We start from the raw sequence: 55018 nt of genomic DNA on the forward strand, positions 1-55018 counted from the left end.
TGACGACGGTGCACGCGTACACGAACGACCAGCGGATCCTGGACTTCCCGCACAAGGACCTGCGTCGCGCGCGTGCCGCCGCCGAGAACATCATCCCGACCACCACCGGTGCCGCGAAGGCCACCGCCCTGGTCCTGCCGCAGCTCAAGGGCAAGCTGGACGGCATCGCGATGCGCGTCCCGGTCCCGACCGGCTCGGCCACCGACCTGGTCGTGACGCTTCAGCGCGAGGTCACCAAGGACGAGGTCAACGCCGCGTTCAAGAAGGCCTCCGAGGACGGCGATCTGAGCGGCTACCTGGCGTACACCGAGGACGAGATCGTCTCCTCGGACATCGTCGGCGACCCGGCCTCCTGCACCTTCGACTCCTCCCTGACCATGGTCCAGGACGGCAACACGGTGAAGATCCTCGGCTGGTACGACAACGAGTGGGGCTACTCCAACCGCCTCGTCGACCTCACGGTCTTCGTCGGCAACCAGCTCTGATCGGCCAAGCAGGCACCTCGATGCGGTAGCAGGGCTCGGGCAGCGCACGGTCGCGCCGCCCGAGCCCTGACGCACGTAAGGATCGACCCTGCGTCTACGGTTCGATCAGCCCTCGTACGATCAAGAGCCCTCCTGTAGGAGTCCCCAACCATGAAGACGATCGACGAACTCCTCGCCGAAGGGGTCGACGGCAAGCGGGTCTTCGTCCGCGCCGACCTCAACGTGCCGATGTCCGACGGCCTCATCACCGACGACGGCCGCATCCGTGCCGTCCTGCCCACCGTCAAGGCCCTCGCCGACGCGGGCGCCAAGGTGGTCGTCGCCTCCCACCTGGGCCGCCCCAAGGGTGCCCCGGACCCGAAGTTCTCCCTGCTCCAGGCCGCCGAGCGGCTCGCCGAACTCCTCGGCGCCCCGGTCGCCTTCGCCCAGGACACCGTCGGCCCCGCCGCCCACGACGCCGTGAACGGGCTGCAGCCCGGCCAGGTCGCCGTCATCGAGAACCTGCGCTTCAACGCCGGCGAGACCTCGAAGGACGACACCGAGCGCGGCGAGTTCGCCGACCAGCTGGCCGCCCTCGCGGACGTCTACGTCGGCGACGGCTTCGGCGCCGTGCACCGCAAGCACGCCTCCGTCTACGACCTCCCGGCCCGGCTGTCGCACTACGCCGGCTACCTGATCGCCACCGAGGTCGGCGTCCTGAAGAAGCTCACCGAGGACGTCGAGCGCCCCTACGTCGTCGCGCTCGGCGGCTCCAAGGTCTCCGACAAGCTCGCCGTCATCGACCAGCTGCTCGGCAAGGCCGACCGCCTTCTCATCGGCGGCGGCATGGCCTTCACCTTTCTCAAGGCCAAGGGCTACGAGGTCGGGGCCTCCCTGCTCCAGGAGGACCAGATCCCGGCCGTCACCGAGTACATGGAGCGCGCCGAGAAGCAGGGCGTCGAGCTGGTGCTCCCCATCGACATCGTGGTCGCCCCCGGATTCCCGGACCTGAAGGCCAAGACGCCCACCGAGCACACCGTGGTCGACGCGGACCGGATGCCCGAGGGGCAGCTGGGCCTGGACATCGGCCCGAAGACCGGTGCCCTCTACGCGGCCAAGCTCGCCGACGCCGCGACCGTGTTCTGGAACGGCCCGATGGGCGTCTTCGAGCACCCCGACTACGCCGAGGGCACCCGGGCGGTCGCCCAGGCTCTCGTCGAGTCCAAGGGCTTCACCGTCGTCGGCGGCGGAGACTCCGCAGCCGCCGTGCGCATCCTCGGCTTCGACGAGAACGCGTTCGGACACATCTCGACCGGTGGCGGCGCCTCCCTCGAATACCTCGAGGGCAAGACGCTCCCCGGCCTCGCCGCACTGGAGGACTGACCTACATGAGCACGCGCACGCCGATCATGGCGGGCAACTGGAAGATGAACCTCAACCACCTCGAGGCCATCGCGCACGTCCAGAAGCTCGCCTTCGCCCTGGCCGACAAGGACTACGAGGCCGTCGAGGTCGCCGTCCTGCCGCCCTTCACCGACCTGCGTTCCGTGCAGACCCTGGTCGACGGCGACAAGCTCAAGATCAGGTACGGCGCCCAGGACGTATCGGCGCACGACTCCGGCGCCTACACCGGCGAGATCTCCGGTCCGATGCTGGCCAAGCTGAAGTGCACGTACGTGGTCATCGGCCACTCCGAGCGCCGGCAGTACCACCACGAGACGGACGAGCTCGTGAACGCCAAGGTCAAGGCCGCCTACAAGCACGGCCTGACCCCGATCCTGTGCGTCGGTGAGGAACTGCACGTCCGCGAGGCGGGCGACCACGTCTCCCACACCCTCGCCCAGGTCGAGGGCGGCCTCAAGGACGTCCCGGCCGAGCAGGCCGAGTCGATCGTGATCGCCTACGAGCCCGTGTGGGCCATCGGCACCGGCAAGGTCTGCGGCGCCGGGGACGCGCAGGAGGTCTGCGGCGCGATCCGTGCCAAGCTCGCCGAGCTGTACAGCCAGGAGCTGGCCGACCAGGTCCGCATCCAGTACGGCGGCTCCGTCAAGGCCGGCAACGTGGCCGAGATCATGGCGCAGGCCGACATCGACGGCGCGCTGGTCGGCGGCGCCTCGCTGGACGCGGACGAATTCGTCAAGATCGTGCGCTTCCGCGACCAGTGAGCAGACCTGCGAGTAGGCGGTAGCGACGATCCGTCGTACCCTTGCGGGGCCGAAACTGTTATGAGGAGCGTGTTCCGAGCTTCCGTCGTGGTTTCGGCCCCGCATTCCATCCGTATCCGAGGAAGTTGGTCCAGCCGTGGTTTTGGGGTTCTCGATCGCCCTGATCGTCTTCAGCCTGCTGCTGATGCTGCTGGTGCTGATGCACAAGGGCAAGGGCGGCGGCCTCTCCGACATGTTCGGTGGCGGCATGCAGTCCTCCGTCGGCGGCTCCTCGGTCGCCGAGCGGAACCTGGACCGGATCACCCTGGTGATCGGTCTGCTGTGGTTCGCGTGCATCATCGTCCTCGGCATGCTGATGAAGACGAACAGCTGATCCGCGACTCGCACACACGCACAATCGGCACGTAAGGCCCCATGTTCGGTACGCGCACCTGAGCGCGGCCTATCATGGGGCTTGCGTCTAGGTGCGGGGTAACTCCCAACACTGGACGCGCGTTGGGCCTTACGTAGACTGAGGCGCTCGCAACGAAGCGACACGCCGACTCGCTTCGCGGCACCATCACGCAGGGAGTTACGACCGTGGCAAGTGGCAACGCGATCCGAGGTAGCCGGGTCGGGGCGGGGCCGATGGGCGAGGCCGAGCGCGGCGAGTCCGCGCCGCGTCTGCGCATCTCCTTCTGGTGCTCCAACGGGCACGAGACGCAGCCCAGCTTCGCCAGCGACGCGCAGGTGCCCGAGACCTGGGACTGCCCGCGCTGTGGCTTCCCGGCCGGTCAGGACCGGGACAACCCGCCGGACCCGCCGCGCACCGAGCCGTACAAGACGCACCTCGCGTATGTACGGGAGCGGCGCAGCGACGCGGACGGCGAGGCGATCCTCGCCGAGGCGCTCGCCAAACTGCGGGGCGAGATCTAGGAGTTGGGAACCGGCCGGGCGCCTGAGGGCGCCTGGCCGGAGCCGTCTCCGCGGCCGGCCCCGGCCGTTGTCAGTGGTGCCCTCTACGGTTTGTGCATCGGCGAACCGTGAGGGGGCGATGATGACGGTGGAGGAGCGGGCGCCCACGTGGCGCGGGGGATTCGGGCGGCTGTGGACGGCCGCCGTGGTCTCCCGGTTCGGGGACGCGTTACGGACGTCCGCGCTGCCCCTGACGGCCGCGCGACTGACCGACACCCCCCTTGCCATCGCCTCGGTGACCGCCTGCGGCTATGTGCCGTGGCTGCTGTTCGGGCTGCTCGGCGGCGCCGTCGCGGACCGGGTGGACCAGCGGCGCGCGATGTGGGCCGCGGACACGTTACGAGGGCTGCTCGTAGCTGCCTTCGCGCTCGCCGCGGGGCTCGGTCACGCCTCGATCCCGCTGCTGCTTCTGCTCGCCTTCGTGCTGACCACGCCCCGGACGCTCTTCGACGACGCGTCCACGGCCCTGCTGACCTCCCTGGTCGACCGGCAGACGCTGGGCGGGGCCAACGCCCGGCTGATGACCGGACAGCAGATCGCGGGCGGTCTGCTCGGCGCCCCGCTGGTCCCGCTTCTGCTGACGGCCGGCGCGTTCACGCCCTTCGCCGCCGACGCGACCACCTATCTGCAGCCGCCGCCCTGGTCGCCTCCCTGCGGACACGTCCGCCGGAGCGGGCGCCGCGCCCGGCCGGCAGCACCCTGCGCACCGAGATCGGCGAGGGGCTGCGCGCCCTGGGGCAGGACCGCGCCCTGCGGGCGGTCTGCGTGGCCACACTGTTGTGCAACATCGGCATGGGCGCCCTGATCGCCACCCTGGTGCTGCATGTGACGCGCTGGCTGCACGCGGGCAGCGCGGGATACGCGGCGGCCATGACCGCGTACTCGGCCGGCAGCATCACCGGCGGCTTCCTCGCCCAGCGCATAGCCCGCCGCACCGGGCGGGTGCGCGCCCCGCTGGTCGCCGGGACCGTCCAGACGGCGTCCCTGGTCCTCATCGGCTCCGTCCGCCACCTCGGCGTCCTCGTCGCCGGCATGCTGCTGCTCGGCGCGATGAACATGGTGTGGAACGTCAACCAGGTCACGCTGATGCAGCAACGCGCACCCGAGTCGATGACCGGCCGGATCGCCTCCGCCTTCCGTACCTCCTCGGTGTCGGGAGCGCCGCTCGGTGCCCTCCTCGGCGGAGCCGTCGCCGGGGCGTACGGCCTGAACGGCCCCGCGCTGCTCGCCGCCGGCCTGTTCGGTCTGGCCGTCACCTCGTTGATACCGGTGCGCAAGCCGGACGTACCTGTTGTTGCGCCGCGGGACAGCGTGACAGCAGGCCGCGTCCCACGCTGATCAATTAGGTTGGAACGGCAGCGGGGCAGGCACGCAACAGGACAGGTGCAAGGAAGAAGGCTGAAGTCGCACATGAACGCAGACGGCCGTACCAGGCTCAACCAGACGCCCGAGTGGACCGCGCTCGCCAAGCACCGGGAGGAACTCGCCGACACCCATCTGCGGGACCTGTTCGCCGCCGACCCGGCGCGCGGCACGGGCTACACCCTCCAGGTCGGTGACCTCCACGTCGACTACTCGAAGCATCTGGTCAACGACGAGACGCTGCGGCTGCTGCGCGAGCTGGCCGCCGCCACCGACGTCTTCGGCCTGCGGGACGCCATGTTCCGCGGCGAGAAGATCAACGTCACCGAGAACCGCGCGGTGCTGCACACGGCGCTGCGTGCCCCGCGTGACGCGGTGATCGAGGTCGACGGCGAGAACGTCGTACCGCAGGTGCACGCGGTCCTGGACAAGATGGGCGACTTCGCCGACCGCGTCCGTTCCGGCGCCTGGACCGGGCACACCGGCAAGCGCATCAAGAACGTGATCAACATCGGCATCGGTGGCTCGGACCTCGGCCCCGCGATGGCCTACGAGGTGCTGCGCAGTTTCACCGACCGCGACCTCACGGTCCGCTTCGTGTCCAACGTCGACGGCGCCGACCTGCACGAGGCCACCCGCGACCTGGACGCGGCCGAGACCCTGTTCATCGTCGCCTCGAAGACGTTCACCACGATCGAGACGATCACCAACGCCACCTCGGCCCGCAACTGGCTGCTCGGCGAGCTGAAGGCCGGTCAGGAAGCGGTCGCCAAGCACTTCGTGGCCCTGTCGACCAACTCCGAGAAGGTCGCCGACTTCGGTATCGACACGGCCAACATGTTCGAGTTCTGGGACTGGGTCGGCGGCCGCTACTCGTACGACTCGGCGATCGGCCTCTCGCTGATGATCGCCATCGGCCCGGACCGCTTCCGTGAGATGCTCGACGGCTTCCACCTGGTCGACGAGCACTTCCGCACCGCCCCCGCCGAGTCCAACGTCCCGCTCCTGCTGGGCCTGCTGGGCATCTGGTACAACAACTTCCACGACGCCCAGTCGCACGCGGTACTGCCGTACAGCCACTACCTGTCCAGGTTCACGGCGTACCTCCAGCAGCTGGACATGGAGTCCAACGGCAAGTATGTGGCGCGGGACGGCAAGGAGGTCGAGTGGACCACCGGCCCGATCGTCTGGGGCACGCCCGGCACCAACGGGCAGCACGCCTACTACCAGTTGATCCACCAGGGCACCAAGCTGATCCCGGCGGACTTCATCGGCTTCGCCGAGCCGGTCGCCGAGCTGAGCGGTGAACTCAAGGCGCAGCACGACCTGTTGATGGCGAACTTCTTCGCCCAGACCCAGGCGCTGGCCTTCGGCAAGACGGCCGAGGAGGTCCGCGCGGAGGGTGTCGCCGAGGAGCTGGTCCCGCACAAGACCTTCAAGGGCAACCGCCCGACGACCACCATCCTCGCCCGCGAACTGACCCCTTCGGTCCTCGGCCAGCTCGTCGCCCTCTACGAGCACAAGGTGTTCACCCAGGGCGCCGTCTGGAACATTGACTCCTTCGATCAGTGGGGCGTGGAACTCGGCAAGGTCCTCGCCAAGCGCGTGGAGCCGGCGCTGACGGAGGGCGCGGAGGTGCCCGGCCTGGACGCGTCGACGAAGGCCCTGGTGGCCAAGTACCGGGAGCTGCGCGGGCGTTAGGCCCGGACAGTCCCGGTCGGCCCGGCCATGAAAGAACCCGTACGGCCGCCGGGCCGTACGGGTTCCCTTCCGGTCTTCTCAGGGCTTCGTCACGCCGAGGCCGGCGGGTACAGCGAGCGGGGCAGCTGGGCCGCCGCTGCCGCGTCCAGGAGCCACAGGGTGCGCTGGCGGCCCCGGGCACCCGCTGCCGGGGCCTGGATCTCGCCCGCGTCCGAGAGGGCGATGGCGACGGCCTCGGCCTTGTCCTCGCCCGCCGCCAGCAGCCAGACCTCTCGGGCCGAGCGGATGGCGGGGAGGGTGAGGGAGATCCGCGTCGGCGGCGGCTTGGGGGCGCCGTGGACGCCCACCACCGTGCGCTCGGTCTCCCGGACCGCGGGCAGCTCCGGGAAGAGCGAGGCCACGTGCGTGTCCGGGCCGACCCCCAGCATCAGGACGTCGAAGGTCGGCACCGAGCCGTGGTTCTCGGGACCGGCCGCGCGGGCCAGTTCCGCCGCGTAGGACTCGGCCGCCGCGTCCACGTCCGCGCCCCAGGGGCCGTCCGACGCGGGCATGGCGTGCACGCGCTTCGGGTCCACCGGGACGTGGTCGAGCAGGGCCTCCCGGGCCTGGGTGACATTGCGCTCCGGGTCGCCCTCGGGGAGGAACCGTTCGTCGCCCCACCACAGGTCGAGCCGGCCCCAGTCGATGGCGTCCCGGGCCGGTGCGGCCGCGAGTGCCGCGAGCAGGCCGTTGCCGTTGCGGCCGCCGGTGAGGACCACGGACGCCTCGCCCCGGGAGGCCTGGGCGTCCACGATCTTCGTGATCAGGCGGGCCGCGGCGGCCTGTGCCATCAGCTCCTTGTCGCGGTGCACGACCAGCTGGGGAGTGCTCATGACGATGTCGCCCTCTTCTTCAGCGGTGCTTTCGCCGCCGCCTCGGGTGCGGGAGCTTCCGGGGCAGCGGCTTCGACGGCCGGTTCTCCTTTGGGCGACGCCTCCGGAGCCGGAGCGGCCGAAGCCGGAGCGGCCGGAGCCGGAGCCTCCGAAGCCGGAGCGGCCGGAGCCTCCGGTACCGGTTCCGCGGCCGGTGAGGCCGACGCGTTCAGCCGTTCCACACCGAACCGCAGCGCCGAGGCGTAGGTGTCGTCCGGGTCGAGCCGCCGCAGCTCCTCGGCGATCAGCTCGGCCGTCTCCCGGCGCTTGAGTGCCACCGCGCGGTCCGGCTGACCGTCGATGGACAGCGTTGCCAGGGAGCCGTCCGCGCGGTCCAGCGCGATCACTCCCTCGCTGGTCTCCATCCGGACCGCGGTGAGGCCGGGACCCGAGGACAGGGAGCGCTTGACGGGGACGTCCAGCCGGTCTGCGAGCCACATCGCCAGCAGCTCACAGCTCGGGTTGAACTCCTCGCCCTCCACCTCGACGGCCTTGACCTCGCAGACCACCTGGTCCAGGGCCGCCGCCAGCATCGAACGCCAGGGCGTGATCCGGGTCCAGGACAGGTCCGTGTCGCCGGGGGTGTAGGCGTCCGCGCGGGCGGTCAGCTCCCGTACCGGCTGTTCGGAGGAGTAGGTGTCGGTGACCCGGCGCTGGGCGAGGGCGCCCAGCGGGTCCTTCGCCGGGTCGAGCGGGGCGTTCACCGGCCACCAGACGACGACCGGCGCGTCCGGCAGCAGCAGCGGCAGTACGACCGAGTCGGCGTGGTCGGCGACCTCGCCGTACAGCCGCAGCACCACCGTCTCGCCGGAGCCCGCGTCCGCGCCCACCCGGACCTCCGCGTCCAGACGGGACGTCGTACGGTCGCGAGGGGATCGGGAGACGCGCTTGATGACGACCAGGGTGCGCGAGGGGTGCTCGTGCGAGGCGTCGCCGGCGGCCTTCAGGGCGTCGTAGGCGTTCTCCTCGTCGGTGACGATGACGAGGGTGAGCACCATGCCCACGGCGGGCGTGCCGATGGCCCGGCGGCCCTGCACCAGCGCCTTGTTGACCTTGCCGGCCGTGGTGTCCGTGAGGTCTATCTTCATGGCCGGCGCCAGCTCCGTCCGTCTTGTGCGAGCATCTCGTCGGCCTCGACGGGACCCCAGGTGCCCGACGGGTACTGGGCGGGCCTGCCGTGCTGGTCCCAGTAGTCCTCGATCGGGTCGAGGATCTTCCAGGACAGCTCGACCTCCTCCGTGCGCGGGAAGAGGTTGGCGTCACCGAGCAGCACGTCCAGGATCAGCCGCTCGTAGGCCTCCGGTGAGGACTCGGTGAAGGACTCGCCGTAGGCGAAGTCCATCGACACGTCCCGGATCTCCATCGAGGTGCCCGGCACCTTGGAGCCGAAGCGGACCGTGATGCCCTCGTCGGGCTGGACGCGGATGACGACCGCGTTCTGCCCGAGTTCCTCGGTGGCGGTGTGGTCGAAGGGGGAGTGCGGGGCCCGCTGGAAGACCACCGCGATCTCGGTGACCCGACGGCCGAGCCGCTTGCCGGTGCGCAGGTAGAACGGCACCCCGGCCCAGCGGCGGTTGTCGATCTCCAGCTTGACGGCCGCGTACGTGTCGGTCTTCGACTTGCCGTCGATGCCCTCCTCTTCGAGGTAGCCGGTGACCTTCTCGCCGCCCTGCCAGCCGGCCGCGTACTGGCCGCGCACGGTGTGCCTGCCCAGGTCGTCCGGCAGCCGTACGGCGCCGAGCACCTTCTCCTTCTCGGCGGCCAGCGCGTCCGCGTCGAAGGAGGCGGGCTCCTCCATCGCGGTCAGGGCCATCAGCTGGAGCAGGTGGTTCTGGATGACATCACGGGCGGCGCCGATGCCGTCGTAGTAGCCGGCGCGGCCGCCGATGCCGATGTCCTCGGCCATGGTGATCTGGACGTGGTCCACGAAGGACCGGTTCCAGATCGGCTCGAACATGGTGTTGGCGAAGCGCAGCGCCAGTATGTTCTGGACGGTCTCCTTGCCGAGGTAGTGGTCGATCCGGAAGACCTGTTCCGGTTCGAACACCTCGTGCACGACCTTGTTGAGCTCCTCGGCCGACTTCAGGTCGTGGCCGAAGGGCTTCTCGATGACCGCGCGCCGCCAGGAGCCGCCGGTCTGGTCCGCCAGGCCGTGCTTCTTCAGCTGCTGGATGACGACCGGGAAGGAGCGCGGCGGGACGGAGAGGTAGAAGGCGAAGTTGCCACCGGTGCCCTGCGCCTTGTCCAGCTCCTCGATGGTGGAGCGGAGCCGCTCGAACGCGTCGTCGTCGTCGAAGGTGCCCTGGACGAAGCGCATCCCCTGGATGAGCTGCTGCCAGACCTCCTCGCGGAACGGCGTGCGGGCGTGTTCCTTGACGGCGTCGTGGACCTCGGCGGCGAAGTCCTCGTTGGCCCACTCACGGCGGGCGAAGCCGACCAGGGAGAAGCCCGGCGGCAGCAGACCCCGGTTGGCGAGGTCGTAGACCGCGGGCATGAGCTTCTTGCGGGAGAGGTCGCCCGTGACGCCGAAGATGACCAGACCCGACGGCCCCGCGATACGCGGGAGCCGTCGGTCTGCGGGGTCACGCAGCGGGTTGCTGCTCGACAATTTAGCCCTCCGAGGGGGCCAGGCGCTCCAGCTCCGCCTGGGTCGACTTGAGCAGGTCGTTCCAGGACGCCTCGAACTTCTCGACGCCCTCGTCCTCCAGAACCTGGACCACGTCGTCGTACGAGATGCCGAGCCGCTCGATGGCGTCGAGGTCGGCGCGGGCCTGCTCGTAGGTGCCGGCGATGGTGTTGCCGGTGATGTCGCCATGGTCCTCGACCGCGAAGAGGGTGGCCTCCGGCATGGTGTTCACCGTGTTCGGCGCGACCAGGTCGTCGACGTACATGGTGTCCTTGTACGACGGGTCCTTCACACCGGTCGACGCCCACAGCGGACGCTGCTTGTTGGCGCCCGCGCTCTCCAGCGCGGTCCAGCGGGAGGTCGAGAAGACCTCCTCGTACGCCTGGTAGGTGAGGCGGGCGTTGGCGACGGCGGCCTTGCCGCGCAGCGCCTTGGCCTCGTCGGTACCCAGCTCGTCCAGGCGCCGGTCGAACTCGGTGTCCACACGGGACACGAAGAACGACGCCACCGAACGGATGAGCGACAGGTCGAGGCCGCGCTCCTTGGCCTTCTCCAGACCGGCCAGGTAGGCGTCCATCACCTTGCGGTAGCGCTCCAGCGAGAAGATCAGCGTGACGTTGACGCTGATGCCGAGGCCGATGACCTCTGTGATCGCCGGCAGACCCGCCTCGGTGGCCGGGATCTTGATGAGCGTGTTGGGGCGGTCCACCAGCCAGGCCAGCTGCTTGGCCTCGGCGACCGTCGCCTTGGTGTTGTGCGCCAGGCGCGGGTCGACCTCGATCGACACCCGGCCGTCCTGGCCGTCGGTCGCGTCGAACACCGGGTGCAGGATGTCGGCGGCGTCGCGGACGTCCGCCGTGGTGATCATGCGGACGGCCTCTTCGACCGTCACCTTGCGGGCGGCGAGGTCCGAGAGCTGCTGGTCGTAGCCGTCGCCCTGCGAGATCGCCTTCTGGAAGATCGTCGGGTTGGTGGTGACGCCCACGACGTGCTGCTGGTCGATCAGCTCGGCGAGGTTGCCGGACGTGATCCGCTTGCGCGACAGGTCGTCCAGCCAGATCGCGACGCCCTCCTCGGAGAGGCGCTTGAGTGCGTCTGTCATGGAATTACATCTCCTACGTGTCGTATATGAGCGTCAGCGCTGGGCGGCGGCGATGGATTCCCGGGCCTTGGCGGCCACGTTCTCGGCAGTGAAGCCGAACTCGCGGAAGAGCACCTTGCCGTCGGCGGAAGCACCGAAGTGCTCCAGGGAAACGATGCGGCCGGCGTCTCCGACGTACTTGTGCCACGTCAGACCGATGCCCGCCTCGACCGACACACGCGCCCTGACGGTGGGCGGCAGGACGCTGTCCCGGTACCCCTGGTCCTGCTCCTCGAACCACTCCACGCACGGCATGGAGACGACCCGGGTCGGTACGCCGCCGGCCTCCAGCTGCTCGCGCGCCTCGACGGCGACGTGCACCTCGGAGCCGGTGGCGATGAGGATGACCTCCGGCGTCCCGTTCGAGGCCTCGAACAGCACATACCCGCCGCGCGCCGTGTCCTCGTTGGACTCGTACACCGGCACGCCCTGACGGGTCAGTGCCAGGCCGTGCGGGGCGCCCTTGCCGAAGACCTTGGTGTAGCGCTTGAGGATCTCGCGCCAGGCGATCGCAGTCTCGTTGGCGTCCGCCGGGCGGACCACGTTCAGGCCCGGGATGGCGCGCAGCGAGGCGAGGTGCTCGACCGGCTGGTGCGTTGGGCCGTCCTCGCCGAGACCGATGGAGTCGTGCGTCCACACGTACGTCACCGGCAGGTGCATCAACGCCGAGAGACGGACGGCGTTGCGCATGTAGTCGGAGAAGACGAGGAACGTACCGCCGTAGACACGGGTGTTGCCGTGCAGGGTGATGCCGTTCATCTCCGCGGCCATGGAGTGCTCGCGGATACCGAAGTGGATGGTGCGGCCGTAGGGGTTCGCGCCCGGCAGCGGGTTGTCCGCCGGCAGGAACGAGCTGTCCTTGTCGATGGTCGTGTTGTTCGACCCGGCGAGGTCGGCGGAGCCGCCCCACAGCTCGGGGATGACCGCGCCCAGCGCCTGGAGCACCTTGCCGGAGGCGGCACGGGTGGCGACGCCCTTGCCGGGCTCGAAGACCGGGATCTTCTCCTCCCAGCCGGTGGGCAGCTCGCACGCGGCGATACGGTCGAACTCGGCCGCGCGCTCGGCGTTGTTGTCACGCCACAGCTGGAACGACTTCTCCCACTCGGCCTTCGCGGCGGCACCGCGCTCCAGGGCCCGGCGGGTGTGGGCGAGGACCTCGTCGGCGACGTGGAAGCTCTTCTCCGGGTCGAAGCCGAGGACGCGCTTGGTGTCCGCGACCTCGTCCTCGCCGAGCGCCGAGCCGTGGGCGGCCTCGGTGTTCTGCGCGTGCGGGGCGGGCCAGGCGATGATCGAGCGCATCGCGATGAAGGACGGCTTGTCCGTCACCTTCTTCGCGGCCTCGATCGCGTTGTAGATGGCGTGCGGGTCCAGGTCACCGTCCGGCTTCGGGGCGACGCGCTGGACGTGCCAGCCGTATGCCTCGTACCGCTTGACGGTGTCCTCGGAGACGGCCGTCTCGGTGTCGCCCTCGATCGAGATGTGGTTGTCGTCCCACAGCAGGACCAGGTTGCCGAGCTTCTGGTGGCCGGCCATCGAGGACGCCTCGGCCGAGATGCCCTCCTGGAGGCAGCCGTCACCGGCGATGCAGTAGATGAAGTGGTCGAAGGGGGACTCGCCCTGTGGCGCGTCCGGGTCGAACAGTCCGCGCTCGTAGCGGGAGGCCATGGCCATGCCCACCGCGTTGGCGACACCCTGGCCGAGGGGGCCGGTGGTGGTCTCCACGCCCTTGGTGTGGCCGTACTCGGGGTGGCCAGGGGTCTTCGAGCCCCAGGTCCGGAAGGACTCCAGGTCTTCCAGCTCCAGGCCGAAGCCGGCCAGGTAGAGCTGCGTGTACAGGGTCAGCGACGAGTGGCCGGCGGACAGCACGAAACGGTCGCGGCCCACCCAGTCGGGGTCGGACGGGTCGTGCCGCATCACCTTCTGGAAGAGGGTGTACGCGGCCGGCGCCAGGCTCATCGCCGTACCCGGATGGCCGTTGCCGACCTTCTGTACGGCGTCGGCGGCCAGGACACGGGCGGTATCGACGGCCCGCTGGTCCAACTCGGTCCAGTCGAGGTCTGTGGTGGTCGGCTTGGTGCTCACCCTGGGTCAGGGCTCCTCTCCACATGTTCGGTTACCGGCCCACGGGCACACGCCCGCACCGGCTGCCGGTGCACTGGGTGCCCACCGGCCGCTGTCGAGCCTACCCCCGTAAGGACGTGCAATTTTTCGAGTGTTTCCAGACTGCCGGGCCTTGCGGGGATCCGCCTCCCGACTGGCCGGGAAGGCATGTCGGCACATGAATGCAGATGAATACGGAGCCGCTCATCCGACTGCTCAACCGAGCCCTCTCCCGGCTCTTCCGAGACGCCCGCCAACACGACCCCACCCCCGCGAAGGCCGGGGTATGGGCAACGTCTAAAGTGGCGTGGTACGCGCGAGCCTTTACCGCTACTTCACACGGGGGGCTTGCTGGGATGTCTCTGTCAGGGGTGTGCGTGACGGCCGTCGAATCCCGTCCAGCGGGGGTACTCGGTGCGAGCGAGAGCCCGAGTCACCGGCCGTTCGGGGCCCGTGTCAAAGCTTTCGTGGCGCTGACCAAGCCGCGGATCATCGAGCTGCTCCTCATCACCACCGTTCCGGTGATGTTCCTGGCGCAGCAGGGCGTGCCCGACCTGACGCTGGTGCTGCTGACGTGTGTCGGCGGTTATCTCTCCGCGGGCGGCGCCAACGCGCTCAACATGTACATCGACCGGGACATCGACGCACTGATGGCCCGCACTTCGCAGCGGCCACTGGTGACCGGCATGGTCAGCCCGCGGGAGTGCCTCGCCTTCGGCATCACCCTGGCGGTCGTCTCCACCCTGTTGTTCGGATTCACCGTCAACTGGCTGAGCGCCTGGCTGTCACTCGGAGCGCTCCTCTTCTACGTCGTCGTCTACACGATGATCCTCAAGCGCCGTACCTCGCAGAACATCGTGTGGGGCGGCATCGCGGGCTGCCTCCCGGTGCTGATCGGCTGGTCGGCCGTCACGGACTCCATGTCGTGGGCGCCGATCATCCTCTTCCTCGTCATGTTCTTCTGGACGCCGCCGCACTACTGGCCGCTGTCCATGAAGGTCAAGGACGACTACGCGCGTGTGGGCGTCCCGATGCTGCCGGTCGTCGCCTCCAACAAGGTGGTCGCCAAGCAGATCGTCATCTACAGCTGGGTGATGGTCGCCGTCTCCCTGCTTCTCACCCCCCTCGGCTACACCGGCTGGTTCTACACGCTGGTCGCCCTGGTGGCGGGCGGCTGGTGGCTCTGGGAGGCGCACGCCCTGCAGAACCGCGCCAAGTCGGAGGTGACGGGCGGGAAGCTCAAGGAGATGCGCCTGTTCCACTGGTCCATCACCTATGTGTCGCTGCTGTTCGTGGCGGTGGCCGTGGACCCCTTCCTCCGCTGACCCCGGCGTCGGCCCACATCACACCGCCCTCCCCTCGCCAGTGGATCTACTCGTGAGTAGCATCCTGCTCATGGCAGACACGCAGCAGGTTGACCAGAAGGCCGAGCGCAAGGTCGCGCGCCTCGTCAAGCAGATCAGCACCTTCGCCAAGGCCCACGGCGGCGCCGAGGGCCAGGTCGCCTACATCGGCGAACGCGGCGCCCGCATCGTCCTCGTCGGCGAGGACGGCGGCTGGGGCGACCTGGTGGCCCCGAGCACCGAGAGCGCCCGGCAGGCGTTGGAGAAGGCGGGTATCACCGTCCACGAGTCCTTCGACGGCGAGTTCGCCGCGAAGGTGACGACGGGCCCGTACGAGTGGAAGCGCATGGCGGGCCTCCAGATCGGCGGCTGAGCAGCTGTTTTGAGGGCCGCGGGGAACGGCGTGAGCAACCACCCGCAGCGGTGGCCGCCGAACAACCCGTACCCCCGAGCTGAACCGCGACCTCCGTCCCCGTTCACCCGTTAAGACGGTCAAGCAGCCGTCCACGGGGGAGCCCGGATGATCGAAACGCCGTCCCTGGTGGACCAGTACTGCCACGGTGTGCTCCGCACCGAGTTGGGCCTGGGCACCTTCGAGGCCCAGCTCGCCCGCACCGAAGGCCCTCCGGCCCCCGGCACCACCCTCTTCGACACGCAGACCGGTTTCGCGGTACGACGCTGGTGCCCCCCGCTCCTCGGCCTGGAACCCCACTGCCCGCCCGCCCGCTATCTGGCCCGGCGCCGCGAGCTCGGCGTCCTGGAGGCGGGCCGCCGCCTGCTGCGGGGCAGCGGCATCACCACCTACCTCGTCGACACCGGCCTTCCCGGCGACCTCACCGGTCCCGCGGAGCTGGCCTCCACCGGCGCCGCCGAGGCGAGGGAGATCGTCCGCCTGGAACTCCTCGCGGAGCAGGTCGCCGACACCTCCGGCACCGTCGAGTCCTTCCTCGCCAACCTCGCCGAGTCGGTGCACGGCGCGGCGGCGAACGCGGTCGCCTTCACCTCCGTCGCCGGACTGCGGCACGGCCTCGCCCTGGCCCCCGAGCCGCCCGGACCCGGCGAGGTGAGAGGCGCCGCCGGCCGCTGGCTGGCGGCCCGCCGGGTCGGTGGTGAGCTGACCGACCCGGTCCTGCTGCGGCACCTGCTGTGGATCGCCGTGGCCTCCGGTCTCCCGCTCCAACTGCATGCGGGCCTCGGTGAGCCCCGCGCCCGGATCGACCGCACCGACCCGGTCCTGCTGACCGACTTCGTCCGGGCCACCGCGGGCCTCGGCACCGACCTGGTCCTGCTGCACGGCTACCCGTACCACCGCCACGCCGCCCACCTCGCCGGCGTCTTCTCGCACGTGTACGCCGACTCGGGCGCGGCCCTGGTCCGCACCGGAGCCCGGGCCGCGACGATCCTCGCCGAGATCCTGGAACTGGCCCCCTTCGGCAAGATCCTCTTCTCCAGCGGCGCCCACGGCCTGCCCGAACTGCACGTCGTCGGCGCCCGCCTCTTCCGCGAGTCCCTCGCCCGCGTCCTCGGCACCTGGGTGGCCGAGGACGCCTGGTCACTCGGCGACGCACAACGCGTGGCCAAGCTGATCGCGGCGGGGAACGCGAGGCGGGTGTACGGGCTGGCGTGAGCCGCACAGACTGAGCGCATGCGGACCGAGACGTTACTGACCCGCTTCTGCCACCAACTGACACCCCTGGACCCCGTCGCCGTCTGGGCGCACGGCTCGCTCGCCGGGGGCGACTACCAGGAGGGCCGTAGCGACCTGGACCTGGTTGCCGTGGTGCCGGGCCCGGTGACCCCGGCCGTCGTATGGAGGATCGCCGTAGCGCACGCCCGGCTGCGTGCGCTGCCGCTCGTCGCCCGGCTGCACTGCACCTACCTGACCCCTTCGACCGCGGACGACGTCGCACGCCGCCATCTGACCTGGGCACACGAGCAGCTGTTCAGACGGCCGGTCAGCCCGGTGACCCGGCGTGAGCTCCACGCCTTCGGGCGGGTGCTGCACGGACGACCGCCGACGGAGCTGCTGCCGGCCGTGCCGGACCAGGAACTCAGTGACTTCGTCGTACGCGACCAGCGGGACTTCTGGAGGCCCGCCGTCGACAACGCCCCGCTGTGGAGGCAGGACATCTGGGTCGACCTGGGCCTGATCACCTTCGCCCGCGCCACCGTCACCGCACGCGAGGGCCGGCTGATCTCCAAACGGGAGTCGCTCGACCTGCTGCCCGGCCTCGGGGCGCCCGTCGAGGTCGTCGAGGACATCCGCAGCCGTCGCTACGACGACCCGGCGCCGCCCACCGAGGAGTGGACGGCGCGCAGGGCCCGGCTGGCCCGGGACTACCTGGGGCCGGCCATCGACGCGCTCACCGCGTCGTACGACTGAGCGGGCAGGCCGGCGGCCGGGACGTCGGCGCGTTCCCGCAGGGAGAGCAGGACCCGCAGTACGCCGATCCACACCAGGCAGGAGCCGAACATGTGCAGTCCCACCAGGACCGTGGGCAGGTGCGTGAAGTACTGGACGTAACCGATCACGCCCTGGCCGAGCAGGATCAGGAAGAGGTCACGGGTGCGGTCGCGCGGTCCGCGCGGAGCGTTGATGCCCCTCAGGAAGAACCAGAGCGCGAAGGTCAGCGACACCACGATCCAGGCCAGCACCGCGTGCAGCTCGGCGACGCCTGCCCAGCTGACGTGGATGCGCTCCACCTCGCCGGAGTCGCCCGGGTGCGGGCCGGCGCCGGTCACCACCGTGCCCACCGCGATGAGCAGCAGCGACACGGTCACCAGGGCCCACACCAGCTGCTGCACGGCCGTGCCGACCAACGGGCGCGGCTCGCCGTCGCCCTCGCGGGTGCGCTGCCACATCAGGGCGGCGACGGTGATGAGGGCGGTCGCCAGCAGGAAGTGGGCGGCGACGGTGTACGGGTTGAGGCCGACGAGCACCACGACGCCGCCGAGGATCGCGTTGCTCATCACGATCCAGAACTGGGCCCAGCCCAGCCGCGTCAGGCTGCGCCGGTACGGCTTCTGGGACCGGGCGGCGATGATCGCCCAGCCGACCGCCGCGCACAGCACATAGGTCAGCATGCGGTTCGTGAACTCGATGGCGCTGTGGTAGCTCAGCGCGGTCGTCGGGGTCAGCGAGCCGTCGGTGCACTCGGGCCAGGTCGGGCAACCGAGGCCGGAGCCGGTGAGCCGGACCGCACCGCCGGTGACCACGATGACCACCGACATGACGAGTGCGGCGAGGGCCGCGCGCCGGACGGTCCGGGGATCCGGGGTCCAGCGGTCGGCGATGAAGGCGAGCGGGTTGCGCACGGCCGCTACGGCATCGGCGGGGGTCAGCTTTGGCACGCGCACCATCGTAGGGGCCCGCTTGTGCATGCGTTCACGAGGGTCGGGGATATGAGCGGCACGTCGGCGCATCTCGGCCGCGGTCGTCTCGTCGGGAAACGCACGTGCGGCGCCTCGCGGGCCTGGACATGCGGCATCAGGCGCTCTCTGCCGATCTGGTCTACTCCCAGCGGAAGAAGCGCCCGGCGGCAGCCAGCCCCACCACCGCCCACACCGCCAGGATCCCCAGGTCGCCCCACGGCGTCCCGGCGCCGTGCTGGAGGACGTCGCGCAGGCCGTCCGACAGTGCGGAGATGGGCAGCAGGCCCAGTACGTCCTGGCCCGTCGAGCCGAACTTGTCGAGCGGGACGATGACCCCGCCGCCCACGAGCAGCAGCAGGAACACCAGGTTGGCGGCCGCCAGTGTCGCCTCCGCCTTGAGGGTGCCCGCCATCAGCAGGCCGAGGCCGGAGAACGCGGCCGTGCCGAGAACCAGCAGGAGCAGGACGGCGAGGGGGTTGCCGTGCGGGGACCAGCCGAGCGCGAAGGCGATCGCCGTCAGCAGGATCACCTGGAGGATCTCGGTGACGAGGACCGACGCCGTCTTCGCCGTCATCAGCCCCCAGCGGGGCAGCGGGGAGGAGGCGAGCCGCTTCAGGACGCCGTACCGGCGTTCGAAGCCGGTCGCGATGGCCTGGCCCGTGAAGGCCGTGGACATGACGGCGAGGGCGAGGATGCCCGGGGCCAGGAAGTCGACCGACTTGCCGGCCCCCGTGTCGACGACGTCCACCGAGCTGAACAGGACCAGGAGCAGCGTCGGGATCACGACCGTCAGCAGCAGCTGCTCGCCGTTGCGCAGCAGCATCTTCGTCTCCAGGGCCGCCTGCGCCGCGATCATGCGGGGGAGCGGGGCGGCACCCGGCTTCGGGGTGTAGGTGCCCGTGGCGGTGGTCATGAGCGCAGCTCCTTGCCGGTCAGCTCCAGGAAGACGTCCTCCAGCGTGTGGCGTTCGACCGAGATGCGGTCCGGCATCACCCCGTGCTGGGCGCACCACGAGGTCACCGTCGCCAGCAACTGCGGGTTGACCTTGCCCATGACCCGGTAGGAACCCGGCGTCAGCTCGGCGGCCGAGGAGTCGGCCGGGAGCGCCTTGAGCAGGGAGGCGACGTCGAGGCCGGGACGGCCGGTGAACCGCAGGGTGTTCTCGGCGCCGCCCTTGCAGAGTTCCTCGGGGGAGCCCTGGGCGATCACCCGGCCGGCGTCGATGACGGCGACGTCGTCGGCGAGCTGCTCGGCCTCCTCCATGTAGTGGGTGGTGAGGATGACCGAAACGCCGTCGGTGCGCAGGTCCCGCACCAGGTCCCAGGTGGCCCGGCGGGCCTGCGGGTCGAGTCCGGCGGTCGGCTCGTCGAGGAAGACCAGTTCCGGACGGCCCACGACGGCCATGGCGAGCGCCAGCCGCTGCTGCTGGCCGCCGGAGAGCCGGCGGTACGCCGTACGGCCGCAGCCGCCGAGGCCCAGCCGCTCGATCAGCGCGTCCACGTCCAGCGGCTGCGCGTGCAGCTTCGCCACGTGCCGCAGCATCTCGTCCGCGCGGGCGCCGGAGTAGACCCCGCCGGACTGGAGCATCACGCCCACTCTGGGGCGCAGCTCGGCGGACTGGCGTACGGGATCGAGGCCGAGGACGCGCACCGAGCCGGAGTCCGGCCTGCGGTACCCCTCGCAGGTCTCGATCGTCGTCGTCTTGCCCGCGCCGTTGGGTCCTAGTACGGCGGTCACACCCGGCCGGGCCACCAGGTCGAGGCCGTCCACGGCGGTTTTCGTGCCGTACCGCTTCACCAGGTCCCGCACCTGGACCACGGGCTCACTTCGCATGGTGACAGAGTCTAGGGACGGCTGCCGTCACCCGGACGGCCGGGTGCTAGATCTCCTCCTCACGGGGTCGGTGTACGGCCAGCCATCGCTCGGCATAGGCCACCGCCTCACGTACGGGGAAGAGCCGGGCCTCGGCCGCGCCGACCGTCCCGCGTACGACGACGGGCCGGTCGCGTTCGAAGTCGTAGCCCAGTTCGTCGAAGCGGTCGGAGGTGATCGACACCTCGGTCACCACCTCCCAGCCGCCGCCCTGGGCGGGCCGGCCGACCCGGACGCGGGGCGACGGTATGCGGTATTCGGCCAGGTGGAAGCTGGTGCAGGTGGCGTAGCCGGTGCCGAGCATGAGCACGCGCGCGTCCAGCTTCTCCAGGCGGGCCAGCGGGCTCTGCTCGCCGAGCCGGCAGTCGGGGGCGTGGCCGTCGACGATCTCGGCCGCGCGGGGACCGATCGCGGCGAACGAGGTCTGCGGGTGCGCGCTGCGCAGGGCGCCCGGCCAGGTCCGCACGGTCTCCGGGATCACGCCGACCCCGCGCGCGGGGGTGACCCGGGGGTCGTACGGCGGCATGGTCGCCCTGATGGTCTCCCACCACTCCTGCGGTACCGGAGGATTCCGCCACACCGCCGGGTCCGAGAGGTCGCCGGTCTGGGTGGGGACCACCAGGGTGCCGTTCGGCCCAAGGGCGTCGAAAAGACTTTGGACGACCGCCACGGCTCCGCCGTTGACCCAGCCGAGGGAGCGGAGCGAGGTGTGCGCGAGGAGGGTTTCGCCGGTCTTCACACCGAGCAGCCGAAGCTGCTTCGCGAGGGTGTCCCGGGTGGCAAGAGCACCGGTCGGAGGGGGTGTGGACATGGTTCCGGAGTGTTCCGGACGGGGCCGCCGACCGCCACCGTTTTGCCTGCGGGATGATCGATCAGAGATCGTTTGCGCAGGTCGGATTAGGTAATCCTAAGTGACGCAGGGCACCGTCCGGCGGTCCGGGCGCCGCTTGCCTGACTCTGAGGAATTACGCAACAATGGCGTTGTGAAAAACGTCGGCGAGGCTCGGGAGACCCCCACGGGGGCCCCTCAGGAGGAACTCGCGACCGGTGAGCGTTCGACGCGCAACCGGGTCGCGCGGTCGATCCTGGACCACGGCCCGTCGACCGTCACCGAGCTGGCCGGCCGCCTGGGCCTGACCCCCGCGGCCGTACGCCGGCACCTGGACGCCCTGGTCGCCGACGACGTCGTGGAGCCACGCGAGCAGCGGGTGTACGGCGCGCGGACGCGCGGCCGTCCCGCCAAGGTCTTCGCCCTCACCGACTGCGGCCGCGACGCCTTCGACCAGTCGTACGACGCCCTCGCCGCCGACGCCCTGCGCTGGATCGCCGAGCAGGGAGGCGGCCAGGAGGCGGTCGCCGCCTTCGCGCGGGCCCGGATCGCCGCGCAGGCGAGCGCCTACCGCCAGGCGATCGAGTCCGTGAGCCCCGACGACCGCACGGAAGCGCTGGCCAAGGCCCTGAGCAGGGACGGGTACGCTGCAACGGCGCGCAGCGCACCGGTCGGCGAACAGCTGTGCCAGCACCACTGCCCGGTCGCCCATGTCGCGGAGCAGTTCCCCCAGCTGTGCGAGGCGGAGACGGAGATCTTCGCCGAGCTGCTCGGAACGCACGTCCAGCGGCTGGCGACCATCGCGCACGGCGACGGCGTCTGCACGACGTTCATCCCCAAGATTTCCACTGACGCATCTGCTAGCACGGCCGGGAGGAACCCCGCATGACTCTCCCCACGGAGACTGCCCACCCCGAACTCGAGGGCCTGGGCAAGTACGAATACGGCTGGGCCGACTCCGACACGGCCGGCGCCTCTGCCAAGCGCGGCATCAACGAGGACGTCGTCCGCGACATCTCCGCGAAGAAGAACGAGCCGGAGTGGATGACCAAGCTCCGCCTCAAGGGCCTGCGCCTCTTCGAGAAGAAGCCGATGCCGAACTGGGGATCGGACCTGTCGGGCATCGACTTCGACAACATCAAGTACTTCGTGCGCTCCACGGAGAAGCAGGCGGAGTCCTGGGAGGACCTGCCCGAGGACATCAAGAACACCTACGACAAGCTGGGCATCCCGGAGGCGGAGAAGCAGCGCCTGGTCGCCGGTGTCGCCGCCCAGTACGAGTCGGAGGTCGTCTACCACCAGATCCGCGAGGACCTGGAGGAGCAGGGCGTCATCTTCCTGGACACCGACACCGCGCTGAAGGAGCACCCGGACCTCTTCAAGGAGTACTTCGGGACCGTCATCCCGGTCGGTGACAACAAGTTCGCGTCGCTGAACACGGCCGTGTGGTCCGGCGGCTCCTTCATCTACGTGCCGAAGGGCGTGCACGTGGAGATCCCGCTCCAGGCCTACTTCCGTATCAACACGGAGAACATGGGCCAGTTCGAGCGGACCCTGATCATCGTCGACGAGGGTGCCTACGTGCACTATGTCGAGGGCTGCACCGCCCCGATCTACAAGTCGGACTCGCTGCACTCCGCGGTCGTCGAGATCATCGTCAAGAAGAACGCCCGCTGCCGCTACACGACCATCCAGAACTGGTCGAACAACGTCTACAACCTGGTCACCAAGCGCGCCGTCGCCTACGAGGGCGCCACCATGGAGTGGATCGACGGCAACATCGGCTCCAAGGTGACGATGAAGTACCCGGCCGTCTACCTGATGGGCGAGCACGCCAGGGGCGAGACCCTGTCCATCGCCTTCGCGGGCGAGGGCCAGCACCAGGACGCCGGCTCCAAGATGGTCCACATGGCGCCGAACACGTCGTCCAACATCGTCTCGAAGTCGGTCGCGCGCGGTGGCGGTCGTACCTCCTACCGCGGCCTGGTCGAGATCGGCGAGGGCGCGGCCGGATCCAAGTCGAACGTGCTGTGCGACGCGCTGCTCGTCGACACCATCTCCCGCTCGGACACGTACCCGTACGTCGACGTCCGCGAGGACGACGTGTCCATGGGCCACGAGGCGACCGTCTCCAAGGTCTCCGAGGACCAGCTCTTCTACCTGATGAGCCGCGGTCTCTCCGAGTTCGAGGCGATGGCGATGATCGTGCGCGGCTTCGTCGAGCCCATCGCGAAGGAGCTGCCGATGGAGTACGCGCTGGAGCTCAACCGGCTGATCGAGCTGCAGATGGAAGGCGCGGTCGGCTAACCCCACCGCACCTCCCAGCAAGCCACTTACGGAACGGAAAGCGAGCACTACGACAGCCATGGCTGAGGCTCAGAACTCTCCCACTCTCGGCTCCGCTCGAGCGGGGGGACCCCCACCGGTGGGCTCCACCACCGCCGGCGCCATCGCGGTGGCCGCCGAGTCGACCGTCGCGACACGCATGAGCGCGCCCCCGTCCTTCGACGTCGCGGACTTCGCGGTCCCGCACGGCCGCGAGGAGGAGTGGCGGTTCACCCCGCTGGAGCGGCTGCGCGGACTGCACGACGGCACCGCCGTCGCCACCGGCGAGGGCGTGAAGGTCGTCGTCGAGGCCCCCGAGGGCGTCACCGTCGAGGCGGTGGACCGTGACGACCCGCGGCTCGGCAGGGCCGGCACCCCGGTGGACCGGGTCGCCGCCCAGGCGTACTCGGCGTTCGAGAAGGCCGGCGTGGTCAGCGTCCCCAAGGAGACTGCGCTCACCGAGCCGATCCGGATCGCCGTGCACGGCGAGGGCGGCACCGCCTTCGCCCACCAGGTGATCGAGCTGGGCGCCTTCGCCGAGGCCGTCGTCGTCATCGACCACACAGGTGACGCGGTGCTCGCCGCCAACGTCGACTACCTGCTCGGCGACGGCGCCAAGCTGACCGTCGTCTCCGTCCAGGACTGGGACGAGAAGGCCGTGCACGTGGCCCAGCACAACGCCCTCGTCGGCCGGGACGCCTCCTTCAAGTCGGTCGTCGTCACCTTCGGCGGCGATGTCGTACGGCTGCACCCGCGCGTCTCCTACGCGGGCACCGGCGGCGAGGCCGAGCTGTACGGCCTCTACTTCACGGACGCCGGGCAGCACCAGGAGCACCGCCTGCTCGTCGACCACAACACCCCGCACTGCAAGTCGTACGTCGCCTACAAGGGCGCGCTCCAGGGCGAGGACGCGCACGCGGTCTGGATCGGCGACGTCCTCATCGAGGCCAGGGCCGAGGGCACCGACACCTACGAGATGAACCGCAACCTGGTCCTCACGGACGGCGCGCGGGTCGACTCGGTGCCGAACCTGGAGATCGAGACAGGCGAGATCGTCGGCGCCGGCCACGCCTCCGCCATCGGCCGCTTCGACGACGAGCAGCTCTTCTATCTGATGGCACGCGGCATCCCGGAGTACGAGGCCCGCCGTCTGGTGGTCCGCGGCTTCTTCGCCGAGCTGGTCCAGCAGATCGGTGTCGCCGACATCGAGGAGCGGCTGCTCGCCAAGATCGAGGAGGAGCTGGAGGCCTCGGTCGCATGACCACCTTCGTACGCGCTTGCAGCCTGAGCGAGCTGGAGGACGACACCCCGAAACGGGTGGAGCTCGACGGCACGCCGGTCTCGCTCGTCCGCACCGAGGGAGAGGTGTTCGCGATCTACGACATCTGCTCCCACGCCAACGTCTCGCTCTCCGAGGGCGAGGTGGAGGACTGCCAGATCGAGTGCTGGCTGCACGGCTCCAGCTTCGACCTGCGCACCGGCAAGCCGTCCGGCCTCCCGGCCACCCGCCCCGTCCCCGTATACCCCGTAAAGATCGAAGGGGACGACGTTCTCGTCTCCCTCACCCAGGAGTCCTGAGGCACCCATGGCAACGCTTGAAATCCGAGACCTGCACGTCACCGTCGAGGCCGACAACGCCACGAAGGAGATCCTCAAGGGCGTCGACCTCACCGTGAAGCAGGGCGAGACGCACGCCATCATGGGCCCCAACGGCTCCGGCAAATCGACCCTCGCCTACTCGCTCGCGGGCCACCCGAAGTACACGATCACCCAGGGCACCGTGCTGCTCGACGGCGAGGACGTCCTGGAGATGTCCGTCGACGAGCGCGCCCGCGCGGGCCTGTTCCTGGCGATGCAGTACCCGGTCGAGGTCCCGGGTGTGTCCGTGTCGAACTTCCTGCGGACCTCCGCCACCGCCATCCGTGGCGAGGCCCCCAAGCTGCGCACCTGGGTGAAGGAGGTCAAGGAGGCCATGGAGCGTCTCCACATGGACCAGTCCTTCGCCGAGCGCAACGTCAACGAGGGCTTCTCCGGCGGTGAGAAGAAGCGCCACGAGATCCTCCAGCTCGAACTGCTCAAGCCGAAGATCGCGATCCTTGACGAGACCGACTCCGGCCTGGACGTGGACGCCCTTCGCATCGTCTCCGAGGGCGTCAACCGCGTCCGCGAGACCGGCGAGGTCGGCACCATGCTGATCACGCACTACACGCGCATCCTGCGCTACATCAAGCCCGACTACGTCCACGTCTTCTCCGGCGGCCGCATCGTCGAGTCCGGCGGCGCCGAGCTCGCCGACAAGCTGGAGGACGAGGGCTACGAGGCATATGCGAAGCTCGACGGAGCCGACACGAAGGGTGGCGCATCCGCGTGACACAGCTGCCGGGCCTCCTCGACACCGAGGCGATCCGCAAGGACTTCCCCATCCTGGACCGGCTGGTCCATGACGACCGGAAGCTCGTGTACCTGGACAACGCGGCGACCTCGCAGAAGCCGCGCCAGGTACTGGACGCCCTGAGCGAGTACTACGAGCGCTACAACGCAAACGTCCACCGCGGTGTGCATGTGCTCGCCGAGGAGGCCACGGCGCTGTACGAGGGTGCGCGCGACAAGGTCGCCGAGTTCATCAACGCGCCCAGCCGCGACGAGGTGATCTTCACCAAGAACGCCTCCGAGTCGCTGAACCTCGTGGCGAACATGCTCGGCTGGGCCGACGAGCCCTACCGGGTGGACCACGAGACCGAGATCGTCATCACGGAGATGGAGCACCACTCCAACATCGTGCCGTGGCAGCTGCTGGCGCAGCGCACGGGCGCGAAGCTGAAGTGGTTCGGCCTCACCGACGACGGCCGCCTCGACCTGTCCAACATCAACGAGATCATCACCGAGAAGACGAAGATCGTCTCCTTTGTGCTGGTGTCGAACATCCTGGGCACGGTCAACCCGGTCGAGGCGATAGTCCGTCGCGCCCAGGAGGTCGGCGCGCTGGTCTGCATCGACGCCTCCCAGGCCGCACCTCACATGCCCCTCGACGTCCAGGCCCTCCAGGCCGACTTCGTGGCCTTCACCGGCCACAAGATGTGCGGCCCGACGGGCATCGGCGTCCTCTGGGGCCGCCAGGAGCTCTTGGAGGACCTGCCCCCCTTCCTGGGCGGCGGCGAGATGATCGAGACCGTGTCGATGCACTCCTCGACCTACGCCCCGGCGCCCCACAAGTTCGAGGCGGGCACCCCCCCGATCGCCCAGGCGGTCGGCCTCGGCGCGGCGATCGACTACCTGAACTCCATCGGCATGGACAAGATCCTCGCCCATGAGCACGCGCTGACCGAGTACGCGGTACGGCGGCTCACCGAGGTCCCCGACCTGAAGATCATCGGCCCCACCACGGCCGAGGACCGGGGCGCGGCGATCTCCTTCACCCTCGGGGACATCCACCCGCACGACGTGGGCCAGGTGCTCGACGAGCAGGGCATCGCGGTCCGGGTCGGCCACCACTGCGCCCGTCCGGTCTGCCTGCGGTACGGAATTCCTGCGACCACGCGAGCGTCGTTCTATCTGTACTCCACGCCGGCCGAGATCGACGCACTGGTCGAGGGGCTGGAGCACGTACGGAACTTCTTCGGCTGAAGGGCGTGAACTGAGACCGTGAAGCTGGACTCGATGTACCAGGAAGTCATCCTGGACCACTACAAGCACCCGCACGGGCGTGGTCTCAGGGATGGCGACGCCGAGGTGCACCATGTGAACCCGACGTGCGGCGACGAGATCACCCTCCGAGTGAAGTACGACGGCACGACGATCGAGGACGTCTCGTACGAGGGCCAGGGCTGCTCGATCAGCCAGGCGAGCGCCTCCGTACTGAACGACCTCCTGGTCGGCAAGGAGCTGGCCGACGCGCAGAAGATCCAGGAGACCTTCCTGGAGCTGATGCAGTCCAAGGGCAGGCTCGAACCCGATGACGCGATGGAGGAGGTGCTGGAGGACGCGGTCGCGTTCGCCGGTGTCTCCAAGTACCCGGCCCGGGTCAAGTGCGCCCTCCTGAGCTGGATGGCATGGAAGGACGCGACGGCTCAGGCGCTGGGTGGCGCGGCCGACGCCGAAAGGAAGACGGCATGAGCGAGACCGTTGAGATGAAGCCGGCCTCGGAGGAAGAACTCCGCGAGGCGCTGTACGACGTCGTCGACCCCGAGCTGGGCATCGACGTCGTCAACCTCGGCCTGATCTACGGCATTCACATCGACGACGCGAACATCGCGACGATCGACATGACCCTGACCTCGGCGGCCTGCCCGCTGACGGACGTCATCGAGGACCAGGCCAAGTCCGCCACGGACGGTCTCGTCAACGAACTGCGCATCAACTGGGTCTGGATGCCCCCGTGGGGCCCCGACAAGATCACCGACGACGGCCGCGAGCAGCTCCGGGCGCTCGGGTTCAACGTCTGACGTTCGCGTACCTTGAAAGCGGCGGCACCGGGCAGGTGCCGCCGCTTTCGCGTGCTCAGGCCAGGGGATCCACCAGGCGGAATGCCGAGTCCGCGCGGTAGAGGTCGCTGTTCTGGTAGGTGTCCAGTTTCAGTTGGAAGCTCTGGTGGCGCAGAAAGCGGCCGGGGTAGTTCACCGACTCCAGCATGACCGCGCCGGAGTAGGCCGAGGCGCGGGCGCAGAAGGTGGCGTCCTGGTGGAAGAGGGGCGAGCCGTCGCTCTGGTCGGTGCGCAGCAGGAAGTTGCGGTGGCGCAGGTACTTCCCGTCGGACGTCCGGAACGAGTAGCAGGAGCTGTTCGCGAGGCCCTTGACGACGGTGAACGTGGAGTCCTCGCGGGACTCCGAGCCGCGCACCGGGTCGAGCTTCACGTAACCGCCGCTCACATGCCAGTAGCGGTCCGGGTAGTTGACCGAGCGGATCGACCGGGTGGTGGACTGATGTGTGGAGCCGCCGTCCGAGCCGCCCGAGCCGCCTTTGGACGGCGACGACTTGGAGGGCTTCGCGCCGGAGGGCGACGTCTTCGGGGTGGCGGCGGGTGCTGTGGCCGACGCCGTGGCGGAGGGGGACGAGGTCGGCGAAGTCGTCAGCATGCCCGACTTGTCCTTGCCGGGGGTGGCCGGTCCCTTCGATGTCGGTGAGGCGAAGGAGAGCAGGCCCGGGCCGTGGTCGAGGGCCGCGTCGGTCGGCGAGGGATGCGCCGCTGACGCCCGGTCAGGGGTGCTGCGGCTGACGGCTATCGCGGTGACGCAGGCGACGACCGTGGCGATCGCCAGCGTGCCGGCCAGCCAGAGTCTTCGGGTTCCGGGAGCCCGGGAGGCGTCGGGGGCCCAGCCGTTCTCCCAGGGGGGATGCGGCGGGGGTTGGGGGGTGGTTTCTGGCATGCGCTTTTCCTCCAGCGGCGCCAAGGCAGCGGCGGCCGGGGGTGTGAGGGTGAGGTGGGTGAAGTGTGAAGCAAAGGTGGATCGCAGAGGTGCACACACTAGTGGAGTCACGCGGCCACGGGGAGGCGTTTCAGCTAGCGGTTTCTATGAGAATTAAACAACTCCATGCGACGCACGGGAGTTCAAACGCCGATCTGTGTCCATCGGGCCGCGCACGCCCAGTTGGCGGGCGCGATCTGGCCCGGGTTGTACGTCAGCTGCGCTACCCGCGGTGGCGCAGCCACGCGAAGTGAAGCCCACGCGCGAGGAGTTGTAGAGGAACAGCTGGCGGATGCTGCCGCCGGTCTCCCCGCCGTCGGCGACGTTCGTCGGGTTGGTCTGCGTGTACGAGTACGCCGGACCGCCTGCCGCCGGGATCGCGGAGATCGGCGTGGAGGGGGTGGTGCTCGCGGAGAGTGCCGTTGCCCGTCGCGCGGTTGTTGTTCTGGACCTCCTCCTGTGCGGAGGCCTATGTACGACCGTACACAGCGTTGCGTACAATCGTACACATGGGATACCTGACGCTCGCCGGCGCCATAGCCGCCGAGGTCGCCGCCACGACGGCGATGAAGTACAGCGAGGGTTTGAGCAGGCTCTGGCCCTCGCTGCTGACGGCACTCGGATATGTGCTGTCGTTCCTGCTCCTGGCCGCGACGCTGAAGACGGTGTCGATCGGCACGGCGTACGCGATCTGGTCCGGGGTCGGCACCGCGGCCATCGCCATAATCGGCCTGGTGCTGTTCGGGGAGGGGCTCAGCCTGGTCAAGGTCGCCGGGATCGTGCTCATCGTCGGCGGAGTGGTGGTCCTGAACCTGGGAGGCGCGCACTGATGCCACGTCGTTACGACCCCGAACGCAGGCAGCGGATCATCGAGGCGGCGATCCGCGTGGTGGGGGAGAAAGGGCTCGCCGGGCTCTCCCATCGCTCGGTCGCCGCCGAGGCGGACGTACCGCTCGGTTCGACGACGTACCACTTCAAGACCCTCGACGAGCTGATGGTCGCCGCGCTGCGCCAGGCCAACGAGGGCTTCGCCAAGGCGGTCGCCGTGCACGGCGGCCTGGACGACTCCGCCACGGACCTCGCCGCCGCCCTCGCCCGGATCCTCGGCGACTGGCTGGGCGGTGACCGCACCGCCGTGGAGCTGGAGTACGAGCTCTACCTCGCCGCCCTGCGCCGCCCGGCCCTGCGCCCGGTTGCCGCGGAGTGGGCCGACGACCTTGCCGAACGGCTGGCACGGCGCACCGACGCGGTCACGGCGCGGGCTCTGGTCGCGCTGATGGACGGGATCTGCCTCCAGGTGCTGCTGACGGGGACGCCGTACGACGAGGGGTACGCGCGAGACGTCCTGGGGCGCGTGATTCCCTGAGCGGAACGCGTCCGCCACTGCCCTCCCCGCCGCCCCGGCCGGATCACCGTGAACCCTCCGGCGGACATCGGGGACAGGGGTGACACGCACGCACCGGCGAACCAGGGAGAGCCCTCGTGAGCGGACCGCCGCCGGCCACGGCACAGGCGGGGGACGACGCGGAGACCGCCCCCGGACCCGGTCGGCCCGCACCACGGGGGAGTGCGGGCCGACCGGCGCATCTTCGGGGCCTGCCCCCTGAGACGCCCCGCACGCTGGTTCGCCTCGCAGGCCCCCGGCCGGTTAGGTTGCCCTCATGACCGACACGACTGCTCCTCGTCCCACCGGTGCCGCCGCCGCCGGCCTCGCCACGATCGCCGCCGACGGCACCGTTCTCGACACCTGGTTCCCCGCTCCCGAGCTGGTCGCCGAGCCCGGCCCGGCCGGCACCGAGACGCTGTCCGCCGAGCAGGCCGTGGAACTCCTCGGCGAGGGTGCGGCCCAAGCGATCGGCCCGGACGTCCGCCGCAATGTCGAGGTCGTCGCGGTCCGCACGGTCATCGCCTCCCTCGACGACAAGCCGCTCGACACGCACGACGTCTACCTGCGTCTGCACCTGCTCTCGCACCGCCTGGTGAAGCCGCACGGCCAGAGCCTGGACGGCATCTTCGGCCTCCTCGCCAACGTCGCCTGGACCTCCCTCGGCCCGGTCGCCGTCGACGAGATCGAGAAGGTCCGGCTGAACGCCCGCGCCGAGGGCCTGCACCTCCAGGTGACGTCGATCGACAAGTTCCCCCGGATGACGGACTACGTCGTCCCCAAGGGGGTGCGCATCGCCGACGCCGACCGGGTCCGCCTCGGCGCGCACCTTTCCGAGGGCACGACCGTCATGCACGAGGGCTTCGTCAACTTCAACGCCGGCACACTCGGCACCTCGATGGTCGAGGGCCGTATCTCGGCCGGTGTCGTGGTCGGCAACGGCTCGGACATCGGCGGCGGCGCTTCCACCATGGGCACCCTGTCCGGCGGCGGCAACGTGATCATCGCCATCGGCGAGCGCTGCCTGATCGGCGCCGAGGCGGGCGTCGGGATCGCGCTCGGCGACGAGTGCGTGGTCGAGGCCGGCCTGTACGTCACTGCGGGCACCCGGGTCACCATGCCCGACGGCCAGATCGTCAAGGCCCGCGAGCTGAACGGCGCCTCCAACATCCTCTTCCGCCGCAACTCGGTCACCGGAGCCGTCGAGGCCCGCCCGAACAACGCGGTCTGGGGCGGACTGAACGAGATCCTGCACAGCCACAACTGACCGGCCCTGCTTCAAGAAGATTCAGGCTGAGCGCCCTTCCGCCGCATCGGCGGCAGGGCGCTCAGCCGTCCTGCGGCAAGGACGCCCTGAACTCCGCCAGCGCGGCGAAGTCACCCTCGCGCAGCCCGATCCGCGGACTGACGTGGTGCAGCAGGACCGGGCCGGGATGGTGGGCCCGGACGTACAGCGTGTCCGCCGGACCCTGTTCGTCGTCCACCCAGGCGAACGGCCGCCCCCCGGCGTACGCGACGATCGCCTCTGTCTTCCAGTGCACCCCGTCCGGCCGCTCTGCCAGCAGGCCCCGGCCGAAGTCGACGTAGGGCAGCTCGGGCAGGCCCACGACCGGGGCGATCCAGCGGTTGGCCTCGGCCATCCATGTGGTCGCCCAGCACAGCTCGTAACCGAGGGCGAGCAGTGCCGGGCCGTGTTCCGGGTTCAGCCAGACCCGCAGGGGCCGCCCGGGGCGGACGGTCGCCCGGATCGTCGTATAGCCCTTGGGTCGCCGCTCGGGCTGCGCCGCGTAGGGGTTGAGGGGGCCGTCGACATCCAGGAACAACAGGGGGCGGCTCACGGGGACAACGTACGGCAGCGGGGGCTCCGGGCACCGGTGATGTTTCTCGCGCCGCACAGGCATAGAGGGCCGCCCGCACGCGTCACCACGGTCACAGGGCCCGGACACGAGGGGAGAGAAGGTGATTCCGGATGCGGAACGGCAAGGACGGTGCCGCGGGGCGTTGGGAACCGGGCTTCGCCGGGCGCTGCTCACCCGTCCGCCGACACCAGCTCCTCATACACCGCCCGCAGCCCGTCGGCCGCCTCCCGGCCGGCGGGCCGCAGCGGTGCCCGTACCGGTCCCGCCGGTCGGCCGAGCGCGGTCAGCAGCGCCTTCGACGTGACCGTGCCCGGCAGGCCCGCGGCCGTCATCGCCTCGATCAACCGCGTGGCCCGCAGCTGCAGTTCGATGGCGCGGGTGGTGTCGCCGGCGTCGAACGCGTCGAGGATCGCGGCGACCCTGCCCGGCACGACGTTCGCGACCGTGCTGACACAGCCCGCCGCACCCACCGCGTACAGGGCGAGGATGTGCTCGTCGCAGCCCGCGTAGTACGCCAGCCCCGCGCGCGCAAGTACCTTCTGGGTGCCGAGGAAGTCGTACGAACAGTCCTTCACGGCCACGATCCGGGGGTGCGCGGCGAGCCGGATCAGCGTCTCCGGCTCGATACGGGTGCCGGTGCGGCCCGGGATGTCGTACAGCATCACCGGCAGCCCGCTCGCCTCCGCGACCTCCAGGAAGTGCGCCTCCAGCGCGTCCTGCGGCGGCCTGCTGTAGTACGGCGTCACCACCAGGACGCCGTCCGCGCCCGCCTTCTCGGCCGCGCGCGCAAGCTCCACGGTGTGCCGGGTGTCGGCGGTGCCCACGCCCGCGACGAGCGGTACCCGCTCGCCCACCGCCTCCCGGACGGCCGTGATCAGCTCGGCCTTCTCCCGGTCCGTGGTGGTCGGCGACTCGCCGGTGGTGCCGTTCAGCACCAGACCGTCACACCCCTCCGCCACCAGGTGCGCAGCCAGCTTCCGGCCCCCGTCGAGGTCGAGTGCCCCCGTCTCGGTGAACGGCGTGACCATCGCGCAGAGGGTGCGGCCGAAGGGGCGGGACGAGCGGGCCGGGCGGGGCGTGCGGGCGGTGTCGTGTGGGTTCGTCATGGGGGTAGTCTCGGCAGCCTGACGGCTTGGCTCTACTTAATTCTTCTACGGGGCCTGCTGCGCCGGCGCACCGAGGACAAGGCCCCCGGTCGGGTCGAGGACGTTCCCGCGCCCTATACGAGTCCGCGGTGTTCCGCCTGCGGATGGATCGAGAAGAAGTCGCGCAGGAGCCAAGCCGACCTCGTCTGCGTGGCCTGCGGGTTCACTTGCAACGCGGATGAGAACGCAAGCATCAACGTCGCGGCAGGACAGGGCGGGATCCGCCGCCCCCGGCGCACAGCCGGTGCCGGAGGGGTGACAACGGCCACCGACCCTTCGAGCGCCCGTGAACCTCAACCACCTCCGTTTCGAACGCGGCTTCCGCTATGCCCGGCAGCGGGTGCGCTCGGCCACCGTCGGCTCGTGTGCCCCTGCGGTCTACCAGCCGTCGCGCTCGCCGACGCGGGCTGGGGCAGGCCCGGTTGGCGTGCTCTGGCGGCCGCCTGCGGGGGCTGCCTACGCGCGCGTACGTCGGTGTCGCTCGCCGGGTTCGCCCGGCTCGCCGGAGAGGGGCTGCGGGTCGTCGCCGGGGGCACGGGGGCGGTCGTCGCCGAGCCGGTGCCGGGCGAGCGTTTCTGGTTGCCCGAACTGGTCGCGGAGGCAGCCCTGTTGCAGGCGCGCCTCGACTGGTTCCAGAGCCAGCTCGTGAGGTTCGGCGAGCACGGGAACCGGGGCTGACGGACGGGCGGCCCCGTCTGACCGCCGGCGGCCTGGGTACTCGGAGGGTCAGCAGGCAGAAGCGGACGCCGACGAGACCAGGAGAGGCAGTACCGATGACGAAGAGGACCGCACACGGAACGGGGGCCCGACTGACCGGCACCGCGGGCACGTTGGCGGCGAAGGCCGACCTCAAGGGCCGTACCCAGGCCCGCGCCGCCGATCTCAAGGACAAGGCCGGCGCCCTGACCGTCCATCTGCGCGAGGGCGCCACGAAGGCCGGCCAGCAGGCCCAGGACCGGGCGGTGAAGGGTAGTCACACGGCCCAGGAGCAGATGGCGAAGGCGCGGCACACGCTCCAGGAACGGGCGCTCAGGAGCGGGCACGTCGTGCAGGAGCGGGCGGGACGGGCGGGCCATCTGGCGTCCGAGAAGGCCGTCGAGGCGGGACGCGCCGCCGAGGGGCGCATCCCGGACCCCGCGCGTATGGCCGTCCGGGCCGCCCTGCGGCACGCGCGCCCGGTGCTGATCGCGGGCGCCGCCCTCGCCGGTGTCATCGCCGTGGGTGCTCTGCGCCGGGGCCGGCGCCACTGAGACCCACGCAGGTCCGCCCTTCACTCCACCGTCTCACCGAAAAGCCGGCCCTTCTGGACAGGAAAAGTTTTCGGTGAGACGGTGGTGTCATGCTGGACGTCACCGTGATCGAGGACCCCGAGGCAGCGGCGGTGTCCCTGGACCCCATACGGGCCAGGCTGCTCGCCGAACTGGCCGCCGCGCCCGCGTCGGCCGCGATGCTGGCCGGCAAGGTCGGGCTGCCCCGGCAGAAGGTGAACTACCACCTCAGGGCGCTGGAGCGGCACGGCCTGGTCGAACTGGCCGGAGAGCGGCGCAAGGGCAACGTCAACGAGCGGCTGATGCGCGCGACCGCCGCGTCGTACGTCATCTCGCCGGCCGCCCTGCCCGCCGTACAGCCGGACCCGGACCGCTTCCGCGACCAGCTCTCCGCGCGCTGGCTGCTCGCGCTCGGCGCCCGCCTGGTGCGTGACGTCGGCACGCTGATCAGCGGTGCCGCCAAGGCCCGCAAGCAGCTGGCGACCTACGCGCTGGACGGCGAGGTGCGCTTCGCCTCCGCCGCCGACCGCGCGGCCTTCGTGCAGGAGCTGACGGCGGGCGTGAGCGCGCTCATCCGCAAGTACGACGCGCCCGACACGGAGGGCGGCCGGGACCACCGGATCGTCGTCGCCCTTCATCCCACGGTCAAGGCGGACGCCCGCCCGACGGCTGACACGCACCCGACGGTCGACGCCCGCCCGATGGTCGACCCGCACCCGACGGCGGACGCTCGCCCCGCGGCCGAGACCCGCGCCGCGGCCGAGACCCGCGCCGCGGCCGAGACCCGCGCCGCGGCCGAGACCCGCGCCGCGGCCGAGACCCGCCCCGCGGCCGAGGACCTGCCCGGGGTCCCGGATCGTGGCACTCCCGAACTGGATCAGTAGGCAGCAGGAGCCCCGACATGTCCAATGAATTCGAGATCGCCCGCGAGTTCGAGGTCGACGCCACGCCCCAGGAGGTGTGGGAGGCGATCACCAACGGCTCCGGTGCCTATCTGTGGCCGATGGAGCCGCCCGAGCCCCGGGTGGGCGGCGCGGCGGCCTTCGGCTCCACCGTCACCGCGTACGAACCGCCGCACCACCTGGTCATCCGCAGCGAGGACGTCGGCTTCCCGGTCCAGAGCGTCAACCAGCTGGAGCATGTCATCGAGCCGCGGGACGGCGGCCGCCGAGCCTGGGTGCGCTATGTGCACAGCGGGATCTTCACCGACGACTGGGACAACCAGTACGACGGTGCGAGCAGGCACACCGACTTCTATCTGCACACCCTGCGCGAGTACCTGGTCCACTTCGCGCCCCGCCCGGTCACCTTCGCGCAGCTCAACGGCCCGGAGGCGGCCCAGGCGCCGGACGCCTTCGACGCCGTGGGCCGCGCCCTCGGCCTGCCGGACGACCTGGCCGAGGGTGCGAAGGCCAGCGTCCGCGGGCCCGGCGGACGGACCCTGGACGCGGTGGTCGACTACCGCAACCCGTACTTCATCGGGCTGCGCACCGACGACGCCCTCGTCCGGTTCTTCGGACGCAACCACTGGGGCGCCCCGGTCGGCATCAGCATCCACGACTTCGCACCGGACGCCGACGCCGAGGCGAACGAGAGCGCCTGGCAGGACTGGCTGAACGGGGTGTTCAGCCAGTCCTGAGCCACCGTTCCGACGGGCTTACGGGCGGAAGCGCAGCACCTGCGGGTCGTGGTCGCTGATCTGGTCGTGGAACTCCGAGTTGATGTGCACGCTGTCGTACTCGAAGGCGCCCTCGCGCCGGATCTCCTTGCTGATCAGGATCTGGTCCAGGACCTGCTCGTTGCCCTGGTAGTCGTAGGTGTAGCGCTCCTTGGTCGGCAGCGACTGGATCGCCGACCACAGGGCGCCGCCGCTCTCCAGGATCTTGGTGGTGCCGGAGAAGTCGAAGTCGTTCATGTCGCCGAGCGCGATGACGTCGGCGTTCTTCTGGACGTCGAGGATGCTCTTGACGAACGCGTTGACCAGCGTCGCCTGCGCGTGGCGCTGGGTCTCCGAGCTGCGCACCACCGGCTGGTACTGCGCGGTCAGCCCCTGGTCGCCGCCCTTGGAGTTCAGGTGGTTGGCGATCACGAAGACGGTCCTGCCGCGGAAGACGAACTCGCCGGCCAGCGGCTTGCGGCTGTTGGTCCAGGCGGAGTCCGACGGGGCGACGCGGCCCGGGGAGGCCGTCAGCTGGGCCTGGCCGTGCACCTTGGTGACGCCCACCGGGGTGGTGGAGTCGCCGCCCGCGCGGTCGACGAAGGACACTCGCTCAGGGTTGAACAGGAAGACCTGGCGGATGTTGCCGCCGGGCTCGCCGCCGTCCTTGTCGTTGACCGGGTCGATGGAACGCCAGTCGTACTTCGGGCCGCCGGCCGCGACGATCGCGTCGATCAGCTTGTTCACCGTCACGTCGGCGGCGACCGTGCCGTCGTCCGTCGCGCCGTTGTTGTCCTGGATCTCCTCCAGGGACACGATGTCGGGCGACTGGAGGTTGTTCACGATCGCGGAGGCGTGCGCGGCGAACGTGCCGTCCGAGGGGTCGAGGTTCTGGACGTTGTAGGTGGCGACGGCCAGCTCGCTCCGTGACTGCTTCTTCGTCGTCTCGCGCTGCAGGCCGCCGCTCCTCAGGGCGCCCAGCTCGCTCGCGACGAGGGTGTAGCCGCCGAACTGGTTGTAGTCCATCGGACCGGTCGTGGCGCCGGTCAGCGTGTCGCCGACGTTCGCCACCGGGAAGTCGGCGGTCGAGCCCAGGGACTGGATCTGGAGGCGGCCGGTGTTCTGGTCGTTGTAGGAGCGGTACAGCGAGCCACCGCGGACGGTGCGGTTCTCGTGCGGCTTCACCGTGACCCACAGCTCGTGGTACGGGTCGGTGGCGGTGACCACACGGGTGTCGCGGACCTGGACGTTCATGCCCTCAAGGGACTCGTAGTAGTCCAGGGCGTACTTCTTCGGCTGAAGCGTCAGGCCGTTGATCGAGCCGCTCGCGGCCGTGTCACCCGCCGGGGCGTACTTGCCGGGGACCGACTTCCGGTCGATCACGACCGGCGCCGGCACCGCGTTGCCCGTGGAGACCGTGGTGACCGTCGGCTTGGTGATCTCGGTCAGCGACTGGTTGCCGGTGGAGGCGCCGCCGGGGACGTACTCGGAGACCGTGCCGGTGACCGTGACGGAGTCGCCGACCGCGACCTTCGGGGTGGAGCTGGTGAAGACGAAGACGCCCTCACTGGTGGCCGGGTCGTCGTCCGGCGTCGGGTCCTGGAGCCAGAAGCCCCGGGAGGAGCCGTAGGTACGCGTGGCCGTGACGATGCCGGGGACGTCCGTCACCTTCTGGCCGGCGTACGGCGATATGCGTGTGGCGCCCTGGACGTCATGGATGCGCAGCCCGTCGGCCTGGGCCGGCGAGGTGAGGGCGACGGTGGACGCCGCGCTGCAGACGGCGGCGACGGTGAGCGCGGCGAGACGCGCGGAAGACCTGCTCGGCAAGGAAATCCCTCCGGGGACATAAACGGTGCCGGGACGAGGGTGAGTCATGGAATGGGCATGACACGCGTAGACAAAGAGCGAACACTTGTCCCCCCTGATTTCTACGCGCGTCAATCTCGTGCCTCCGCAGGGGAGTTGTCAAGGTTTCAGCCATGTACGCCGCCCGGCGAGGAGATGAACCGGGCGGCATGGGTGGAAATCCGTCTAGGCTGAGCGGCTGAGGCGTACGGCGTCCCGATGGTCGTACGGCCGTCGTACGGAGTCCATGTCGTCGTACGACCGTAGAGGCGTCCGAGGAGAACCACCCGATGTCAGACAGCTCCCCCCTGCCGCCGGTGCGGTTGCGTTCCGAAGCGGAGCTGGCGAGCGCCGCGCTGGCCACGCCGCTGCTGTCCCGGGCCGCCCGGCTCGCCCGCTGGGCCGGGCCCGACACCCGCGTCGACGCAGGTGGCGGACTGGTCGAGGAACAGCTCCCGGCCGCCGCCGAGCTGCTGGGGCTCACCGGGGACGATGCCGCCGCGTACGCCGCCGAGGCCTGGCGGGTCGCCCTGGACGCCGGGCTCGTCGAGATCGTCGACGAGGAGGCCGGGACCGTGGCGGCGGGGGAGGAGCTGGCACTGCTCACCGGGGGCTCGCCGCACGACGTCCTCGCGGTGTGGCTGGCCGCGCTGGAGACGGTGATCGGCGACGCGAGCGTGCCCGACCTGGATGGAATTGTCGACGCGCTCGGCGAGGGCGGCGAGGTCGATTTCTCGTCACTCGGCTGGGACCCCGAGGCCGAGGCGGAGTTCCTCGACGGCGTCCTCGGCAACCTGTACCTGCTGACGCTTGGCGAAGGCGGTCCCGGCGAGGCGCCGGTGCCGCTGCCCGCGCTCGCCGCGTCGATGATCGTGCCCAGCGACATGGGGGAGCCGACCAACGACGTCCTCGAACAGGTCTCCGACGCGATGATGCGGCTCGACGACCAGTTCCGGATGCTGGAGCCGGTCGGGCTCGTCGAGTACCAGCCGGTCGACGAGGCGCTCATGGCCGACGCGGAGGAGGAGCCGGCGGCGGGGCCGGTCGACGAGAGTGATGTCTCCCGGTACGGCATGGTGCGGCTCACCCCGCTCGGCGCGTACGGGCTGCGGGCGCGGCTGCTGGAGGCCGGGTTCGAGGCGCCGGCGGTCGGGGAGCTCGCCGACAAGGGCGCGGACGCGTTGCTCGACGGTATGGCCGCGTTTTCACAGGGGGCCGCGCAGGCCGAGACCGAGCAGTGGCTGGCCCGTCGTGAATCACTCGCGGCGGCACGGGAGTTGCTGGCCGCCGCGCGCGGCGAGGACGCGGGGGCGCCGCTGCGCCGGCTGCGCTGCCAGCAGGCGCTGTCCCTGGTCGGCACGGAGGCCGAGCCTGCGCTCCGCGAGGTGCTCGACGACCCCGAACTGGGCGGCCTGGCCAGGGTCTGGCTGGTCGAGCGCGGCGCCGCCGACGTACCGGCGCCCTCGCCGGACATGATCTTCTGGCTGACCATCGACACCCTCGCCGCGCAGCTGGCCGCCGAAGGGAACTCGGAGGAACTGCAGTCCCTCGTCGAGGGGTTGGCCCAGCAGCACGCAGGGTTCTTCGCCGAGGCGTGGCGGGTGGACCACCCGGACACGGCCGACGTCCTGGAGGCGATGGGGCGCTTGCACCCGGACAAGAATGTGGCGAAGGAGGCCCGGAAGGCCGCGTTCAAGGCACGGTCGCAGCACGGGGGGTAGGCGGCCGGCAAGGCCTGTTCCCGGTCGGGAGGCAGACGGCCGGAGAGGTGGGTTCTTGGGCGGGTTCTTGGGCGGGGGTTTTGGCCACCGTGGGGCGGTGCTTACGGATTATTGATACCGATGGTCGTCCACCCTTGCCTGTGTGAGGAGCTGACATCCCTTGCCTGTGTGAGGAACTGACATCTAACATTTCAGTGCATGGAGGCCCTGCGACCCGTCCCCCGCACCCTGCTCCGCGACCGCGCCTACGAAGCCATCCGCGACGCCATCGTCACCGGGGAGATCGAACCCGGCGCGGTGGTGCGTGACGCCGAGTTCGCGGAGCGGCTCGGGCTGTCCCGGGCGCCGGTGCGGGAGGCGTTCGCCCGGCTCGTCGACGAGGGGCTCCTGGAGAGCAAGCCGCAGAGCTACACGCGGGTCACGCCGGTCGTGGCCGCCGATGTACGGGACGCGGCGGCCGTGGTCGGCGCCATGCACGAGCTGGCCACCGGGGCCGCCGTACCCCGGCTGCGGGACGCCGACCTCGACGTGATGCGCGCGGCCAACGACCGGTTCGCCGCCGCCGTGGGCGCCGGTGACGTGGACGAGGCCCTGCGCGCCGACGACGAGCTGCACGACGTACTGATCCGGGTGGCCGGCAACCGCGCGGCCGCCGCCACCGTCGCCCGCTACACCCCGCTCATCCGCCGCCTGGAGCGCCGCCGCTTCGGCGAGGGCGGTTCCTGCCGCTCGGCGGGCCTGCACGAGCGGCTCATCGAGGCGTGCGCGACCGGTGACGCGCGGACGGCGGTCCGGGTCACCGCCGACATCTGGCACACCCTCGCCGACCTGGCCGACCCCGACTGACACCAGGAGCCTCCATGTCCCTCTCTCCCTCCATTTCCTCCTACGAGCGCTACCCCCTCCTCTTCGGCCCCTCGCCCGTGCATCCGCTGGAGCGCCTCACCGCCCACCTCGGCGGGGCCGCGCTGTGGGCCAAGCGAGAGGACTGCAACTCCGGTATCGCGTACGGCGGGAACAAGACGCGCAAGCTGGAGTATCTGGTGGCCGATGCCCTCGCCCAGGGCTGCGACACCCTCGTCTCCATCGGCGGGGTGCAGTCCAACCACACCCGTCAGGTCGCCGCCGTCGCCGCCCGCGCCGGGCTCAAGTGTGTGCTGGTGCAGGAGAGCTGGGTGGAGTGGCCGGACTCCGTGTACGACAAGGTCGGCAACATCCTGATCAGCAGGCTGGCCGGGGCCGATGTACGCCTGGTGCGGGCCGGGTTCGGGATCGGGTTCAAGGAGAGCTGGGAGGGGGCGCTGCGCGAGGTCGAGGAGTCCGGCGGCAGGCCGTACGCCATCCCGGCCGGCGCCTCCGACCATCCGCTCGGCGGGCTCGGCTTCGCCAACTGGGCGTACGAAGTCGCCGAGCAGGAGCGGGAGCTGGGCGTCTTCTTCGACACGGTGATCGTCTGCTCGGTGACCGGGTCGACCCAGGCCGGGATGGCAGCCGGGTTCGCGGCGCTGGCGGAGGCCGGTGGGCGCGAGCGCCGGGTCGTCGGCATCGACGCCTCGGCCAAGCCCGCCGAGACCCGCGAGCAGGTCGCCCGCATAGCCCAGCGGACCGGGCAACTGATCGGTGTCAAGGGAGAGTTGACCATCGACGACATTGAGCTGGACGAGCGGTACCACGCGGGTGTCTACGGCATCCCCGACGAGGCCACCCTGGAGGCGATGCGGCTCGCCGCCCGTACCGAGGGCATGGTCACCGACCCGGTGTACGAGGGGAAGTCGATGGCGGGGCTCATCGACCTCGTCGGACGGGGTGAGATCGGCGCCGGCTCGACCGTTCTCTACGCCCACCTCGGCGGGCAGCCCGCGCTGAACGCCTACAGCGCCCTCTTCTGACGGACCGAAAGGGCGGTCCCGCACCCCGGAAGGGGCGCGGGACCGTGCCGATCCACGGCCGTTACAGCGCCTGCGCGCCCGGCTTCACCATGTTCCGGACCGTGCGGGCCTTCACGAACTCGCCGAGTGCCGTCATGTCCCACTCGCCGGAGAACTGGCGGACCAGCTTGGCCATCATCACGCCGGTCTGCGCTTCCGCGTTGGTGAGGTCGAAGCGGACCAGTTCCTCGCCGGTCGCCGCGTCCAGGAGGCGGCAGTAGGCCTTGGCGACCTCCGTGAACTTCTGGCCGGAGAAGGAGTTGACGGTGAAGACGAGGCCGGTGACCTCCGGGGGGATCCGGCCGAGGTCGACCGCGATCACCTCGTCGTCGCCGCCTCCCTCACCGGTGAGGTTGTCGCCGGAGTGCTTGATCGCGCCGTTGAGGATGGACAGCTTGCCGAAGTAGCAGCTGTCGACGTGGTCGCGCTGCGGGCCGTAGGCGACGACCGACGCGTCCAGGTCGATGTCCTTGCCACGGAACGCCGGCTCCCAGCCCAGACCCATCATGACCTGGGAAAGCAGCGGGCTGCCGCCCTTGACCAGCGACACGGTCTGGTTCTTCTGGAGGCTGACCCGGCCCTTGTCGAGATTGATCTTCCCGGCACCGGGAGCTGGGGCAGGGGCAGCGGCAGCGGCAGGAGCGACGGCGGGGGTGGACGGCGCGGCCACCGGCTGCGGCGGTGCGGCCGGTGCCGGTTCCTCCACCGTCACGCCGAAGTCGGTCGCGATGCCCGCCAGCCCGTTCGCATACCCCTGGCCGACCGCGCGGGCCTTCCACGCGCCGTTGCGCAGGTAGATCTCGACGACCACCAGGGCGGTCTCCGCGCCCAGCTGCGGAGGCGTGAACGTGCCCAGCACCGAGCCGTCGTCCGCGTTACGGATCGTCGCCGTCGGCTCGATGCCCTGGAAGGTCTGGCCTGTGGCGTCGGGGCTCGCGGTGACCACGATCTTCTCGATGCCGGGCGGCACGGCGGCCGTGTCGACGGTGATCGCGTCCGGCGCCGTACCGCCGCCGGAGCGGTAGGTCACGCCCGGGCCGCTCGGCTGGTTGTAGAAGATGAAGTCGTCGTCGGAGCGCACCTTGCCGTCGCCCGTGAGCAGCAGGCCCGACACGTCCAGCCGCACCGGGGCGGCGACGTCCACCGCCACCCGGGAGACGGTGAGAGGGATGTTCGAGCCAGGGGTCATAGCTGTCATGCCAGGTGAACGAACGACACCGCTTTGCCGTTCCCTTACCGTCGAGCGGCCCCAGGAACCCCCCGATCGGCTCAGGGAACGACGACGATCTTCCGCCCCACCCCCGCCGCGAACTGCTCCAGCGCCTGCGGGTACTGGTCCAGTGGGAGCCGGTCGCTGATGAAGACCTCCGGGTCCAGCACCCCGGTCGCGAACAGCTCCGCCGCGCGCTCGTAGCTGTGCAGGACGGCCATGGAGCCGGTGATGGTGATCTCCTGGTTGTAGATGCGGTACGGGTCGATCGTGACCCGGGTCGCGTAGTCGGCGACGCCGAACTGGAGGAACGTGCCCGCCTTCGCCACCCGCTCCAGGCCGTCCTGGATCGCCGCCGCGTTGCCGGTCGCGTCGATCACCACGTCCCAGCCCCGCGGGCGGTCCAGCTCGTCGGCGTTCGCGGCGGACGCCGAGACGCCGAGACCGCGGGCGGTCTCCAGGCGGGCCGGGTTCAGATCGACCACGTCCACGCTGGCCGCGCCGGTCCGCTTGGCGAGTTCCAGCATCATCAGGCCCATCGTCCCGGAGCCGTAGATGAGGACGTGCGCGCCCAGGCGGGACTTGAGGACGTCGTAGCCGCGTACCGCGCAGGACAGCGGCTCGACCAGCGCCGCGTCCTGGGTGCGGACGTGCTCGGGGAGCTTCACGCAGTTGGCGACCGGGGCGACCGCGTACTGTGCGGCCCCGCCCGGGACGGTCACGCCGATCGCGGCCCAGCGTTCGCAGAGGTTGTTGTGGCCGTCACGGCAGTAGCGGCACTCGTAGCAGTACAGGGACGGGTCGACCGCGACCTGGTCGCCGATCGCCACCTCGGTCACCTGGGCGCCGACGCCGACCACCTCGCCGGCGAACTCGTGGCCCGGCACGATCGGCAGCTTGGGCGCGAACTCGCCCTGGAGGATGTGGAGATCGGTTCCGCACAGGCCGCAGGCGGCCACTTCCACCACGACCTCACGGGGGCCCGGTGTCGGGTCGGGGACCTCGGTGACGACGGCACGGCCCACGGACTCGATGACGGCGGCCTTCATTTCACGGCTCCCAACGACAGGCCCTGGACCAGCTTGTCCTGGGCGGCGAACCCCGCGGCGAGCACCGGCAGGGAGACGACGAGCGACGCGGCGCACACCTTGGCCAGGAACAGGCCCTGGCTGGTGATGAAGCCGGTCAGGAAGACGGGGGCGGTCTCGGCGACCACGCCTGTCAGGACTCGGGCGAAGAGAAGTTCGTTCCAGCTGAAGATGAAGCAGATCAGGGAGGTGGCGGCGATGCCGGGCAGGGCGATCGGGGCGACCACCCGCGCGAGGATCGTCGGGAGGCGGGCGCCGTCGATCTGTGCCGCCTCGATCACCGCGACCGGGACCTCGGCGAGGAACGACTGCATCATCCACACCGCGATCGGCAGGTTCATGGAGGTGTAGAGGATGACCAGGAACCAGATGTTGTCCAGCATCCCGGTGTTCTTCGCGAACAGGTAGATCGGCAGCAGCCCGGCCACGACCGGCAGCATCTTCGTGGAGAGGAAGAAGAACAGCACGTCCGTCCACTTCTTGACCCGCCGGATCGACAGCGCGTAGGCCGCCGGGAAGGCCAGGACGAGGACGAGGAGGGTCGAGACGATCGAGGCGACCGCCGAGTTGATCAGCGCCGGCCAGGGGCTCGCGCCACCGCCGGCTCCGAAGAACTCGCGGTAGCCGTCCAGGGTGAGGGCGGCGCCGAAGGAGGGCGGGTTGGTCGCCGCGTCCGCCTCGGAGTGGAAGGACGTCAGAGCCATCCAGGCGATGGGGAAGAAGAAGACGATGCCGGCCAGCCAGGCCACCAGACCGATGCTGAGGCCCCGGTGCTTCCTGACGCGTATGGCGAGGCTGCTCATGCGCGGGACACCTCCTCGCGGAACAGGGACGACACCACGCGCAGGGCGAAGGTCGCGATGATGATCGAGCCGATGACGACCAGGACGCCGGCGGCCGAGGCGAGGCCGTTCTCGTGTGCCTGGTAGAAGCTCTGGTAGACGGTGTAGGGGAGGTTGGCGGTGCCCAGGCCGCCGGACGTGATCGTGAAGACCGCGTCGAAGTTCTGGACGATGTAGATGCTGCCCAGCAGGGCGCCGAGTTCGAGGTAGCGGCGCAGGTGCGGGAGCGTGAGATAGCGGAAGACCTGCCAGTCGCTCGCGCCGTCCACCCGGGCGGCCTCGATCTGCTCGGGGTCACGGCTCTGCAGCCCGGCGAGCAGGATCAGCATCATGAACGGCGTCCACTGCCACACCAGGGCGGCCTCGACGGCCAGCAGCGGGGTGCTGGAGATCCAGTCGGGCTGCGGTCCGCCGACGTAGTGCAACAGGCCGTTGAGCAGGCCGTACTCGGGGTTGTAGAGGACGTGTTTCCAGAGCAGGGCGGCGGCCACCGGGACCACCAGGAAGGGGGCGATCAGCAGGGTGCGGACGATGCCCCGGCCGCGGAACCTGTTGTTCAGGAGCAGCGCCAGCGCGAGGCCGAGGACCAGGCTGACCAGCACCACCGTGACCGTGAGGAGCACGGTCGTCCACACCGAGTGGCGCAGGTCGGCGTCGGTCAGGACCTGGCGGTAGTTGTCGACGCCGGCGAAGTGGCGGGCCTTCGGGTAGAGGGCGTTCCAGTCGAAGAAGGAGATGACCACCGTGGCCACGAACGGCAGCTGGGTCACGACGATCATGAAGACCAGGGCGGGCAGAAGGGGGGCCCGGGTGGCCCAGGCGCGCAGGCGGGCGGAGGGCGGCCGCGTGGCGCGTGCGGGTGTCGCTGTGTAGGGGGCTGTCGTCGCGGTCATCGTCCCTCGTACTCCTTGGCGATCTTCTCGGCGAGCTGCTGGGACTTGGTCAGGGCCGAGTCGACGGACTGTCGTCCGGCGATGGCCGAACTGATCTCCTGGGAGACCTTGGTGCCGAGATCGGTGAACTCGGGGATGTCGACGAACTGGATGCCGGGCGCGGGGCGCGGCTGGACGCCGGGGTCGTTCGGGCGGGCGCTCTCGATGGCCTCCTTGGTCATCTCCTGGAACGCGGCGGCCGTCCTGACGTAGTCGGGGTTCGTGTAGGTCGACGCCCGCTTGCCCGCCGGGACGTTGGACCAGCCGCTGGTCTGTCCGACCAGTTCCTCGTACTGCTTGCTCGACGCCCAGGACACGAACTTCCAGGCCTTGTCCGGGTTGCGGGAGGCCTTCTGGATGCCCCAGGCCCAGGTGTAGAGCCAGCCGGACGACTTGGTCTGCTCGACGGGTGCGGGGGCGTAGCCGAGCTTGCCCTTGACCGGGGAGCCGTTCGCCTCGAGGAGGCCGGCCGCGGACGTCGCGTCGTACCACATGGCGACCTTGCCCTGGGTCATGTTGTTGAGGCACTCGGCGAAGCCGGACTGGGGGGCGCCGGACTCGCCGTGCTTGCGGACGAGGTCGACGTAGAACTTCGTCGCGTTCTCGAAGCCGGGCGCGGTCAGCCGGGCCTTCCAGCCCTTGTCGAACCAGGTGCCCCCGAAGGTGTTCACGACGGTGGTCAGCGGCGCCATCATCTCGCCCCAGCCGGGCAGGCCGCGCAGACAGATGCCGCGCATGCCGGACTGGGCGCCGTCCACCTTGGCGGCGAGGTCGGCGACCTGCTGCCAGGTGGGGTGCGCCGGCATCGTCAGCCCCTTCGCCTGGAACACGTCCTTGCGGTACATCAGGAAGGACGACTCGCCGTAGAAGGGCTCGCCGTAGAGCTTGCCGTCGGCGGCGGTCAGGGACTGGCGCATCGGTTCGAGGATGTCCTGCTGGTCGAAGCCCGGGTCCTTCGCGACGTACGAGTCCATCTCGTGCAGCCAGCCGTTCTTGGCGTAGATCGGTATCTCGTAGTTGGACAGGGTGGCCACGTCGTACTGGCCGGCCTGGTTGGCGAAGTCCTGGCTGATCTTGTCGCGGACGTCGTTCTCGGGCAGGACGGTGAAGTTGACCTTGATGCCGGTCTCCTTGGTGAAGCGCGGGGCGAGCTTCTGGAGTTCGGTCATCTGGGGGTTGTTGACCATCAGCACATTGATCGAATCGCCGCCGGAACCGGACCCGCCCGCCCCGACCCAGCAGCCGGAGAGCAGCGGGGCGAGCAGCGTCCCTGCGGCGGCCATGGCGAGCGTGACTCGCGGCCTCCGTCGGCTCGGGGTTCGCATGGATCGCTCCTGGAGGAATCGGGAGATATGGGGCACTGCGGGGTGGGGAAGAGCCCTGCGGGGAGGGCGTGGGTGTGTCTTGGCGGGTCAGACCCGGATGACCTGGGGGCCCATCAGGGCGTAGCGATGGGCCTCGGCGGTGGGGAGCAGGGTGCTCGTCACGATCGCCTCAAGGGTGCCGACCTCGGCGAAGCGGCAGAAGCTGACGGCTCCGAACTTGGTGTGCACGCCGGCGAAGACCGTCCGGCGTGCGGCGCGGACGGCCTGGGCCTTGACCTCGCTGACGGCGGGGTCGGGGGTGGTCAGGCCGTGCTCACGTGAGATGCCGTTGGCTCCAATGTAGGCGAGATCGAGGACGAAGCCGGCGAGCATCTTGGTCGTCCAGTGGTCGACGGTCGCCAGCGTGCCGGCCCGCACCCGTCCGCCGAGCAGCAGCACCGACATGTTCTCGCTCTCGGCGAGGGCGCCCGCCACCGGCAGCGACGCCGTGACCACGGTCAGCGGCCGGTCCGTCGGCAGTGCCTCGGCGATGAGCTGTGGGGTGAAGCCCTCGTCGACGAAGACGGTCTCGGCGTCGCCCAGCAACTCGGCGGCGGCCGACGCGATCCGCCGCTTCTCCGGGACGTGGCTGGTCGAACGGAAGGCGAGCGTGGTCTCGAAACCGGCGCTCTCGACGGGATACGCGCCCCCGTGGGTACGGCGCACCAGGCCGTGGTCCTCCAGGGCGCGCAGATCCCGCCGGATGGTCTCCTTGGCCACGCCCAGCGCGGCGGCCAGAGCGGTGACGTCGACCGAGCCCGTGACGCGCGCGGCCCGCACGATCTCGCGCTGGCGTTCTTCCGCCGTCAGCGTGCTCATCTCGTCACCCACTTCGCTGTGGACCTGCGTGGAACTGCCCGTTCGGGCCATGCAGCAAGTTCTACAGCGGGTGTGCGAGGCTGACCAGGTCTGTTGCGGGCCCGATACTGCCCGGGTGTGCCCGTTTGCCACTCGCGGTGCCCGCCTCGGACCAGCGCGGCTGCCGGGCGACGGGTGAGAGCGGGCGTCCCGGATGCCCGAGCGCGACGGCGGGCGGGCCCGTTCGGTGCCCGCCCGCCGCCTTGGGCGATCGCTTTCCGCCGTCTCGCGTCTCGTTCGGCCTAGTACGGCCAGATGGGCGGGTCGTTGACGAAACGGCCGCCCAGGTGGGTGTGGGCCGGGTTCTGCGGGTCCAGCTCGCCGTGCTCGGCGATCAGCTTCTCCGCGTACTGCTCGGAGTCGTCCTGCGGCTCGTAGCCGAGCGCCCGGGCGCCGGTCAGGTCCCACCACAGGCGGGTGTTGGCGGAAGAGCCGTAGACGACGGTGTGGCCGACCTCCTCGGCGGTCAGGGCTGCGTGGAAGAGGCGGGCACCGTCGGCGGGGCTCATCCACACCGAGAGCATGCGCACGTCGGCCGGCTCGGCGAAGCAGGAGCCGATGCGGACGGAGACGGTCTCCAGGCCGTGCCGGTCCCAGTACAGCTGGGCGAGGTCCTCGCCGAAGGACTTGGACAGGCCGTAGAAGGTGTCCGGGCGGCGCGGGGTGTCGACCGGGATGAGCGGGCCGCCTGCGCGGGGCGCCGGGGTGTAGCCGACGGCGTGGTTGGAGGAGGCGAAGACGACACGCGGTACACCGGCCTCGCGGGCGGCCTCGTAGAGGTTGTAGGTGCCCTCGATGTTCGAGCGGAGGATCTTCTCGAAGGGCGCCTCCAGGGAGATCCCGGCGAGGTGCAGGACCGCGTCCACGCCCCGCACCGCTTCCCGCAGCGCGTCCTTGTCGCCGAGGTCGGCGGTGATCGCGTCCGGCTCGCCGTCGACCGGGCGGACGTCGAAGAGGCGCAGCTCGTAGCCGTACTCCGGGAGCAGGGACCGCATCAGGGTGCCGAGCCCGCCTGCGGCGCCGGTGAGCAGTAGCGTGCGGGGAGTGGGCATCCCGGCCTCCTTGGTCGGCCTCCTCCGGGTGGCCCGGAAGATCTCATCCATGTATGGCATTCACATGCGTGGACACGCTAGGGAGATGCGGCGCACCTCGTCAAGTGTGCCGTGGAGTGCGGGAATCCGCTCGTATGTTGGTCGTTTGTCGCCTTGACCGGCCGTGAGGAGGGCTCGTAACGTGGTCACGTTCATGAATATGGACGTCGATCAGAGACATGCATCGGTACGACGATCTGCGTCGCACCGCATCGACAGGGAGCGCCCGTGACGCCAGCCCCTCTCGCCGCCCGGCTTCGTGACCCGCGCGGGCCGCTCTTCTTCCCCGTCACGGCCTTCGGCCCCGACGGCTCTCCCGACCTGGACGCCTACCGCGAGCATGTGCGCCGGGGCGTCGAGGCCGGCGCCGCGGCCGTGTTCGCCTGCTGCGGCACCGGGGAGTTCCACGCGCTGCTGCCGGAGGAGTTCGAGGCCTGCGTGGGCGCGGCCGTGGCGGCGGCCGAGGGCCGGGTACCGGTGATCGCCGGCGTCGGCTACGGCACCGCGCTCGCCGTGCGCTACGCGCGTCTCGCCGCGGACGCGGGTGCCGACGGCCTGCTCGCCATGCCGCCCTACCTGGTGGTCGCCGGCCAGGAGGGTCTGCTGCGGCACTACCGGGAAGTGGCCGCGGCGACCGACCTTCCGGTGATCGTCTACCAGCGGGACAACGCGGTGTTCACCCCGCCCACGGTCGTCGAACTCGCCCGCACAGAGGGCATCATCGGCTTCAAGGACGGCCTCGGCGACCTGGACCTGATGCAGCGCATCGTCAGCGCCGTCCGCACCGAGGTCCCGGGCGACTTCCTCTACTTCAACGGCCTGCCCACCGCCGAACAGACCCAGCTCGCCTACCAGGCCATCGGTATCACCCTCTACTCCTCGGCCGTCTTCTGCTTCGTCCCCGAGATCGCCCTCGCCTTCCACGCCGCCCTGCGCGAGGGGGACGGGCCGACGGTGGAGCGCCTGCTGGACGGCTTCTACCGCCCGTTCGTCGAACTCCGCGCCCAGGGCCGGGGCTACGCCGTCTCGCTGGTCAAGGCGGGCGTACGGCTGCGTGGTCTGGACGTCGGCGAGGTCCGGCCCCCGCTGCACGAGCCGGGCGAGGACCATGTGAAGCAGCTCGCCCAGCTGATCGAGCGTGGGTACGCACTGCTGGAGGAGGGCGCGTGACGGCGGCCGCGGGATCCGGAGGAGGACGGTTGAAGGCGTCGGCGGGATCCGGAGGGGGACGGTCGAAGGCGTCGGCGTTCGTCTACCCCTGGGACGTGAACGGGGATCCCGGGGCCCCGGAGCGGATCGCCGCGCTCGGCGTGGACCAGGTGACCCTCGCCGCCGCCTACCACTCCACCCGCGCGCTGACCCCTCGGCACCCACGTCACCGCGTCGTCACCGCCGAGTACGCGGCCGTCTACTACCCGGCGAGCGACCACTGGGCGGACCGCCGGCTCCGCCCCCACCCGGCGGGCGACTGGGCCCCCGGCGACGCCTACGGGGAGGCCGCCGAAGCCCTGACCGGCGCCGGCCTCGAAGTCCACACCTGGGTGATCCTCGCCCACAGCTCCCGCCTGGGCGCCGAGCACCCGGACACCTCGGTCGTCAACGCCTACGGTGACCGCTACCCCTGGGCCCCCTGCATCGCCCAGTCCGCCACGCGCGCGTACCTGACCGACCTCGCCGCCGAGGCCGCCGTACGCCCGGGCGCGGCCGGCACCGAACTGGAGTCCCTCGGCTGGTACGGCCTCCAGCATCTGCACGCCCACGACAAGACCGCGGGCGTCGCCCTCGGCGACGCAGGCCAGTACCTGATGGCGCTCTGCTTCTGCCCGACGTGCCGGGCGGGCTACGGCGAACAGGGCCTGGACGCGGACGAGTTGGCGACAGCCGTACGCGAGGCGCTGGAGCCGCTGTGGCGGGGCACGGCGGACGACGGCGGGTGGCCGACGGTCGAGAAGCTGCTCGGCGAACCGGTGGCGGCCGCCACGCGCGCGTGGCGCGACGGGCAGGCCCGCACACTCCAGGAGACGGCAGTGGCCGCGGTGCGCGCGGCGGCCCCCCAGGGCTTCCAAGTGCTGCTGCACGCCGACCCGGTGGCCTACCACTGCGGAGCCAACGCGGGCGTGGACCCCGCGCATGTGCTGTCGGTCGCGGACGGTGTCGTGGTGCCCTGCGCGGGCGGTACGGCCCTGCTGACGCCCTTCGCGGAGCACGCGCGCGAGGACACGGTCCTGGCGGCCAACTTCACGGTGGTCTCCGGGATGGGCGGCAGCCCCGGCACCCTGGCGGCCGACGCGGCCCGGGCACGTGACCTGGGCGCGACCGAACTGCGGCTGTATCACGCCGGGTTGGCGTCCGACGGCGACCTGGCGTCGGTGCGGGAGGCGCTGCGCTGAGCCAGTGAGCCGGCGGTGGCCAGCAGCGCACCGCCCAGGACCACCAACAGCAGCCCGTGGTCGACGAGTTCGACGAGAGCGGCACCAACCGCCAGTCCGACCACGTTCGGTGTGAACATCAGCGTGTCGGCGGTCGCGGTCGCCCGCCCCAGTGCGGCGGCCGGGATCTCACGCTGTACGGCGGTGTAGGCGGCGATCAGCACACAGGGCAGCCCCAGCCCGCCCGCCGCACTGCACGCCAGCACCACCGCGTCGTACGGCACCGCCCGTGCGGCCACCGCGACCCCCGTCAGGGCGATGCCGTACGCCGCGAACCGGCGCTCACCGAGCCGCCGCAGGGCGGCCCCGGAGACCAGCCCGACCGCGACCGAGCCGACGCCCTGGACGGCGTACATCACACCCGTGTAGGCGGGGGAGCGGCCGAGGGCGTCCACCACCGCGTAGTTCAGGCTGCTGCCGAGCGAGGCGAGACACATCGTGACGCCACCGGCCCGGACCAGCGGACGCAGGGCCGGGTGCCCCCAGAGCAGCCGGACCCCCTCGACGGTCTGCCGCCGCCACTTGCCGCCCGTCGGGTCGGGAGGTTCCTCGCGCACCCGGAGCAGCGCGCACACCCCCGCCGCCAGCACGAAGGTGCCGGCGTCCAGCAGCGCCACGCTCGGCCCGCCGTAGGCCGTGTACAGCGCGGCGCCGGTCAGCGGGGCGACCAGCTTCATGCCTTCGCGCGCGGTCATCCGCAGCCCGTTGAAGTCACCGAGGAGGGTCGGGTCGACGGCGGCGGCGACGAGGGCCGAGTTGGCGGCGTCCTCGACGACGCCTGCCGCGCCGTAGAGGACCAGGACGGTGAAGAGGAGCCAGACGGAGGCGGACGAGTCGACCATCCGGAGAGGGAGAAGGAGGGCGGCGAGGGCGAGGTTCATTCGGATGAGCAGGGGCTTGCGGCGGACGCGGTCGGCGAGGGTGCCGAGGGCGGGACCGAGGAGGGTGGGGGTCCACAGCGCGGCGGTGCACAGGGCGGCGAGGCCGTCGGAGCCGGTGAGGTCCTTGACCCAGACACCCGACACCAGCCAGAGCGCGGAGCTGCCGAAGCCGGACACCACGACACCGGTGAGGTAGAGGGCCGCGTTGCGGTCGCGGAGCAGGCGGGTCACGGTCCAGGAGGTGGTCATGCCTGGTCATCGTGGGCCTAAGGCGGGGGTGCCGGGATCGGGAAGGTGCCTTAGAAGGGCCGGGTGTGTCGCCTGCCGGGGTCCGGACTCCCGGACCGTGGCGGATCGATGAGTTTCGGCGGCCGGCGCGGTCCACCTCCCGAAGGAGACGACTCGGACGACCGGGTCGGTGAACCGGGAGGCGACGCAATGACGGGCACGACCATGATCGACCTGGGTCCGCAGGCGAGGATCGTGGCGGGACTCGCGGAACGGGTGACGGACGAGCAGCTCATGGCGTCCACCCCGTGTCCGGACTACGCGGTCCGGCACCTGCTGGGCCATGTGGCGGGGCTGTCCGTGGCCTTCCGGGACGCGGCCCACAAGAACCTGGGCGCCACGACCGACCACCGTCCCGATGCCACCCTGCCGGAACTCGGCCCGGGGTGGCGGCAGGAACTGCCCAAGGCGCTCGACGCACTGGCACAGGCCTGGCTGGACCCCTCCGCGTGGAGCGGGATGACCCGCGCGGGCGGGGTCGACCTGCCGGGTGATGTGGCGGCGGCGGTGGCAGCCGACGAACTGGTCATCCACGGCTGGGACCTGGCCCGGGCCACCGGCCAGGAGTACACCCCGGACCCGGTGGCGCTGGAGGCGGCGTACGGCTTCCTGCGGGCGGCGGCACAGGCCGACCGGGGCCCGTTCGGCCCGCTCGTGCCGGTGCCGGAGAGCGCGCCGTTGCTGGAGCGGGCGGTGGGGCTCAGCGGCCGGGACCCGGAATGGAAGCCGTAAGGGCCGGGGTGGAGGCCGTAAGGGGACCGGTCCGGAACCCGTAAGGGGACGGCTGGAACCCGTAAGGGGACGCGCTGGAACCCGTGAAGGGGCTCGAACGGTGAGCGGGCGGGGGCCCGGATCCGTACTCTCCTCGCCATGGCACTGAGCCTCACCGTCCTCGGTACCGCCTCTCCGCACCCCCGGCCCGGCCGCCCGTGCTCGGGCTATCTGCTGCGGGGCGGGGGTGCCGAGGTGTGGGTGGACGCGGGGACCGGTACCTTCGCGGAATTGCAGCGGCACACGGATCCGGCGCGGCTCACGGCGATCTGGATCTCGCACCTGCACGCGGACCACAGCGCGGATCTGCTGGCCGCGGCCTACGCGTACGCCTTCGGCGGGATGGCGCCGGCCGCGCCGATACCGGTGTACGCCCCGCAGGGGTGCGCGCAACGGCTGGCGGGCTTCTTCGGCCGACCGGATGTGGGTTTTCTCGGCGGGGTTTTCGACTTCCGGCCGCTGTACGACGGGCACATGGTCCAGCACTGGAACCTGCGGCTCGCCGCGCGAGCGGTGGTCCACGACACCGAGGCCTACGGGCTGCGCGCCGAATGCCAGGGGAGCGTACTGGCGTACTCCGGAGACAGCGGACCCTGCGACGCGCTGACCGAACTGGCCACGCGCGCGGATGTCTTCCTGTGCGAGGCCGACCTCGACGAGCATCGCGATGGCGAACGTGTACATCTGACCCCGGAGGACGCGGGACGGATCGCCCGTGACGCGGGAGTGCGGGAGCTGCTGGTGACGCATGTCGGGCCGATGCTCACTAGGGAGATGGCGGCGGCCCGGGCCGGGGCGGTGTCGGGCCGGCCCACCAGCGTGGCGCGGGAGGGCGAGGCCAGGGGCCTCTGAGCCCGGGGCAGGCCACGGCGCCCGGCACAGCACCTTTGTCAGAAGCATTGACGAAACACAGCCGTGCTCCTACCTTCATCCGCGTCGTACTTCGTACGTCATATATGAGACGCGATACGCGAGATCAGATACGTCAGATCAGCTCCCGCAGCTGATACGTGACCCCGAGAGGCGCGCATGACCTCTGTGCCCATGCCGATCCCGTCCCGGACGCAGTATGTGCTGGACGCGATCAAGCACCGCATCCTCACCGGGCAGCTGACGCCCGGTCAGGCCCTGGTGGAGACCGAGCTGGCCGCGCAGTTCGGGGTGTCCAAGACCCCCGTACGGGAGGCGCTCAAGACCCTCGCGGGGACCGGGCTGGTCGTGATGAGCCAGTACAAGGGCGTCACGGTGCGCATGGTGGACGCGGACATGGCCCGCGAGGTCTACGACGTGCGGCTTCTTCTCGAACCCGAGGCTCTCAGGCGGGCCGTGAAACGCGGCGCCTCCCTCGACGCCGCCCGCGACGCGCTCACCCGCGCCGACGACGCGACCGACACCGCCGAACGCTCCCTCGCCAACCGGGACTTCCACCGCGCCCTCTATCTCCCGTGCGGCAACCCACTGCTCGGCCGGATGCTCGACGAGGTCCGGGACCAGGCGGCCCTCGTCTCCGCCGTCGCCTGGGCCGCCTCCCCCTCCTGGGAACAGGAGGCCGGCGAGCACCGCGAGATCCTGCGGCTGGCGCTGGCAGGCGATGCCGACGGCGCCGCACGCGCCCTGCACGCCCACATCGCGTCCTTCGTCGAGCGCGCCTACCCCGAAGCCCAGGCAGAGGAAGGACACGAATGAGCAGCGTGGCGTTCGAGACCCGACGGGCGGCCCTGGCCGACGTCGTGGCCATCCCGGTGACCCCCTTCGCCGCGGACGGCAGCGTCGACCGGACCGCTCACCGGGCCCTGCTGCGCCGCCTCCTCGACGGCGGGATCCGCACCCTCACCCCCAACGGCAACACCGGCGAGTTCTACGCCCTCACTCCCCAAGAACGGCGCCTC

The 55018-nt window shown here is 70.5% G+C and carries 54 protein-coding genes and 3 pseudogenes (2 of these 57 cut by a window edge); 36 read left to right on the top strand and 21 right to left on the bottom strand.

Going from position 1 to position 55018, the window contains the following annotated elements:
• The 7 genes and pseudogenes from gap to pgi all read left to right on the top strand — a co-directional run.
• Positions 1–485: the 3' portion of a type I glyceraldehyde-3-phosphate dehydrogenase gene (gene gap / locus ACZ7OO_RS27800; protein WP_471508748.1), read on the top strand. The gene continues 526 nt to the left of window position 1, outside the view; only the last 485 of its 1011 coding nucleotides appear in the window; the start codon falls outside the window, past its left edge; the stop codon is at positions 483–485.
• Between the two features lie 150 nt (positions 486–635).
• On the top strand, positions 636–1847 hold the full coding sequence (locus tag ACZ7OO_RS27805; protein ID WP_471508750.1) for a phosphoglycerate kinase: 1212 nt from the start codon (positions 636–638) through the stop codon (positions 1845–1847).
• Between the two features lie 5 nt (positions 1848–1852).
• Positions 1853–2629: a triose-phosphate isomerase gene (gene tpiA / locus ACZ7OO_RS27810; RefSeq protein WP_471508752.1), complete on the top strand. Its 777-nt coding sequence runs from the start codon at positions 1853–1855 to the stop codon at positions 2627–2629.
• A 142-nt stretch (positions 2630–2771) separates the two neighbouring features.
• Complete coding sequence (secG, locus tag ACZ7OO_RS27815) at positions 2772–3002, top strand: preprotein translocase subunit SecG (RefSeq protein ID WP_352224631.1); 231 nt, start codon at positions 2772–2774, stop codon at positions 3000–3002.
• A 206-nt stretch (positions 3003–3208) separates the two neighbouring features.
• Complete coding sequence (locus tag ACZ7OO_RS27820; protein ID WP_003976875.1) at positions 3209–3544, top strand: RNA polymerase-binding protein RbpA; 336 nt, start codon at positions 3209–3211, stop codon at positions 3542–3544.
• Between the two features lie 118 nt (positions 3545–3662).
• Positions 3663–4921: pseudogene (locus ACZ7OO_RS27825) on the top strand (MFS transporter).
• 72 nt (positions 4922–4993) lie between these two features.
• Positions 4994–6646, top strand: a complete 1653-nt coding sequence (gene pgi, locus ACZ7OO_RS27830; protein ID WP_471508754.1) for a glucose-6-phosphate isomerase — start codon at positions 4994–4996, stop codon at positions 6644–6646.
• Between the two features lie 89 nt (positions 6647–6735).
• On the opposite strand, the gene pgl is transcribed toward pgi, so the two are convergent.
• From pgl to tkt, 5 genes are read right to left on the bottom strand one after another with little or no spacing between them, the layout of a single operon-like run.
• Positions 6736–7518 carry a 6-phosphogluconolactonase gene (gene pgl, locus ACZ7OO_RS27835; protein WP_471508756.1) on the bottom strand — a complete coding sequence of 261 codons (783 nt, stop codon included), beginning with the start codon at positions 7516–7518 and terminating at the stop codon, positions 6736–6738.
• Entirely contained in the window at positions 7515–8645 is a 1131-nt protein-coding gene (gene opcA, locus ACZ7OO_RS27840) for a glucose-6-phosphate dehydrogenase assembly protein OpcA (protein ID WP_471508758.1), read from the bottom strand. Before opcA ends, pgl begins: the two co-directional genes overlap by 4 nt.
• Entirely contained in the window at positions 8642–10165 is a 1524-nt protein-coding gene (gene zwf / locus ACZ7OO_RS27845; RefSeq protein WP_471508760.1) for a glucose-6-phosphate dehydrogenase, read from the bottom strand. Before zwf ends, opcA begins: the two co-directional genes overlap by 4 nt.
• Before the next feature lies 1 nt (position 10166).
• Complete coding sequence (tal, locus tag ACZ7OO_RS27850) at positions 10167–11285, bottom strand: transaldolase (RefSeq protein WP_471508762.1); 1119 nt, start codon at positions 11283–11285, stop codon at positions 10167–10169.
• 33 nt (positions 11286–11318) lie between these two features.
• Positions 11319–13406 (bottom strand): transketolase, encoded by a 2088-nt coding sequence (gene tkt, locus ACZ7OO_RS27855; RefSeq protein WP_471508764.1) that lies wholly within the window; start codon positions 13404–13406, stop codon positions 11319–11321.
• 389 nt (positions 13407–13795) lie between these two features.
• Here tkt and ACZ7OO_RS27860 point away from each other — a divergent pair, with 389 nt between their 5' ends.
• The 4 genes from ACZ7OO_RS27860 (at position 13796) to ACZ7OO_RS27875 (ending at position 17150) form a co-directional block, all read left to right on the top strand.
• Complete coding sequence (locus ACZ7OO_RS27860; protein ID WP_471509042.1) at positions 13796–14749, top strand: heme o synthase; 954 nt, start codon at positions 13796–13798, stop codon at positions 14747–14749.
• 70 nt (positions 14750–14819) lie between these two features.
• On the top strand, positions 14820–15140 hold the full coding sequence (locus ACZ7OO_RS27865; protein ID WP_471508766.1) for a hypothetical protein: 321 nt from the start codon (positions 14820–14822) through the stop codon (positions 15138–15140).
• A 147-nt stretch (positions 15141–15287) separates the two neighbouring features.
• A complete protein-coding gene (locus ACZ7OO_RS27870; protein WP_471508768.1) occupies positions 15288–16394 on the top strand; it encodes an amidohydrolase family protein in 1107 nt (368 codons plus the stop codon).
• Between the two features lie 18 nt (positions 16395–16412).
• A complete protein-coding gene (locus ACZ7OO_RS27875) occupies positions 16413–17150 on the top strand; it encodes a nucleotidyltransferase domain-containing protein (protein WP_471508770.1) in 738 nt (245 codons plus the stop codon).
• On the opposite strand, the gene ACZ7OO_RS27880 is transcribed toward ACZ7OO_RS27875, so the two are convergent.
• The 4 genes from ACZ7OO_RS27880 to ACZ7OO_RS27895 all read right to left on the bottom strand — a co-directional run bounded on the left by ACZ7OO_RS27880 (position 17105) and on the right by ACZ7OO_RS27895 (position 20822).
• Complete coding sequence (locus tag ACZ7OO_RS27880; RefSeq protein WP_471508772.1) at positions 17105–18127, bottom strand: COX15/CtaA family protein; 1023 nt, start codon at positions 18125–18127, stop codon at positions 17105–17107. The genes ACZ7OO_RS27875 and ACZ7OO_RS27880 overlap by 46 nt on opposite strands.
• A 151-nt stretch (positions 18128–18278) precedes the next feature.
• Complete coding sequence (locus ACZ7OO_RS27885; protein ID WP_471508774.1) at positions 18279–19052, bottom strand: ABC transporter permease; 774 nt, start codon at positions 19050–19052, stop codon at positions 18279–18281.
• Positions 19049–19972, bottom strand: a complete 924-nt coding sequence (locus ACZ7OO_RS27890) for an ABC transporter ATP-binding protein (protein WP_471508776.1) — start codon at positions 19970–19972, stop codon at positions 19049–19051. The genes ACZ7OO_RS27885 and ACZ7OO_RS27890 overlap by 4 nt, the downstream gene beginning before the upstream one ends.
• 46 nt (positions 19973–20018) lie before the next feature.
• Positions 20019–20822 (bottom strand): AAC(3) family N-acetyltransferase, encoded by an 804-nt coding sequence (locus ACZ7OO_RS27895; RefSeq protein ID WP_471508778.1) that lies wholly within the window; start codon positions 20820–20822, stop codon positions 20019–20021.
• A gap of 172 nt (positions 20823–20994) precedes the next feature.
• Here ACZ7OO_RS27895 and ACZ7OO_RS27900 point away from each other — a divergent pair, with 172 nt between their 5' ends.
• The 8 genes from ACZ7OO_RS27900 to ACZ7OO_RS27935 are packed head-to-tail and all read left to right on the top strand — an operon-like array spanning position 20995 to position 27607.
• Positions 20995–21729 (top strand): helix-turn-helix transcriptional regulator, encoded by a 735-nt coding sequence (locus ACZ7OO_RS27900; RefSeq protein WP_471508780.1) that lies wholly within the window; start codon positions 20995–20997, stop codon positions 21727–21729.
• Positions 21726–23147 (top strand): Fe-S cluster assembly protein SufB, encoded by a 1422-nt coding sequence (gene sufB, locus ACZ7OO_RS27905; RefSeq protein ID WP_471508782.1) that lies wholly within the window; start codon positions 21726–21728, stop codon positions 23145–23147. The genes ACZ7OO_RS27900 and sufB overlap by 4 nt, the downstream gene beginning before the upstream one ends.
• Before the next feature lie 58 nt (positions 23148–23205).
• Positions 23206–24426 carry a Fe-S cluster assembly protein SufD gene (gene sufD, locus ACZ7OO_RS27910; RefSeq protein WP_471508784.1) on the top strand — a complete coding sequence of 407 codons (1221 nt, stop codon included), beginning with the start codon at positions 23206–23208 and terminating at the stop codon, positions 24424–24426.
• Positions 24423–24743: a non-heme iron oxygenase ferredoxin subunit gene (locus ACZ7OO_RS27915; RefSeq protein WP_471508786.1), complete on the top strand. Its 321-nt coding sequence runs from the start codon at positions 24423–24425 to the stop codon at positions 24741–24743. Before sufD ends, ACZ7OO_RS27915 begins: the two co-directional genes overlap by 4 nt.
• Before the next feature lie 7 nt (positions 24744–24750).
• Positions 24751–25536 (top strand): Fe-S cluster assembly ATPase SufC, encoded by a 786-nt coding sequence (gene sufC, locus ACZ7OO_RS27920; protein WP_471508788.1) that lies wholly within the window; start codon positions 24751–24753, stop codon positions 25534–25536.
• On the top strand, positions 25533–26789 hold the full coding sequence (locus tag ACZ7OO_RS27925) for a cysteine desulfurase (RefSeq protein ID WP_365799009.1): 1257 nt from the start codon (positions 25533–25535) through the stop codon (positions 26787–26789). The genes sufC and ACZ7OO_RS27925 overlap by 4 nt, the downstream gene beginning before the upstream one ends.
• A gap of 18 nt (positions 26790–26807) precedes the next feature.
• Complete coding sequence (gene sufU, locus ACZ7OO_RS27930) at positions 26808–27278, top strand: Fe-S cluster assembly sulfur transfer protein SufU (protein ID WP_471508790.1); 471 nt, start codon at positions 26808–26810, stop codon at positions 27276–27278.
• Positions 27275–27607, top strand: coding sequence for a metal-sulfur cluster assembly factor (locus ACZ7OO_RS27935; RefSeq protein WP_037743875.1), 333 nt, complete (start codon positions 27275–27277; stop codon positions 27605–27607). Before sufU ends, ACZ7OO_RS27935 begins: the two co-directional genes overlap by 4 nt.
• 55 nt (positions 27608–27662) lie before the next feature.
• Here the strand turns inward: ACZ7OO_RS27935 and ACZ7OO_RS27940 are convergent, their stop codons facing one another.
• Positions 27663–28529, bottom strand: a complete 867-nt coding sequence (locus ACZ7OO_RS27940; RefSeq protein ID WP_471508792.1) for an AbfB domain-containing protein — start codon at positions 28527–28529, stop codon at positions 27663–27665.
• Positions 28530–29077: 548 nt separating this feature from the next.
• On the opposite strand from ACZ7OO_RS27940, the gene ACZ7OO_RS27945 reads away from it, so the two are divergent.
• The 3 genes from ACZ7OO_RS27945 to dapD all read left to right on the top strand — a co-directional run bounded on the left by ACZ7OO_RS27945 (position 29078) and on the right by dapD (position 31219).
• Positions 29078–29398 carry a DMT family transporter gene (locus tag ACZ7OO_RS27945; protein ID WP_471508794.1) on the top strand — a complete coding sequence of 107 codons (321 nt, stop codon included), beginning with the start codon at positions 29078–29080 and terminating at the stop codon, positions 29396–29398.
• Entirely contained in the window at positions 29398–29934 is a 537-nt protein-coding gene (locus ACZ7OO_RS27950; protein ID WP_471508796.1) for a TetR/AcrR family transcriptional regulator, read from the top strand. The genes ACZ7OO_RS27945 and ACZ7OO_RS27950 overlap by 1 nt, the downstream gene beginning before the upstream one ends.
• Positions 29935–30229: 295 nt before the next feature.
• Complete coding sequence (gene dapD / locus ACZ7OO_RS27955; protein ID WP_471508798.1) at positions 30230–31219, top strand: 2,3,4,5-tetrahydropyridine-2,6-dicarboxylate N-succinyltransferase; 990 nt, start codon at positions 30230–30232, stop codon at positions 31217–31219.
• A gap of 61 nt (positions 31220–31280) precedes the next feature.
• Here dapD and ACZ7OO_RS27960 read toward each other — a convergent pair whose 3' ends face one another.
• Both ACZ7OO_RS27960 and dapA read right to left on the bottom strand, forming a co-directional pair.
• Entirely contained in the window at positions 31281–31790 is a 510-nt protein-coding gene (locus ACZ7OO_RS27960; RefSeq protein ID WP_471508800.1) for a hypothetical protein, read from the bottom strand.
• Between the two features lie 191 nt (positions 31791–31981).
• Complete coding sequence (gene dapA, locus ACZ7OO_RS27965) at positions 31982–32917, bottom strand: 4-hydroxy-tetrahydrodipicolinate synthase (RefSeq protein WP_471508802.1); 936 nt, start codon at positions 32915–32917, stop codon at positions 31982–31984.
• Between dapA and ACZ7OO_RS27970 the strand changes: the two are divergent.
• The 5 genes and pseudogenes from ACZ7OO_RS27970 to ACZ7OO_RS27990 all read left to right on the top strand — a co-directional run.
• Positions 32903–33145: pseudogene (locus ACZ7OO_RS27970) on the top strand (zinc ribbon domain-containing protein); the annotation flags it as partial. The gene dapA and the pseudogene ACZ7OO_RS27970 overlap by 15 nt on opposite strands.
• A gap of 109 nt (positions 33146–33254) precedes the next feature.
• Positions 33255–33634 (top strand): annotated as a pseudogene (locus tag ACZ7OO_RS27975) (hypothetical protein); the annotation flags it as partial.
• A gap of 95 nt (positions 33635–33729) precedes the next feature.
• On the top strand, positions 33730–34206 hold the full coding sequence (locus ACZ7OO_RS27980; protein WP_471509044.1) for a DUF3618 domain-containing protein: 477 nt from the start codon (positions 33730–33732) through the stop codon (positions 34204–34206).
• Between the two features lie 89 nt (positions 34207–34295).
• The gene (locus ACZ7OO_RS27985) at positions 34296–35108 is read left to right on the top strand and encodes a helix-turn-helix domain-containing protein (protein WP_471508804.1); all 813 of its coding nucleotides are present in this window, start codon (positions 34296–34298) and stop codon (positions 35106–35108) included.
• A gap of 17 nt (positions 35109–35125) precedes the next feature.
• Positions 35126–35863, top strand: a complete 738-nt coding sequence (locus ACZ7OO_RS27990; protein ID WP_471508806.1) for an SRPBCC family protein — start codon at positions 35126–35128, stop codon at positions 35861–35863.
• Positions 35864–35881: 18 nt separating this feature from the next.
• Here the strand turns inward: ACZ7OO_RS27990 and ACZ7OO_RS27995 are convergent, their stop codons facing one another.
• Positions 35882–37708 carry an endonuclease/exonuclease/phosphatase family protein gene (locus tag ACZ7OO_RS27995; RefSeq protein ID WP_471508807.1) on the bottom strand — a complete coding sequence of 609 codons (1827 nt, stop codon included), beginning with the start codon at positions 37706–37708 and terminating at the stop codon, positions 35882–35884.
• A gap of 308 nt (positions 37709–38016) precedes the next feature.
• Between ACZ7OO_RS27995 and ACZ7OO_RS28000 the strand changes: the two genes are divergently transcribed.
• The 3 genes from ACZ7OO_RS28000 (at position 38017) to ACZ7OO_RS28010 (ending at position 41336) form a co-directional block, all read left to right on the top strand.
• Complete coding sequence (locus tag ACZ7OO_RS28000; RefSeq protein WP_471508809.1) at positions 38017–39447, top strand: hypothetical protein; 1431 nt, start codon at positions 38017–38019, stop codon at positions 39445–39447.
• A 198-nt stretch (positions 39448–39645) separates the two neighbouring features.
• Positions 39646–40293, top strand: a complete 648-nt coding sequence (locus ACZ7OO_RS28005; RefSeq protein WP_471508811.1) for a GntR family transcriptional regulator — start codon at positions 39646–39648, stop codon at positions 40291–40293.
• A 14-nt stretch (positions 40294–40307) separates the two neighbouring features.
• Positions 40308–41336 carry a 1-aminocyclopropane-1-carboxylate deaminase gene (locus tag ACZ7OO_RS28010; protein ID WP_471508813.1) on the top strand — a complete coding sequence of 343 codons (1029 nt, stop codon included), beginning with the start codon at positions 40308–40310 and terminating at the stop codon, positions 41334–41336.
• 61 nt (positions 41337–41397) lie between these two features.
• On the opposite strand, the gene ACZ7OO_RS28015 is transcribed toward ACZ7OO_RS28010, so the two are convergent.
• From ACZ7OO_RS28015 to ACZ7OO_RS28045, 7 genes are all read right to left on the bottom strand, one after another.
• On the bottom strand, positions 41398–42564 hold the full coding sequence (locus tag ACZ7OO_RS28015; RefSeq protein ID WP_471508815.1) for a TerD family protein: 1167 nt from the start codon (positions 42562–42564) through the stop codon (positions 41398–41400).
• An 80-nt stretch (positions 42565–42644) separates the two neighbouring features.
• Positions 42645–43634 carry a zinc-dependent alcohol dehydrogenase family protein gene (locus ACZ7OO_RS28020; protein WP_471508817.1) on the bottom strand — a complete coding sequence of 330 codons (990 nt, stop codon included), beginning with the start codon at positions 43632–43634 and terminating at the stop codon, positions 42645–42647.
• Positions 43631–44476, bottom strand: a complete 846-nt coding sequence (locus tag ACZ7OO_RS28025) for a carbohydrate ABC transporter permease (RefSeq protein ID WP_352223934.1) — start codon at positions 44474–44476, stop codon at positions 43631–43633. Before ACZ7OO_RS28025 ends, ACZ7OO_RS28020 begins: the two co-directional genes overlap by 4 nt.
• Positions 44473–45408 carry a carbohydrate ABC transporter permease gene (locus ACZ7OO_RS28030; protein ID WP_471508819.1) on the bottom strand — a complete coding sequence of 312 codons (936 nt, stop codon included), beginning with the start codon at positions 45406–45408 and terminating at the stop codon, positions 44473–44475. The genes ACZ7OO_RS28025 and ACZ7OO_RS28030 overlap by 4 nt, the downstream gene beginning before the upstream one ends.
• Positions 45405–46772 (bottom strand): ABC transporter substrate-binding protein, encoded by a 1368-nt coding sequence (locus ACZ7OO_RS28035; protein WP_471508821.1) that lies wholly within the window; start codon positions 46770–46772, stop codon positions 45405–45407. The genes ACZ7OO_RS28030 and ACZ7OO_RS28035 overlap by 4 nt, the downstream gene beginning before the upstream one ends.
• An 87-nt stretch (positions 46773–46859) precedes the next feature.
• A complete protein-coding gene (locus tag ACZ7OO_RS28040) occupies positions 46860–47630 on the bottom strand; it encodes a DeoR/GlpR family DNA-binding transcription regulator (protein ID WP_471508823.1) in 771 nt (256 codons plus the stop codon).
• 281 nt (positions 47631–47911) lie between these two features.
• Positions 47912–48721 (bottom strand): NAD-dependent epimerase/dehydratase family protein, encoded by an 810-nt coding sequence (locus ACZ7OO_RS28045; RefSeq protein WP_471508825.1) that lies wholly within the window; start codon positions 48719–48721, stop codon positions 47912–47914.
• 267 nt (positions 48722–48988) lie between these two features.
• Between ACZ7OO_RS28045 and ACZ7OO_RS28050 the strand changes: the two genes are divergently transcribed.
• Together ACZ7OO_RS28050 and ACZ7OO_RS28055 are read left to right on the top strand one after the other, a co-directional pair.
• The gene (locus ACZ7OO_RS28050; RefSeq protein ID WP_471508827.1) at positions 48989–49930 is read left to right on the top strand and encodes a 5-dehydro-4-deoxyglucarate dehydratase; all 942 of its coding nucleotides are present in this window, start codon (positions 48989–48991) and stop codon (positions 49928–49930) included.
• Positions 49931–50025: 95 nt separating this feature from the next.
• A complete protein-coding gene (locus ACZ7OO_RS28055; protein ID WP_471508828.1) occupies positions 50026–51150 on the top strand; it encodes a hypothetical protein in 1125 nt (374 codons plus the stop codon).
• Here ACZ7OO_RS28055 and ACZ7OO_RS28060 read toward each other — a convergent pair.
• A complete protein-coding gene (locus ACZ7OO_RS28060; RefSeq protein WP_471508830.1) occupies positions 51093–52319 on the bottom strand; it encodes an MFS transporter in 1227 nt (408 codons plus the stop codon). The genes ACZ7OO_RS28055 and ACZ7OO_RS28060 overlap by 58 nt on opposite strands.
• Positions 52320–52508: 189 nt before the next feature.
• On the opposite strand from ACZ7OO_RS28060, the gene ACZ7OO_RS28065 reads away from it, so the two are divergent.
• The 4 genes from ACZ7OO_RS28065 to ACZ7OO_RS28080 all read left to right on the top strand — a co-directional run.
• Entirely contained in the window at positions 52509–53090 is a 582-nt protein-coding gene (locus ACZ7OO_RS28065; RefSeq protein ID WP_471508832.1) for a TIGR03086 family metal-binding protein, read from the top strand.
• Positions 53091–53228: 138 nt separating this feature from the next.
• The gene (locus ACZ7OO_RS28070; protein WP_471508834.1) at positions 53229–53981 is read left to right on the top strand and encodes an MBL fold metallo-hydrolase; all 753 of its coding nucleotides are present in this window, start codon (positions 53229–53231) and stop codon (positions 53979–53981) included.
• Positions 53982–54158: 177 nt separating this feature from the next.
• Entirely contained in the window at positions 54159–54815 is a 657-nt protein-coding gene (locus ACZ7OO_RS28075) for a GntR family transcriptional regulator (RefSeq protein WP_471508836.1), read from the top strand.
• Positions 54812–55018, top strand: the 5' end (the start) of a protein-coding gene (locus ACZ7OO_RS28080) for a dihydrodipicolinate synthase family protein (protein ID WP_471508838.1). 705 nt of this gene lie beyond the right edge of the window; the window shows 207 of its 912 coding nt (coding positions 1–207); its start codon is at positions 54812–54814; the stop codon falls past the right edge of the window. Before ACZ7OO_RS28075 ends, ACZ7OO_RS28080 begins: the two co-directional genes overlap by 4 nt.

The sequence above is a fragment of the Streptomyces sp. NPDC111744 genome (assembly GCF_055634995.1).

What these genes read in the sequence shown, in the direction of transcription:
- ACZ7OO_RS27865 (WP_471508766.1), top strand. Translation starts at nt 14,820, where the DNA reads ATGGCAGACACGCAGCAGGTTGACCAGAAGGCCGAGCGCAAGGTCGCG.
- ACZ7OO_RS27980 (WP_471509044.1), top strand. Translation starts at nt 33,730, where the DNA reads ATGACGAAGAGGACCGCACACGGAACGGGGGCCCGACTGACCGGCACC.
- sufB (WP_471508782.1), top strand. Translation starts at nt 21,726, where the DNA reads ATGACTCTCCCCACGGAGACTGCCCACCCCGAACTCGAGGGCCTGGGC.
- ACZ7OO_RS27890 (WP_471508776.1), bottom strand. Translation starts at nt 19,972, where the DNA reads ATGCGAAGTGAGCCCGTGGTCCAGGTGCGGGACCTGGTGAAGCGGTAC.
- ACZ7OO_RS27895 (WP_471508778.1), bottom strand. Translation starts at nt 20,822, where the DNA reads ATGTCCACACCCCCTCCGACCGGTGCTCTTGCCACCCGGGACACCCTC.
- pgi (WP_471508754.1), top strand. Translation starts at nt 4,994, where the DNA reads ATGAACGCAGACGGCCGTACCAGGCTCAACCAGACGCCCGAGTGGACC.
- dapA (WP_471508802.1), bottom strand. Translation starts at nt 32,917, where the DNA reads ATGACGAACCCACACGACACCGCCCGCACGCCCCGCCCGGCCCGCTCG.
- ACZ7OO_RS28045 (WP_471508825.1), bottom strand. Translation starts at nt 48,721, where the DNA reads ATGCCCACTCCCCGCACGCTACTGCTCACCGGCGCCGCAGGCGGGCTC.
- ACZ7OO_RS27985 (WP_471508804.1), top strand. Translation starts at nt 34,296, where the DNA reads ATGCTGGACGTCACCGTGATCGAGGACCCCGAGGCAGCGGCGGTGTCC.
- dapD (WP_471508798.1), top strand. Translation starts at nt 30,230, where the DNA reads ATGACCGACACGACTGCTCCTCGTCCCACCGGTGCCGCCGCCGCCGGC.
- ACZ7OO_RS27945 (WP_471508794.1), top strand. Translation starts at nt 29,078, where the DNA reads ATGGGATACCTGACGCTCGCCGGCGCCATAGCCGCCGAGGTCGCCGCC.
- ACZ7OO_RS28015 (WP_471508815.1), bottom strand. Translation starts at nt 42,564, where the DNA reads ATGACCCCTGGCTCGAACATCCCTCTCACCGTCTCCCGGGTGGCGGTG.
- ACZ7OO_RS27935 (WP_037743875.1), top strand. Translation starts at nt 27,275, where the DNA reads ATGAGCGAGACCGTTGAGATGAAGCCGGCCTCGGAGGAAGAACTCCGC.
- pgl (WP_471508756.1), bottom strand. Translation starts at nt 7,518, where the DNA reads ATGAGCACTCCCCAGCTGGTCGTGCACCGCGACAAGGAGCTGATGGCA.
- tal (WP_471508762.1), bottom strand. Translation starts at nt 11,285, where the DNA reads ATGACAGACGCACTCAAGCGCCTCTCCGAGGAGGGCGTCGCGATCTGG.
- ACZ7OO_RS27990 (WP_471508806.1), top strand. Translation starts at nt 35,126, where the DNA reads ATGTCCAATGAATTCGAGATCGCCCGCGAGTTCGAGGTCGACGCCACG.
- ACZ7OO_RS28005 (WP_471508811.1), top strand. Translation starts at nt 39,646, where the DNA reads ATGGAGGCCCTGCGACCCGTCCCCCGCACCCTGCTCCGCGACCGCGCC.
- ACZ7OO_RS28000 (WP_471508809.1), top strand. Translation starts at nt 38,017, where the DNA reads ATGTCAGACAGCTCCCCCCTGCCGCCGGTGCGGTTGCGTTCCGAAGCG.
- ACZ7OO_RS27880 (WP_471508772.1), bottom strand. Translation starts at nt 18,127, where the DNA reads ATGGTGCGCGTGCCAAAGCTGACCCCCGCCGATGCCGTAGCGGCCGTG.
- ACZ7OO_RS27940 (WP_471508792.1), bottom strand. Translation starts at nt 28,529, where the DNA reads ATGCCAGAAACCACCCCCCAACCCCCGCCGCATCCCCCCTGGGAGAAC.
- ACZ7OO_RS28060 (WP_471508830.1), bottom strand. Translation starts at nt 52,319, where the DNA reads ATGACCACCTCCTGGACCGTGACCCGCCTGCTCCGCGACCGCAACGCG.
- opcA (WP_471508758.1), bottom strand. Translation starts at nt 8,645, where the DNA reads ATGAAGATAGACCTCACGGACACCACGGCCGGCAAGGTCAACAAGGCG.
- ACZ7OO_RS28070 (WP_471508834.1), top strand. Translation starts at nt 53,229, where the DNA reads ATGGCACTGAGCCTCACCGTCCTCGGTACCGCCTCTCCGCACCCCCGG.
- ACZ7OO_RS27805 (WP_471508750.1), top strand. Translation starts at nt 636, where the DNA reads ATGAAGACGATCGACGAACTCCTCGCCGAAGGGGTCGACGGCAAGCGG.
- tpiA (WP_471508752.1), top strand. Translation starts at nt 1,853, where the DNA reads ATGAGCACGCGCACGCCGATCATGGCGGGCAACTGGAAGATGAACCTC.
- sufC (WP_471508788.1), top strand. Translation starts at nt 24,751, where the DNA reads ATGGCAACGCTTGAAATCCGAGACCTGCACGTCACCGTCGAGGCCGAC.
- ACZ7OO_RS27870 (WP_471508768.1), top strand. Translation starts at nt 15,288, where the DNA reads ATGATCGAAACGCCGTCCCTGGTGGACCAGTACTGCCACGGTGTGCTC.
- ACZ7OO_RS28035 (WP_471508821.1), bottom strand. Translation starts at nt 46,772, where the DNA reads ATGCGAACCCCGAGCCGACGGAGGCCGCGAGTCACGCTCGCCATGGCC.
- ACZ7OO_RS28040 (WP_471508823.1), bottom strand. Translation starts at nt 47,630, where the DNA reads ATGAGCACGCTGACGGCGGAAGAACGCCAGCGCGAGATCGTGCGGGCC.
- sufD (WP_471508784.1), top strand. Translation starts at nt 23,206, where the DNA reads ATGGCTGAGGCTCAGAACTCTCCCACTCTCGGCTCCGCTCGAGCGGGG.
- ACZ7OO_RS28075 (WP_471508836.1), top strand. Translation starts at nt 54,159, where the DNA reads ATGACCTCTGTGCCCATGCCGATCCCGTCCCGGACGCAGTATGTGCTG.
- ACZ7OO_RS27885 (WP_471508774.1), bottom strand. Translation starts at nt 19,052, where the DNA reads ATGACCACCGCCACGGGCACCTACACCCCGAAGCCGGGTGCCGCCCCG.
- ACZ7OO_RS28025 (WP_352223934.1), bottom strand. Translation starts at nt 44,476, where the DNA reads ATGAGCAGCCTCGCCATACGCGTCAGGAAGCACCGGGGCCTCAGCATC.
- ACZ7OO_RS28030 (WP_471508819.1), bottom strand. Translation starts at nt 45,408, where the DNA reads ATGACCGCGACGACAGCCCCCTACACAGCGACACCCGCACGCGCCACG.
- ACZ7OO_RS28010 (WP_471508813.1), top strand. Translation starts at nt 40,308, where the DNA reads ATGTCCCTCTCTCCCTCCATTTCCTCCTACGAGCGCTACCCCCTCCTC.
- ACZ7OO_RS28065 (WP_471508832.1), top strand. Translation starts at nt 52,509, where the DNA reads ATGACGGGCACGACCATGATCGACCTGGGTCCGCAGGCGAGGATCGTG.
- ACZ7OO_RS27950 (WP_471508796.1), top strand. Translation starts at nt 29,398, where the DNA reads ATGCCACGTCGTTACGACCCCGAACGCAGGCAGCGGATCATCGAGGCG.
- ACZ7OO_RS27875 (WP_471508770.1), top strand. Translation starts at nt 16,413, where the DNA reads ATGCGGACCGAGACGTTACTGACCCGCTTCTGCCACCAACTGACACCC.
- ACZ7OO_RS27915 (WP_471508786.1), top strand. Translation starts at nt 24,423, where the DNA reads ATGACCACCTTCGTACGCGCTTGCAGCCTGAGCGAGCTGGAGGACGAC.
- ACZ7OO_RS28020 (WP_471508817.1), bottom strand. Translation starts at nt 43,634, where the DNA reads ATGAAGGCCGCCGTCATCGAGTCCGTGGGCCGTGCCGTCGTCACCGAG.